Annotated in this window: 53 protein-coding genes (2 of these 53 only partly in view); 23 read left to right on the forward strand and 30 right to left on the reverse strand. The window is 64.0% G+C overall.

Annotated features, from left to right (window positions below; translation table 11 throughout):
• Nucleotides 1-908, reverse strand: the 5' portion of a protein-coding gene (locus tag J2728_RS10080; protein ID WP_309998769.1) for a CTP synthase. 745 nt of this gene lie to the left of the window's left edge; the window shows 908 of its 1653 coding nt (coding positions 1-908); it begins with the start codon at nt 906-908; the stop codon falls past the left edge of the window.
• A gap of 115 nt (nt 909-1023) precedes the next feature.
• Nucleotides 1024-1536: a preprotein translocase subunit SecG gene (gene secG / locus J2728_RS10085; RefSeq protein ID WP_309998771.1), complete on the reverse strand. Its 513-nt coding sequence runs from the start codon at nt 1534-1536 to the stop codon at nt 1024-1026.
• 165 nt (nt 1537-1701) lie between these two features.
• Here secG and J2728_RS10090 point away from each other — a divergent pair, with 165 nt between their 5' ends.
• The 3 genes from J2728_RS10090 to J2728_RS10105 all read left to right on the forward strand — a co-directional run bounded on the left by J2728_RS10090 (nt 1702) and on the right by J2728_RS10105 (nt 5896).
• Complete coding sequence (locus J2728_RS10090; protein WP_309998772.1) at nt 1702-2214, forward strand: GNAT family N-acetyltransferase; 513 nt, start codon at nt 1702-1704, stop codon at nt 2212-2214.
• 757 nt (nt 2215-2971) lie between these two features.
• Nucleotides 2972-3406, forward strand: coding sequence for a hypothetical protein (locus J2728_RS10100; RefSeq protein WP_309998773.1), 435 nt, complete (start codon nt 2972-2974; stop codon nt 3404-3406).
• A 237-nt stretch (nt 3407-3643) separates the two neighbouring features.
• Nucleotides 3644-5896, forward strand: coding sequence for a DEAD/DEAH box helicase (locus J2728_RS10105; protein ID WP_309998774.1), 2253 nt, complete (start codon nt 3644-3646; stop codon nt 5894-5896).
• 130 nt (nt 5897-6026) lie between these two features.
• On the opposite strand, the gene J2728_RS10110 is transcribed toward J2728_RS10105, so the two are convergent.
• Nucleotides 6027-7208, reverse strand: coding sequence for a BaiN/RdsA family NAD(P)/FAD-dependent oxidoreductase (locus J2728_RS10110; RefSeq protein WP_309998775.1), 1182 nt, complete (start codon nt 7206-7208; stop codon nt 6027-6029).
• Nucleotides 7209-7335: 127 nt separating this feature from the next.
• Here J2728_RS10110 and J2728_RS10115 point away from each other — a divergent pair, with 127 nt between their 5' ends.
• Entirely contained in the window at nt 7336-8640 is a 1305-nt protein-coding gene (locus J2728_RS10115; RefSeq protein ID WP_309998777.1) for an Hsp70 family protein, read from the forward strand.
• 99 nt (nt 8641-8739) lie between these two features.
• Nucleotides 8740-10335 (forward strand): ice nucleation protein, encoded by a 1596-nt coding sequence (locus J2728_RS10120; RefSeq protein WP_309998778.1) that lies wholly within the window; start codon nt 8740-8742, stop codon nt 10333-10335.
• Here J2728_RS10120 and J2728_RS10125 read toward each other — a convergent pair.
• On the reverse strand, nt 10332-11234 hold the full coding sequence (locus J2728_RS10125) for a LysR family transcriptional regulator (protein ID WP_309998779.1): 903 nt from the start codon (nt 11232-11234) through the stop codon (nt 10332-10334). The genes J2728_RS10120 and J2728_RS10125 overlap by 4 nt on opposite strands.
• Nucleotides 11235-11361: 127 nt before the next feature.
• Between J2728_RS10125 and J2728_RS10130 the strand changes: the two genes are divergently transcribed.
• Entirely contained in the window at nt 11362-12066 is a 705-nt protein-coding gene (locus tag J2728_RS10130; RefSeq protein WP_309998780.1) for a pirin family protein, read from the forward strand.
• 84 nt (nt 12067-12150) lie between these two features.
• Nucleotides 12151-12750 (forward strand): NAD(P)H:quinone oxidoreductase, encoded by a 600-nt coding sequence (wrbA, locus tag J2728_RS10135; RefSeq protein ID WP_309998782.1) that lies wholly within the window; start codon nt 12151-12153, stop codon nt 12748-12750.
• A 271-nt stretch (nt 12751-13021) separates the two neighbouring features.
• Here wrbA and J2728_RS10140 read toward each other — a convergent pair whose 3' ends face one another.
• Together J2728_RS10140 and ppdK are read right to left on the reverse strand one after the other, a co-directional pair.
• The gene (locus J2728_RS10140; RefSeq protein ID WP_309998784.1) at nt 13022-13681 is read right to left on the reverse strand and encodes an SAM-dependent methyltransferase; all 660 of its coding nucleotides are present in this window, start codon (nt 13679-13681) and stop codon (nt 13022-13024) included.
• Between the two features lie 87 nt (nt 13682-13768).
• Complete coding sequence (gene ppdK, locus J2728_RS10145) at nt 13769-16456, reverse strand: pyruvate, phosphate dikinase (protein WP_309998785.1); 2688 nt, start codon at nt 16454-16456, stop codon at nt 13769-13771.
• Nucleotides 16457-16985: 529 nt separating this feature from the next.
• Between ppdK and J2728_RS10150 the strand changes: the two genes are divergently transcribed.
• Nucleotides 16986-18119 (forward strand): hypothetical protein, encoded by a 1134-nt coding sequence (locus J2728_RS10150; RefSeq protein ID WP_309998787.1) that lies wholly within the window; start codon nt 16986-16988, stop codon nt 18117-18119.
• A gap of 83 nt (nt 18120-18202) precedes the next feature.
• On the opposite strand, the gene J2728_RS10155 is transcribed toward J2728_RS10150, so the two are convergent.
• The gene (locus tag J2728_RS10155; protein ID WP_309998788.1) at nt 18203-19066 is read right to left on the reverse strand and encodes a CBASS oligonucleotide cyclase; all 864 of its coding nucleotides are present in this window, start codon (nt 19064-19066) and stop codon (nt 18203-18205) included.
• A 632-nt stretch (nt 19067-19698) separates the two neighbouring features.
• On the opposite strand from J2728_RS10155, the gene J2728_RS10160 reads away from it, so the two are divergent.
• Both J2728_RS10160 and J2728_RS10165 read left to right on the forward strand, forming a co-directional pair.
• A complete protein-coding gene (locus tag J2728_RS10160) occupies nt 19699-19917 on the forward strand; it encodes a helix-turn-helix domain-containing protein (protein ID WP_309998790.1) in 219 nt (72 codons plus the stop codon).
• Between the two features lie 162 nt (nt 19918-20079).
• Complete coding sequence (locus J2728_RS10165; RefSeq protein ID WP_309998791.1) at nt 20080-20307, forward strand: hypothetical protein; 228 nt, start codon at nt 20080-20082, stop codon at nt 20305-20307.
• Here J2728_RS10165 and J2728_RS10170 read toward each other — a convergent pair.
• The gene (locus J2728_RS10170) at nt 20304-20504 is read right to left on the reverse strand and encodes a hypothetical protein (protein ID WP_309998792.1); all 201 of its coding nucleotides are present in this window, start codon (nt 20502-20504) and stop codon (nt 20304-20306) included. The genes J2728_RS10165 and J2728_RS10170 overlap by 4 nt on opposite strands.
• A 2-nt stretch (nt 20505-20506) precedes the next feature.
• Nucleotides 20507-20890 (reverse strand): hypothetical protein, encoded by a 384-nt coding sequence (locus J2728_RS10175; RefSeq protein WP_309998794.1) that lies wholly within the window; start codon nt 20888-20890, stop codon nt 20507-20509.
• Between the two features lie 46 nt (nt 20891-20936).
• Here J2728_RS10175 and J2728_RS10180 point away from each other — a divergent pair, with 46 nt between their 5' ends.
• The 4 genes from J2728_RS10180 (at nt 20937) to J2728_RS10195 (ending at nt 26467) form a co-directional block, all read left to right on the forward strand.
• The gene (locus J2728_RS10180) at nt 20937-21656 is read left to right on the forward strand and encodes a hypothetical protein (protein ID WP_309998795.1); all 720 of its coding nucleotides are present in this window, start codon (nt 20937-20939) and stop codon (nt 21654-21656) included.
• A 12-nt stretch (nt 21657-21668) separates the two neighbouring features.
• Nucleotides 21669-22670 carry a DNA/RNA non-specific endonuclease gene (locus tag J2728_RS10185; protein WP_309998797.1) on the forward strand — a complete coding sequence of 334 codons (1002 nt, stop codon included), beginning with the start codon at nt 21669-21671 and terminating at the stop codon, nt 22668-22670.
• 198 nt (nt 22671-22868) lie between these two features.
• The gene (locus J2728_RS10190; RefSeq protein WP_309998798.1) at nt 22869-24125 is read left to right on the forward strand and encodes a YobI family P-loop NTPase; all 1257 of its coding nucleotides are present in this window, start codon (nt 22869-22871) and stop codon (nt 24123-24125) included.
• Nucleotides 24126-24229: 104 nt separating this feature from the next.
• A complete protein-coding gene (locus J2728_RS10195) occupies nt 24230-26467 on the forward strand; it encodes a hypothetical protein (protein ID WP_309998799.1) in 2238 nt (745 codons plus the stop codon).
• A gap of 561 nt (nt 26468-27028) precedes the next feature.
• On the opposite strand, the gene J2728_RS10200 is transcribed toward J2728_RS10195, so the two are convergent.
• The 15 genes from J2728_RS10200 to flbT form a co-directional block, all read right to left on the reverse strand.
• Nucleotides 27029-27724 carry a DUF4145 domain-containing protein gene (locus J2728_RS10200; protein ID WP_309998800.1) on the reverse strand — a complete coding sequence of 232 codons (696 nt, stop codon included), beginning with the start codon at nt 27722-27724 and terminating at the stop codon, nt 27029-27031.
• Nucleotides 27725-29097: 1373 nt separating this feature from the next.
• Nucleotides 29098-31083 carry an integrase gene (locus tag J2728_RS10205; protein WP_309998801.1) on the reverse strand — a complete coding sequence of 662 codons (1986 nt, stop codon included), beginning with the start codon at nt 31081-31083 and terminating at the stop codon, nt 29098-29100.
• Complete coding sequence (locus J2728_RS10210; RefSeq protein ID WP_309998802.1) at nt 31076-32569, reverse strand: site-specific integrase; 1494 nt, start codon at nt 32567-32569, stop codon at nt 31076-31078. The genes J2728_RS10205 and J2728_RS10210 overlap by 8 nt, the downstream gene beginning before the upstream one ends.
• Complete coding sequence (locus J2728_RS10215; RefSeq protein ID WP_309998804.1) at nt 32559-33800, reverse strand: tyrosine-type recombinase/integrase; 1242 nt, start codon at nt 33798-33800, stop codon at nt 32559-32561. Before J2728_RS10215 ends, J2728_RS10210 begins: the two co-directional genes overlap by 11 nt.
• Nucleotides 33801-33928: 128 nt before the next feature.
• Nucleotides 33929-34432, reverse strand: coding sequence for a single-stranded DNA-binding protein (locus J2728_RS10220; RefSeq protein ID WP_106907146.1), 504 nt, complete (start codon nt 34430-34432; stop codon nt 33929-33931).
• A 157-nt stretch (nt 34433-34589) separates the two neighbouring features.
• Nucleotides 34590-34991 carry a hypothetical protein gene (locus J2728_RS10225; protein WP_309998805.1) on the reverse strand — a complete coding sequence of 134 codons (402 nt, stop codon included), beginning with the start codon at nt 34989-34991 and terminating at the stop codon, nt 34590-34592.
• A 17-nt stretch (nt 34992-35008) separates the two neighbouring features.
• A complete protein-coding gene (locus tag J2728_RS10230) occupies nt 35009-35701 on the reverse strand; it encodes a hypothetical protein (protein WP_309998806.1) in 693 nt (230 codons plus the stop codon).
• A 93-nt stretch (nt 35702-35794) separates the two neighbouring features.
• The gene (locus J2728_RS10235) at nt 35795-38659 is read right to left on the reverse strand and encodes a hypothetical protein (protein WP_309998808.1); all 2865 of its coding nucleotides are present in this window, start codon (nt 38657-38659) and stop codon (nt 35795-35797) included.
• Between the two features lie 79 nt (nt 38660-38738).
• Entirely contained in the window at nt 38739-39293 is a 555-nt protein-coding gene (pseH, locus tag J2728_RS10240) for a UDP-4-amino-4,6-dideoxy-N-acetyl-beta-L-altrosamine N-acetyltransferase (RefSeq protein WP_309998809.1), read from the reverse strand.
• 65 nt (nt 39294-39358) lie between these two features.
• On the reverse strand, nt 39359-40195 hold the full coding sequence (locus tag J2728_RS10245; protein WP_309998810.1) for a flagellin: 837 nt from the start codon (nt 40193-40195) through the stop codon (nt 39359-39361).
• A gap of 173 nt (nt 40196-40368) precedes the next feature.
• Nucleotides 40369-40689 (reverse strand): hypothetical protein, encoded by a 321-nt coding sequence (locus J2728_RS10250; protein ID WP_404979733.1) that lies wholly within the window; start codon nt 40687-40689, stop codon nt 40369-40371.
• Nucleotides 40690-40842: 153 nt separating this feature from the next.
• Complete coding sequence (locus tag J2728_RS10255; protein ID WP_309998814.1) at nt 40843-41667, reverse strand: flagellin; 825 nt, start codon at nt 41665-41667, stop codon at nt 40843-40845.
• A 277-nt stretch (nt 41668-41944) separates the two neighbouring features.
• Nucleotides 41945-42769: a flagellin gene (locus J2728_RS10260; protein ID WP_309998816.1), complete on the reverse strand. Its 825-nt coding sequence runs from the start codon at nt 42767-42769 to the stop codon at nt 41945-41947.
• Between the two features lie 247 nt (nt 42770-43016).
• On the reverse strand, nt 43017-43379 hold the full coding sequence (gene flaF, locus J2728_RS10265; RefSeq protein WP_013079067.1) for a flagellar biosynthesis regulator FlaF: 363 nt from the start codon (nt 43377-43379) through the stop codon (nt 43017-43019).
• Entirely contained in the window at nt 43339-43764 is a 426-nt protein-coding gene (gene flbT, locus J2728_RS10270; RefSeq protein ID WP_309998819.1) for a flagellar biosynthesis repressor FlbT, read from the reverse strand. The genes flaF and flbT overlap by 41 nt, the downstream gene beginning before the upstream one ends.
• A 187-nt stretch (nt 43765-43951) precedes the next feature.
• Between flbT and J2728_RS10275 the strand changes: the two genes are divergently transcribed.
• From J2728_RS10275 to J2728_RS10290, 4 genes are all read left to right on the forward strand, one after another.
• Nucleotides 43952-45748 (forward strand): tetratricopeptide repeat protein, encoded by a 1797-nt coding sequence (locus J2728_RS10275; protein WP_309998821.1) that lies wholly within the window; start codon nt 43952-43954, stop codon nt 45746-45748.
• Nucleotides 45745-46323: a UDP-4-amino-4,6-dideoxy-N-acetyl-beta-L-altrosamine N-acetyltransferase gene (gene pseH, locus J2728_RS10280; protein ID WP_309998822.1), complete on the forward strand. Its 579-nt coding sequence runs from the start codon at nt 45745-45747 to the stop codon at nt 46321-46323. Before J2728_RS10275 ends, pseH (J2728_RS10280) begins: the two co-directional genes overlap by 4 nt.
• A 92-nt stretch (nt 46324-46415) precedes the next feature.
• Nucleotides 46416-47285: an AAA family ATPase gene (locus J2728_RS10285; RefSeq protein ID WP_309998824.1), complete on the forward strand. Its 870-nt coding sequence runs from the start codon at nt 46416-46418 to the stop codon at nt 47283-47285.
• Between the two features lie 104 nt (nt 47286-47389).
• On the forward strand, nt 47390-48196 hold the full coding sequence (locus tag J2728_RS10290) for a hypothetical protein (RefSeq protein WP_309998826.1): 807 nt from the start codon (nt 47390-47392) through the stop codon (nt 48194-48196).
• A 4-nt stretch (nt 48197-48200) separates the two neighbouring features.
• Here J2728_RS10290 and J2728_RS10295 read toward each other — a convergent pair whose 3' ends face one another.
• Together J2728_RS10295 and J2728_RS10300 are read right to left on the reverse strand one after the other, a co-directional pair.
• Nucleotides 48201-48575 (reverse strand): hypothetical protein, encoded by a 375-nt coding sequence (locus J2728_RS10295; protein ID WP_309998828.1) that lies wholly within the window; start codon nt 48573-48575, stop codon nt 48201-48203.
• Between the two features lie 39 nt (nt 48576-48614).
• On the reverse strand, nt 48615-49427 hold the full coding sequence (locus tag J2728_RS10300) for a universal stress protein (protein ID WP_309998829.1): 813 nt from the start codon (nt 49425-49427) through the stop codon (nt 48615-48617).
• Between the two features lie 105 nt (nt 49428-49532).
• Between J2728_RS10300 and J2728_RS10305 the strand changes: the two genes are divergently transcribed.
• Together J2728_RS10305 and J2728_RS10310 are read left to right on the forward strand one after the other, a co-directional pair.
• Nucleotides 49533-50177 (forward strand): HD family hydrolase, encoded by a 645-nt coding sequence (locus J2728_RS10305; protein WP_309998830.1) that lies wholly within the window; start codon nt 49533-49535, stop codon nt 50175-50177.
• The gene (locus tag J2728_RS10310; protein ID WP_309998831.1) at nt 50140-51168 is read left to right on the forward strand and encodes an NUDIX hydrolase; all 1029 of its coding nucleotides are present in this window, start codon (nt 50140-50142) and stop codon (nt 51166-51168) included. Before J2728_RS10305 ends, J2728_RS10310 begins: the two co-directional genes overlap by 38 nt.
• Before the next feature lie 2 nt (nt 51169-51170).
• On the opposite strand, the gene J2728_RS10315 is transcribed toward J2728_RS10310, so the two are convergent.
• The 4 genes from J2728_RS10315 to J2728_RS10330 form a co-directional block, all read right to left on the reverse strand.
• On the reverse strand, nt 51171-52214 hold the full coding sequence (locus tag J2728_RS10315; protein ID WP_309998833.1) for an alpha/beta hydrolase-fold protein: 1044 nt from the start codon (nt 52212-52214) through the stop codon (nt 51171-51173).
• Between the two features lie 69 nt (nt 52215-52283).
• Nucleotides 52284-53204 (reverse strand): sterol desaturase family protein, encoded by a 921-nt coding sequence (locus J2728_RS10320; protein ID WP_309998834.1) that lies wholly within the window; start codon nt 53202-53204, stop codon nt 52284-52286.
• Nucleotides 53204-53587, reverse strand: coding sequence for a hypothetical protein (locus tag J2728_RS10325; protein ID WP_309998835.1), 384 nt, complete (start codon nt 53585-53587; stop codon nt 53204-53206). Before J2728_RS10325 ends, J2728_RS10320 begins: the two co-directional genes overlap by 1 nt.
• A gap of 149 nt (nt 53588-53736) precedes the next feature.
• Nucleotides 53737-54267, reverse strand: a complete 531-nt coding sequence (locus J2728_RS10330) for a porin family protein (protein ID WP_309998836.1) — start codon at nt 54265-54267, stop codon at nt 53737-53739.
• Between the two features lie 237 nt (nt 54268-54504).
• Between J2728_RS10330 and J2728_RS10335 the strand changes: the two genes are divergently transcribed.
• From J2728_RS10335 to tcyL, 3 genes are all read left to right on the forward strand, one after another.
• The gene (locus tag J2728_RS10335; RefSeq protein ID WP_309998838.1) at nt 54505-55620 is read left to right on the forward strand and encodes a beta-ketoacyl-ACP synthase III; all 1116 of its coding nucleotides are present in this window, start codon (nt 54505-54507) and stop codon (nt 55618-55620) included.
• Between the two features lie 101 nt (nt 55621-55721).
• Nucleotides 55722-56507, forward strand: coding sequence for a cystine ABC transporter substrate-binding protein (gene tcyJ / locus J2728_RS10340; RefSeq protein ID WP_309998840.1), 786 nt, complete (start codon nt 55722-55724; stop codon nt 56505-56507).
• 1 nt (nt 56508) lies between these two features.
• Nucleotides 56509-56902, forward strand: the 5' portion of a protein-coding gene (gene tcyL / locus J2728_RS10345; RefSeq protein ID WP_309998841.1) for a cystine ABC transporter permease. It continues 266 nt past the right edge of the window; the window shows 394 of its 660 coding nt (coding positions 1-394); its start codon is at nt 56509-56511; the stop codon falls past the right edge of the window.

The raw sequence follows: 56902 nt of genomic DNA on the forward strand, positions 1-56902 counted from the left end.
TTGCCGACGACGGCGATGGTGACCTCGCCATCGGGGTGCTGGACGGTGTTGTCGATCTCTTTCCAGCGCGCCAGGTTCGGCGCCGGGGCGTCGTGGATGCCAAAGACGTCCAGGACTTCCGCGTCCAGCCCCTGCTCGTGATAGTCGATCGGCACGGCGTAGATGGACGATGAGTCCATCGCCTGGATGACCGCGCTGGGTCGCACGTTGCAGAACTGGGCGATCTTGCGCTTTTCCTCGGGCGGGATCTCTTGCTCGCAGCGGCACAGCAGGATGTCCGGCTGGATGCCGATCGAGCGCAGCTCCTTGACCGAGTGCTGAGTCGGCTTGGTCTTCATCTCGCCGGCCGTCTTGATGAACGGCAGCAGCGTCAGGTGCACGTAGCAGCTCTGGCCGCGCGGCAGATCCTGGCGCAGCTGGCGGATGGCCTCGAAGAACGGCAGGCCCTCGATGTCGCCCACCGTGCCGCCGATCTCGACCAGCACGAAGTCGACGGCCTTCTGGCCCGTCTCGTCCATGGCGGGCGAGAGGACGAAGTCCTTGATCTCGTTGGTGACGTGCGGAATGACCTGGACGGTCGCGCCCAGATAGTCGCCGCGGCGCTCCTTCTCGATAATCGTCTTGTAGATCTGGCCGGTGGTGATGTTGTCGGCCTTGTTGGCCGACACGCCGGTGAAGCGCTCGTAGTGGCCCAGATCAAGGTCGGTCTCGGCCCCGTCGTCGGTCACGAAGACCTCGCCGTGCTGATACGGGCTCATCGTGCCCGGATCGACGTTCAGATAGGGGTCGAGCTTCCGAAGACGGACCGTGTAGCCGCGCGCTTGCAGCAGCGCGCCAAGCGCCGCCGAGGCCAAACCTTTGCCAAGCGAGGAAACCACGCCGCCGGTGATGAAGATGTACCGCGTCATGGGCGATCAGATTACTCGTGATTCGACGACGCCGGTGAAAAGACCTGCGTTCATCAACAAGTTTCGACCCCCGGGTTGCCCTCGGGGGTCGGACGAAAGCTTCCGAAGGAAGCGGTTAGGGCTTGGGCTGCTCGGCCGGAGGCGCGGCGACCGCGGGCGTCGGGGCCTCGGCCGGCTTGTTGGCCGCGGGGGCTGCCGGCTTCTTGGCCGGAGCGGCCTGGGGCGCGGGGGCCAGCAGCGAGGGCCGCGGCGCGGTCGGCGCCGGCGTGTTCAGTTGCGGCGCCGGAGCCTGGATCGGACCGGGCGCGACATCGGCGGGAGCCGGAGCGGCCGGCGCGGCGTTGAGAGCCTTGGAATCGAGGTTCTGGATGTCCAGGCGATCCACCACCGAACCGCCGCTGTTCAGGCGCCCCGTCAGGATCGTCAGCGACAGACTGATCAGCAGGAAGATCGAGAACAGGATCCAGGTGATGCGGGTCAGCAGGTCGCCGGCCCCGCGTGCGGTCATGAAGCTGGACGAGCCGCCGCCCATGCCCAGCGCGCCACCTTCCGAACGTTGCAGCAGGACCACCCCGATCAGGCCGAGGCAGACGACGATGTTGATGGCCAGCAGGACGCCGATGAGCATGACGAATGTGTTCTCAAGCCGGGCGCGGTCAAAAGGTCGCGCGAAAAACGAAGCGGCCCCTCTACCACTAGAGACGCCTCCGCGCCATAGCTGGGAAGCGCGCGCCGCGACGCAAGTCCCAAAGTCCCGTTTCCATAAGCCTTCCAGCCCCCGATATTGGACCGCATGATTCTCGAGACCGCCCGCCTGACCCTCGCTCCCCTGACGGTCGAAGACGCCCCGCGGATCTATCCGTTCCTCAGCGACGCCGAGGTGATGTCCAACCTCGACCAGGAGCCGATCGAGGATCCAGACGAGGTCGAGCGGCGCGTCGCCTATCAGGTCGAGCAGATGGCCGCCGACGAAGCCGCCTATTGGTCGATCCGTCATACGAATAGCGGCCTGTTCCTGGGCTATTGCGAGTTCATTGACTTCGATCGCCGCCACGGCCGGGCCGAGATCCGCTTCGTGATCGCTCGCGACAACTGGGGCCGCGGCTTCGGCTACGAGGCCGTCACCGCCCTGCTCGCCCACGCCGCCAGCGAAGGCCTCAAGAGCCTCGTGGCCAGCGTCCATATCGGCGACCACGGCGAGCGCCTGCTCGAGAAGCTGGGCTTCAAGCCCGAGGGCTATCTGAAGGGCTCGGTGCATCGGGACGGCGAGCGCCGCGATCGTCGGCTCTATGGGCTAGCGCTTTAGGCGCGCGCCTTCGCCGCTTCACGCGATCACTCGCTGAAGGGATGGAAAGGGACGCGGAGCGCCGGACATCCGTCCGGAGGTTTGAAGTGTGTGTACCGTTTCGACGAAGCCAGACGCTCCGCGCGGCCGTTATCCGGTGAGCCCGCGAGGCGCGGGGTTTTAACCCGCTCTCGCCGCTAGGCCCCCGACGGGCGGGCCGGGGCGACGACCCCGGTCCCGGAACGCCCGAGCGATTTCAGCCCGGACCCGCCGCGTCGCCGAAGTCTCCGCCGCCAGGGCTTCGTCCCGATGTTTCAGGGAGCCCGCCGCTGGACCGTCGCGAAGACGTCTTCCCGAAGAAAGACCGGCGAGCGCTTCCCGCTCGCCCCCCCCGACAGCCGTCACGATCGCCGGCCGGACGTCCCTTCCAAGCCATCGGGTGAGATCAGTATGGGCGGGGTTTGAACGCGGATGATCCAGCGGCGTGTAAAAGTGAGAAGTCGTTGAAATCGTTGGGTTCGATTTCGTCTACGCGGATGATAGAGCGCCGCGAACGCCCGTAAAATCCTCCCCCCAGGCGGGGGAGGTGTCGGCGAAGCCGACGGAGGGGGAAGTCCTTCTGACCGGCCACTCCCCCCTCCGGTCCTTCGGACCGCCTCCCCCACGGGGGGAGGATTTTTGGGCACCCAAGCGTCCGGACGTTGGGCTTGACTTAGAAATTTACAAGCGTAACTCTTCCGATGATTTTACATTCGTAATCACTCGGAAGGAGACCGCCATGCGTCTGTCCCACGTCACCCTCGCCGCGCTCGGCGCGATATTCCTCGACACTCCGGCCCAGGCCGCGACGGAGAAGTCGCTCACCCTGGTCGCCGTCTTCTCCAACGCCGCCGTCCCGGTGAAGCTGATCGCCATCATCCTGTTGGTCGGCTTGGTCGCGGGACCCGGACTCGCCCTCGCCAAGCCCGACACGAAGTGGCTGAACGCGATCGCCCGCAGCGCCCTTCCGCTCGGTTTCGCGGCGGCCGCCTACACCCTGCTGGCCGGCGCGGTCGGCATCGCCAATCTGGGCGTGACGCCCACCCTGCCCGTCCTGGCCCCGGGTCTGGCCGAAGCGCTGATGATGGCGATGCTGGGCTTGCTGACCGCCGGCGTCGCGCGTCTGGCTGGCGAGCTGACGGCCCGTCGCCGTGAGGACGCCAGCGTCGCCTGAACGGCGACCAGCCGCTCCTTCTATCGCGCCACCCTTGCTTTTTGCGCCGCAACAAGCGCATAAGGCCGCTCATCGAGCCCCCTTCGTGTCGCTTCGGCGGCGGAAGGGGGCTATTTTTGTTGGAATTCGACCAAGAAGCGGTCCGAGGGAAGCGTTCAAGGCTTCAAAGGGGCCCGATTTGGTCATGGCGCGAGCCGCGCGTGTTTGTGTGCGGCCGCAGACGTGAACTGGACCCATATGCCCTTCCCCGCCTCCCACCCCGCTCTTGAGCGGGCTCTCGCCGCTCAGGGTTACGCCGAGCCCACCCCCGTCCAGGCCGCCGTGTTGGCCGCCGACGCCGCCGACCGCGACCTGCTGGTCAGCGCCCAGACGGGCTCGGGCAAGACCGTCGCCTTCGGCCTCGCGGCCGCCCCGACCCTGCTGGGCGAGGCCGAGACCTTCGGCCAGGCCGCCGAGCCGCTGGCCCTGGTCATCGCCCCGACCCGCGAGCTAGCCATGCAGGTCAATCGCGAGCTGACCTGGCTTTACGCCGAGGCCAAGGCCGTGGTCGTCAACTGCGTCGGCGGCATGGACGCCCGTCGCGAACAGCGCGCCCTGAACTACGGCGCCCACATCGTCGTCGGCACGCCCGGCCGTCTGCGCGACCACATCGAGCGCGGCCACCTGGACCTGTCAAAGCTGCAAGTCGCCGTCCTCGACGAGGCCGATGAGATGCTGGACATGGGCTTCCGCGAGGACCTGGAATTCATCCTGGACGCCGCCCCGCCCGAGCGCCGCACTCTGCTGTTCTCGGCCACCCTGGCCCGCGACATCGTCGAGCTGGCCAAGCGCTACCAGAATGACGCCGTCCGCATCGACACCATCGGCCGCAACGAGCCGCACCGCGACATCGAATATCGCGCCGTGCGCGTAGCGCCCAACGAGGTCGAGCACGCCGTCGTCAATCTGCTGCGCTTCTTCGAAGCCCCCGGCGCCCTGGTGTTCGCCAACACCCGCGAGAGCGTCCGCGGCCTGCACAACAAACTGCGCGAGCGCGGCTTCGCGGTCGTCGGCCTGTCGGGCGAGCTGAGCCAGCGCGAGCGCGCCGACGCCCTGCAGGCCCTGCGCGACGGCCACGCCCGCGTGTGCGTCGCCACCGACGTCGCCGCCCGCGGTCTGGACCTGCCCGACCTGGGCCTGGTGATCCACGCCGAGCTGCCGATCAACAAGGCCACGCTCCTGCACCGCTCGGGCCGCACCGGCCGGGCGGGCAAGAAGGGCGTCTCGGCGCTCGTCGTGCCCTACACCCGTCGCCGCAAGGCCGAACAGCTGCTGTACGCGGCCGGCGTCGACGCCGAATGGGGCGGCGCGCCCAGCGCCGACTCGATCCGCGAAAAAGACCAGGAGCGCCTGCTCGAGGATCCGATCTTCGCCGAGACCAGCACCGACGAGGACATCGCCCTGGCCGAGGCCATGTTGGCCAAGCGCACCCCGGTCGAGATCGCCGCGGCCCTGATCCGCACCCGCCGCGCCAAGCTGCCCTCGCCCGAGGACATCTATGACGATCCGCGCCACGGCGCCGATCCGGGTCCGCGCTCGCGCACGGGCGAGCCGGGCGAGCGTCCGGAACGCGAGCCGCGCGTCAGCATGGACGGCTCGGAGTGGTTCCGGATCAGCGTCGGCCGTCGCGGCAACGCGGACCCGAAGTGGCTGATCCCGATGATCTGCCGCCTGGGCCACATCACCAAGAAGGACATCGGCGCGATCCGGATCTTCGACTACGACACCAAGTTCGAGATCTCGGCCGAGGCGGCCGTGAAGTTCGGCGCGGCGGTCCAGACGACGGTGCGCGAAGACGTCTCGATCACCCCGACCACGGCTCCGGCGCCGCGCGAAGCCGGCCCGCGCCGGGAATATGCGCCACGTCCGCCGCGCGGCGACAACGATGGTCCCCGCGAGTACAAGCCGCGCGCGCCTCGCGAAGATCGGGTGCGTGAGGACGGTCCGCGTCCGCCGCGCGCCAACGCGCCCGGCTCGCGCGATCACACGCCGCGTCCGTCCAGCTTCGGCGACGACGGCTTCAGCAACGCCAAGCCCTATGGCCGCGGCGAAGAGCCCAAGGGCGACTACAAGCCGCGCCGCGCCCCGCGCGACAACGACGCGCCGCGGGACTTCAAGCGCGGCGATGACGCGCCGCGCCCGTATTCGCCCCATTCCGCGGAAGGCGCTCCCAAGCACGCCTTCAAGCCCCGCCACGAGGCGGGCGCCGACGCGCCCCGCGAGTACAAGCCCCGCGCCCCGCGCGCGGACGGTGAGGCGCCCAAGAAGCCTTTCAAGAAGAGCTTCAGCGACAACGCCGCCGGCCCGAAGCCCTATTCCAAGCCCTACGCCGGCAAGCGCGACGACGCGGGCCCCGGCAAGCCGTTCAAGGGCCCCAAGCCCTTCAAGGCCAAGAGCTTCGACGCCAAGCCCGGCGGCAAGCCCGCGGGCAAGCCGTTTAAGAAGAAGTAGTTAGACCAAAATCCTCCCCCTAGCGGGGGAGGTGTCGGCTCGGAGAGACGACGGAGGGGGAAGAAGGCATGCTCTCAAAGCACTTCCCCCTCCGGCCTTCGGCCTCCTCCCCCATTGGGGGAGGATTTGGCTAGGCCGCCTGCCCGGCGCTCCAGCCCGAGGCCCAGGCCCACTGGAAGTTATAGCCGCCCAGCCAGCCGGTGACGTCCACCACCTCGCCGATGAAATAGAGCCCCGGCACGGCCTTGGCCTCCAAGGTCCGCGAGTCGAGGTCGTCGGTGTCGACCCCGCCCAGGGTCACTTCCGCCGTCCGATAGCCTTCCGAGCCCACCGGCTTGAAGGTCCAGGCGTTGACCGCCGCCGCCAGCCGGCCCAGAACCTTGTCCGAGCAGTCGGCGATATTGCCCTTCCCGGCCGCCTCTTCCTCGGCGATCACCTGGGCGACGCGCTTGGGCAGCAGGGTCGACAGCACGGTCGCCACCGCCTGGCGCGGCGTGGCCGTGCGGGCCGCCTTCAGCGCGGCCAAGGCGTCGACGCCCGGGGCCATATCGACCCGGATCTCGTCGCCCTCCCGCCAATAGGACGATATCTGCAGGATCGAAGGTCCCGATAGGCCCCGGTGGGTGAAGAGCATCCCCTCCCGGAACTTGGTCTTGCCGTGGGCGACCACGGCGTCCAGCGCCACGCCCGACAGCGGCGTCAGCCGCGCCAGCATGCCCGGCTCGAAGGTCAAGGGCACCAGCGCCGGGCGGGTCTCGACGATCCCCAGCCCAAACTGCCTGGCGATGTCGTAGCCCAGGCCCGTCGCGCCCATCTTCGGGATCGACTTGCCGCCGCTGGCGACAACCAATGAGGCGCAGGCGACCTTGCCGGACGACAGCGCGACCTCGAAACCGCCCTCGGTCTTGGCCACGCTCTCCACGCCGGTCTCCAGCCGCAGCGTCACGCCGGCGGCCTTCATCTCGGTCAGCAGCATCGTGATGATCTGCTTGGCCGAGCCGTCGCAGAACAGCTGGCCCAAGGTCTTCTCGTGATAGGCGATGCCGTACCGCTCGACGAGGGCGATGAAGTCCTTTGGCCGATAGCGACGCAGCGCCGACAGCGCGAACTTCGGATTGGCCGACAGGAAGTTATGGATCGACGCGCCGGTGTTGGTGAAGTTGCAGCGCCCGCCGCCGCTGATGCGGATCTTTTCGCCCGCTGCCTTGGCGTGATCGATGACAAGCACCGAGCGTCCGCGCTTGCCCGCTTCGATGGCGCACATCATGCCGGCCGCGCCCGCGCCGATCACCAGGACGTCGAAATTTTCCAAGGTTCGCCCGCTGCTTGCTCGCGCCTCTTCGAGCCGACGCGGGGTCCGGTGTCAACCAGCCGGCCTTGACGCGACGACGGAAGACGCTACGACGCTCGCCCCGCCCTCCTAGCACATCGAGCCTCCCATGACGGCCGCCCACGCGCCGACGATCGGCGTCGACTTCGGCACCACCAACACCGTCGTCTCGATGACGCACGGCGACGACCACGCGCGCCTCGTCCGCTTTTCGATCGATAACCGCGAGCTCTTCGCCTTCCGCTCGGCGCTGAGCTTCCACAGCGTCCAGGGCGAACGCATAGTCGAGGCCGGCCCGTGGGCCATCGAGGCCTATCTGGAAGAGCCGCTGGAGACGCGGTTCATCCAGTCGTTCAAGACCTTCGCCGCCTCGGCCGCCTTCACCGAGACGCGCATCCTGGACAAGCGCTACCAGTTCGAGGACCTCCTGGCGGCGTTCCTGCTGCGGCTGCGCGAGCACGCCGGCGCGCGGATGAACGACCTTCCGCCGCGGATCATAGTCGGCCGGCCCGTGACCTTCGCCGGCAGCTCGCCGAACGAGAGCCTGGCGCTGACCCGCTACGAAGCGGCGTTCCAGCGCCTGGGCTTTTCCGACATCCGCTATGCCTACGAGCCGGTCGGCGCGGCCTTCTTCTTCGCGCGGCAGCTAAAGCAGGACGCCACGGTGCTGGTCGCCGACTTTGGCGGCGGCACCTCGGACTTCTCGCTGGTGCGGTTCGAGCGCGCGGCGGACGGGACGCTGCGCTCGACGCCGCTGTCGCGCTCGGGTGTCGGCCTGGCCGGCGACGCCTTCGACTACCGGATCATCGACCAACTGGTCTCGCCCGAGCTGGGCAAGGGATCCGACTATCGGTCGTTCTCGAACAAGCTGCCGATCCCGCAGCGCTACTACGCCGCCTTCGCGCGCTGGGACCAGCTGGCCCTGTTGCGCGCCTCCAAGGACATGCGCGACATCCGCGCCTTGGAGCGCACGGCCGTCGAGCCCGACAAGATCGCGGCCCTCATCGAGGTTTTGGACGGCAATCACGGCTACGCGCTCTATCGTTCCGTTTCGGCGTTGAAGGAGGCGCTGTCGAGCCACGACGCGGCGACGTTCCTCTTCGAGGCGGGGTCCGTCCGGATCGAGAAGCAGGTCCAGCGGGCCGATTTCGAAGGCTGGATCGCGCCGGAACTGGCCGCCATCGAGGGCGCCGTGGCCGAGGCGCTCGATCGCGCCGGCCTTTCGGAAAACGGCGTCGACCGCGTGTTCCTAACCGGCGGCAGTTCGTTCGTTCCGGCCGTGCGCGACATCTTCCTGCGTCGGTTTGGAGCCGACAAGATCGAGAGCGGCGGCGAGTTCGAGTCCATCGCCTCGGGCCTGGCCCTGATCGGCCGCGAGGCCGATCTCGACCTTTGGACCATGCGCGCCGGCTGATCGCGGCGCCAGGCCCGTTGGTCGCATGGCCGCGAGCTGCGCTTTGCCCTAGGGTTAACGCGAACGATTCGCGTCGCGACCTTGGGGAGAGCGAGTCCAGTGCCGATTTCGTACCTGTCCGCGTCACAGATCGCGGCCCTCTCGGCCACCACGATCCAGGGCCTGTCGACCACCAAGCTGGAAGGCTTGGTCAGCACGCAGGTCGCCGTTCTTTCCACCACGACGCTGTCGGGCCTGACCGCCACCCAGGTCTCGGCGATCTCCAACACCGCCGTGAAGGGTCTGACGGCGACCCAGATACCGGCCTTCGCCCCCACCCTCATCTTCGACGCGGAACAGTTGACCGCCTTTAGCGGCGCCCAGCTAAACGCCCTGACCTCGACCCAGCTGGCCAAGCTGGACGCCGATCGCATGGACGCCCTCAGCGCCACCCAGATCGGAGCGCTGGACACCACGCACTTCATCGCGCTCGACACGACCCAGATCGGCGCCCTGGACCCGACCCAGCTCAAGAACCTGACCTCCGCGCAGATCCAGGCGATGACCGTCGCCGATCTGGGCGAGCTGCGGGCCAACCAGTTGCAGGCGCTGTCCGCCGCTCAGATCGCGGCCTTGCCCACGACCCTGGTCCCAGCCATCGACACAACCCAGCTGGCGGCTCTGACCGTCACGCAGCTGCAGGGCCTGACCGTTTCCCAGGTCGGGGCGCTTTCGACCACCCAGATTGGCGAGCTCGACACCGATTTCACCGTCTTGTCGGCGACGCAGCTTGGCGGGCTCTCGCGCACCCAGACGAGCAGCCTTTCCGATACCCAGGTCGCGGGCTTGAACGCGACCCAGCTGGCGGGCCTCAGCCCCGAGGGGTTCGGTGGCCTGTCGGCGACCCAGGTCTCCAGCCTGACGACGACCCAGGTCTCCAGCCTGACGCCGACCCAGATCGCCGGTTTGAACGAGACCGACTTCGCCGAACTGACGGCGACGCAGGTCGCCAGCTTCGGCGCCACCCAGATGGCCGCGCTGTCCGCCAGCAACATCAGCGCCTTGAGCGCCACCCAGATGGCGACCCTGACCTCGACCCATCTCTCGGCGCTGACCAGCACCCAGATGGCCGGCTTGACGCCGACCGACTTCGCCGAGCTGTCCACCACCCAGATCCTAAGCCTCACCGCCACCCAGCTCGGCGGCCTCTCGGCGACCAACATCAGGAGCCTGGACACCACGACGACGCAGGCCTTGACCAAGACACAGCTGGCGGGTCTGACGGCGACGCAGATGGGGGGGCTGACCTCGGCGGACATGGACGAGTTCACCGATACCCAGATCGCGACCCTGTCGCCGGCGCAACTGGGCGCGATCTCGGTGTCGAACCTGGCCAGTCTGTCCCCCACCCAGGTGGGCACGCTGACGCCGACGGCCTTGAAGGGCCTCTCGCCCTATCAGATGCGCAGCCTGTCCTCGACCGCCTTCGCGCTGTTCGGCGCCACCCAGGTCCAAAGCTTCACGACGACCCAGATCGGGTCGCTGGCCACCACGGTGATCGCCGGATTCTCGACCACCCAGATCGGCTACCTGATGCCGTCGCAGATCCCCGGCCTGACCATCAACCAACTGGACTGGCTATCGACGACCAATATCGCGGCGATGACGCCGCTGCAGCTGGCCGCCCTGACGCCAGCCCAGGTCGACAGCCTCTAGCGGCTCGAACCGCCGAGCGTCTTGGCCAGATAGGCCGCGAGCGCCTCCACCCGCGCGGGTCGGGGGCCGCCGGGCGGCATGACCAGGTGAAGCGCGATCGGCGCGCCCTGCCATTCCGTCAGCACCTCTTCCAGCCGCCCATCCGCCACGGCCGGTCCGACGATGAAGTCCGGCAGCATGGCGACGCCCGATCCCGCCAGCAGCGCCGGCAGCAGGACGTCGCCGTTGTTGGCCCGGATCACGGACCTTGGCCGCACCGCGGCCTCCTCGCCGCCCTTCTGGAAACGCCAGGTCTCGGGCGCGGACTGGTGGCCGTAGGTCAGGCCGCGATGCTGGGCCAGGTCGGCGGGATGATGCGGACGACCGTGCTGGTTCCAATAGGCCGGCGAGGCCACAAGATGGCGCCTGACCGCCCGTAGCCGCCGCGCCACCAGCGAACTGTCCGGAAGGGCCGCGACACGCAGCGCCAGGTCAAAGCCCATGCCCACCAGGTCGATCGTGGCGTCCGACAGGTGCAGGTCGATCGACACCTCCGGATAGGCCTCCAGGAACGCCGGCAGCACGGGGCCAAGCGTGGTGATACCCAGCGACATCGGCACGGCCATGCGGACCACACCCCGCGGCGCGGAGGATTGGCTGGAGGCCTCCTCTTCGGCCGCCTGAGCCTCGGCCAGGACGCGGGTGGCGCGCTCGACTAGGGACTGACCGGCGTCGGTCAGAGCCAGGCGTCGCGAGGTGCGATTGAACAGTCGCGCGCCCAGCCGCGTTTCCAGCCGGGTCACCGCCTTGGAGACGGTGGCCTTGGACATCGCCAACTCGTCGGCGGCGGCGGCGAACGAACGCAGCTCCACCACCTTGGCGAACACGGCGAGGCCTTCGAGATCGGGAAGCTTGGACATGGACGAATCTTAGTTTTGGAAACCATGTGTTTCAACAGTTTCCATTTCGGATCCAGTCAGGTCCCCTATCTTCTCCTCAACACGACGCGCCGGACCGGCGCGTCAGAGGAACAGAAAGGTTAGAGCCATGATCGACCGCAGACCGTTCGACAAGCTTGGCGGCGCCGACCACGGTTGGCTGAAGGCCAAGCATCACTTCTCGTTCGCCAGCTATTACGACCCCAGCAACATGAACTGGGGCAGCTTGCGGGTCTGGAACGACGACGAGATCGCCTCCAACACCGGCTTCCCGCCGCATCCGCACAGCGACATGGAAATCATCACCTATGTCCGCGACGGCGCGATCACCCACCAGGACAGCCTGGGCAACAAGGGCCGCACCGTGGCCGGCGACGTCCAGGTGATGAGCGCGGGCACGGGCATCCGCCACTCGGAGTACAACCTCGAGCCGGAAACGACCCGGATCTTCCAGATCTGGATCGAGCCCAAGAACTTCGGCGCCGCGCCGTCGTGGGGCGCCAAGCCGTTCCCCAAGGGCGACCGCTCGGGCAAGTTCGTCACCCTGGCCTCGGGTTTCGCCGATGACGCCGACGCCCTGCCGATCCGCACCGACGCCCGCGTTCTGGGCGCGACGCTGAAGGCCGGCGAGAGCACCACCTACGCCCTGGGCAAGGACCGTAGCGGTTACCTGGTCCCGGCCGTCGGGACCGTCGAGGTCAATGGCGTCAAGCTGAATGCCCGCGACGGGGCCGGCATCAAGGACGAGGACGCGATCACCGTCACCGCCCTGGAAGACGCCGAACTGGTCCTGGTCGACGCCGCCCTGGACTAGAGTTTCCTTCAAGAAACGGACGCGGGGAAACCTTAGCCTCGCGTCCGACTTTCCTCCCCTAACCCATTCTCAAAGGAGGCCGTGATGGCCAAGGTTCTCGTTCTCTACTACTCGTCGTACGGCCACATCGAGACGATGGCCAAGGCCGTCGCCGAAGGCGCCCGCGAAGCCGGCGCCCAGGTCGACATCAAGCGCGTTCCTGAAACCGCGCCGCTGGAAGTCGCCCAGAAGGCCCACTTCAAGCTCGATCAGGAGGCGCCGGTCGCCACGGTCGAGGACCTGGCCAACTATGACGCCATCATCGTCGGCACGGGCACGCGCTTTGGCCGCATGAGCTCGCAGCTCGCGGCGTTCCTCGACCAGGCCGGCGGCCTGTGGGCCCGCGGCGCCCTGCACGGCAAGGTCGGCGGCGCGTTCACCTCGACGGCGACCCAGCATGGCGGCCAGGAAACCACCCTGTTCTCGATCATCACCAACCTGCTGCACTTCGGCATGGTGATCGTGGGCATGGACTACGGCCACGCCGGCCAGATGACCCTAGACGAAGTCACCGGAGGCAGCCCCTACGGCGCCACCACGATCGCCGGCGGCGACGGCTCGCGTCAGCCCAGCGAGAACGAACTGACGGGCGCCCGCTACCAGGGCCGCAAGGTCGCCGAGACCGCGATCAAGCTGCACGGCTAACCCCTCCCTCTAGCCGTCAGTCGCCGTCCGCGTCCCTCCCCCTAGGCGGACGGCCTTAGCAACCGCCCCGAGGCTCCTCCCGCCTCGGGGCGGTTTTGCGTTTGAGCGGAGCGTCACACGCCCCCTCCGTCACGTCGCCTATCGGCGCCGCGCCACCTCCCCCGTTTTACGGGTGAGGAGGAAGACGCCCTCCTCACCCGTAGCGAAGCGTGCGGGGGAGGTGGCGCGATGCGGACACGCATCGCGACGGAGGGGGCGCAAAGCCTGCCTCTCAGCCCCTCGCCCGCACCACGGCCACCAGCCAGCCGCCGCCCCAAGGGGTGTTGATCACCGCCTCGTCCAGCACCTCGCCCATCGTCTTCAGGCGATGCCATAGGCGCAGAGGCTTCAGCGCCAGCCACATGGTCAGGCCCACGGCGCCGTCGGGCTTCAGGTTCGGCGCGTAGTGGGCGACGAGGTCCTCGACCTCGCCCAGATGCTCGATGCATTCGGAGAACACCACCACGTCGAAGGTCTCGTCGGTCTCGAAGGTCCGGCCGTCGCCCAGCACCATCTTGACCTCGCCGATGGCGATCTCGGGCGCCAGGCGCAGCTCGCCACGCTCGATGGCGGGCCTAGAGAAATCGACGCCGACATAGCGGGCGGGACGGTGGGCGCGCAGGGCCTCGTAGAACACCCCCTCGCCCGCTCCGATCTCCAGCACGCGTGGATTGGGCCAGCGGTCCGCGATCATGGCCGCCAGCAGGCGATGGTGATGACGCTGCTCGGAGTGGTTCAGGCGGTCGTAGATCCCGGCCTGGTATTCAGCGTCCCACTTCTCGACGGGCGCGGCCACGATCGGCTTGTGGCGCTTGCGCATGAACAGCTCGCCCAACGCCGGATTGTCCAGCGACAGCAGCTCCGTGAACCGGCGCCAGCGCAGATAGGCCATGACTTCCCCCCGAACATTGAGGACCCGGATAGGGAAAGGGCCCCGGACTGTCCAGTCCGAGGCCCTCCAAGTGAGTTCAGCGAGCGCTTAGCCCTTGTTGGCGAGAGCCGCTTGGGCGGCCGCCAGGCGCGCGATCGGCACGCGGTAGGGCGAGCACGACACATAGTCGAGGCCGACCTTCTCGCAGAAGCCGATCGAGGCCGGATCGCCGCCATGCTCGCCGCAGATGCCCAGCTTGACGTCCGGACGGGCCGCGCGGCCACGCTCGGCGGCGATGCGGATCAGGTCGCCCACGCCGTCCTGGTCGAGGCTGACGAAGGGGTCCTTCTCGAAGATGCCCTTGTCGATATAGGCGCCCAGGAACTTGCCGGCGTCGTCGCGGCTGATGCCGAACGTCGTCTGGGTCAGGTCGTTGGTGCCGAAGCTGAAGAACTCGGCGTTGGCGGCCAGGTCGCCGGCGCGCAGGGCCGCGCGGGGCAGCTCGATCATGGTGCCGACGGTGTACTTCAGGTCCACGCCCTGCTCTTCCAGCACCGCCTTGGCGACGCGGTCGGTCAGGTCGCGCAGGTACTTCATCTCCTCGCCCTTGGCGACCAGCGGGTGCATGATCTCCGGCACGGGCGCGGCCTTGCCCGACTTGGCGATCTCGCACGCGGCCTCCAGGATGGCCCGGACCTGCATCTCGTAGATCTCGGGATACGAGACGCCCAGGCGGCAGCCGCGGTGGCCCAGCATGGGGTTGGTCTCGTGCAGCTCCTTGGCGCGGCGCAGCAGCTTGGCGGCGTCCAGGCCGGTGGCCTTGGCCACGGCTTCGACGTCTTCCTCGGTGTGCGGCAGGAACTCGTGCAGCGGCGGATCCAGCAGGCGGATCGTGACCGGCAGGCCTTCCATGATCGTGAAGAGCTCGACGAAGTCGGCCTTCTGGAAGGGCGCGATCTTGGCCAGGGCGGCGCGGCGGCCGTTCTCGTCGTCGGCCAGGATCATCTCGCGCACGGCGGCGATCCGGGTGTCGTCGAAGAACATATGCTCGGTCCGGCAGAGGCCGATGCCCTCCGCGCCGAACTGACGGGCGGTCTTGGCGTCGAGCGGCGTCTCGGCGTTGGCGCGCACCTTCAGGCGGCGGACCTGGTCGGCCCAGCCCATCAGGGTCGCGAAGTCCCCGGTCAGCTCGGGCTCGATCATCTTGGGCGAACCGGCCAGGATTTCCCCGGTCGAGCCGTCGATGGTGATGATCTCGCCGGCCTTGAACTCGCGCCCACGGACGCGGAACAGGCCTTCCTTCGGGAAGATGGCGACGTCGCCGGCGCCCGAGACGCAGGCCCGGCCCATGCCGCGCGCCACGACGGCGGCGTGGCTGGTCATGCCGCCCCGCGCCGTGATGATGCCGCGGGCGGCGTGCATGCCGTGGATGTCCTCCGGCGAGGTCTCCTCGCGCACCAGGATCACGGACTCGCCGGCGGCGGCGGCCTTCTCGGCGGCGTCGCTGTCGAAGACGATCTTGCCGGTCGCCGCGCCGGGCGAGGCCGGCAGGCCGACGGCGATCACGTCGCGGTGCGCCGTGGGGTCGATGGTCGGGTGCAGCAGTTGGTCCAGCGAGGCCGGCTCGACGCGGCCCACGGCCTCTTCCTTGCTGATCACGCCCTCGGCCGCCATGTCGACCGCCACCTTCAGCGCGGCCTTGGCCGTGCGCTTACCGTTGCGGGTCTGCAGCATGTAAAGCTTGCCCTGCTCCACCGTGAACTCGATGTCCTGCATGTCGCGGTAGTGGCGCTCCAGCGTCTCGACCACGGTCTTGAACTGGCCGAACACCGCCGGCATCGCCTCTTCCATCGAGGGGGCGGTGTCGCCCATCTCCTCGCGGGCGGCCTTGGTCAGGGATTGCGGCGTGCGGATGCCCGCCACCACGTCCTCGCCCTGGGCGTTGATCAGGAACTCGCCATAGAGACGGTTGTCGCCGTTCGACGGATTGCGGGTGAAGGCCACGCCCGTCGCCGAAGTGTCGCCCATGTTGCCGAACACCATCGACTGGATGTTCACGGCCGTGCCCCAGCTTTCGGGGATGTCGTGCATGCGGCGATAGAACTTGGCCCGGTCGTTCATCCAGCTGGCGAACACCGCGCCCACGGCGCCCCACAGCTGCTCCTGGGCGTCCTGCGGGAATGGCTTGCCCAGCTGATCGCGGACGGCGGCCTTGTAGTCCTTGATGACCTCGGCCCAGTCGTCGGCGGTCAGACCGGTGTCGACGTGGACGTCCAGGCGTTCCTTGTGGTCGTCTAGGATCTCCTCGAACATGTGATGCTCGAGGTTCAGCACGACGTTCGAGTACATCTGGATGAAGCGGCGATAGCTGTCATAGGCGAAGCGGCGGTCCCCCGACAGCTTGGCCAAGCCCTCGACGGTCTCGTCGTTGAGGCCGAGGTTCAGGACCGTGTCCATCATGCCCGGCATCGAGGCCCGGGCGCCCGAACGCACCGAGACTAGCAGCGGATTGGAAACGTCGCCGAAGCGCTTGCCCGTGATCTCCTCGACCTTGGCCAGGCCGACCTCGACCTGCTGGGCCAGTTCGGCCGGGTACTGCCTGCCATTGGCGTAGTAATGAACACACGCCTCGGTGGTGATCGTGAACCCCGGCGGCACCGGCAGGCCCAGCGAGGACATCTCGGCGAGGTTGGCGCCCTTGCCTCCCAGAAGATTTTTCATCGAGGCGTCGCCGTCGGCGCCGCCTCCGCCAAATGCGTATACCCAACGGGCCTTGGTCAGCGTCTCAACCGGCATATGAAATTCACCCTGCGATAAGTGAAAAGGCCGCGCCCCTCTGCTGAGAGCGTCTCACCTTGGAACAGCGCTGCTGTATCGTGATCCCGCAGTGCAATATCCGGGGCCTCAGTAGCACTTCGTTCAAGAACGCGTCCACTGGCGCTTCGCGTTCCGCGCCCCATCTTGAGAATTCGGCAAATATTTCCAATGACAACGTTGTCCAGTCAACCACGCTGACCACGCGTCGGACAAACCTCGTCAAATCCCCGTGGATTGCCCAGGACCAGCGACAAGGATCGCTTCTTTTCGCGGCGCGCAACGCTTCCTCGGCACCGCCCGACGGCAACCTTAGCGCGACTCCTGACGTATTTTTTTGGCATCCACGACCGCGCCGCGGGTCTGGCGAACGAGTCGGCGCCTCGGTTGAAGTCCGCTCGAACGAAAGCGGCGGGCGACCTCTACGGATCGCCCGCCGCTCGCCCCCGTGGAGGCGCCGTCGTCAGCTCCAAGCGGCTATCGCCGGCCTTCCACTGTCCCTAGAACGGTTATGCAGACCGAAGCGCATGCAACACCGCTTAAGTCTTTGATTTTGATGCTGGCTGGCGCGACGGCAAGCCGAAAAGCGCAACAAATCACCGGTTTTCCACCGGTTTTGTTGCGCGGCGCGAGCTCTTCCGCTCGCGCGCGCCGCGCATCTTTTTTCCAAGATGAGGATGAGGGGGGCCGGGGGGATAAGGAGAAGAGATGGCAGGACGGTTTTGCGTTGTTGCCTTGCTTCGTACGGCGTGGCTCCGTTGCGTCTCGATTCTCAAAGATATCACCCACCATGATCGAGTCGCCTCCGCCGCAACCCTCGGACGCGGCGTTGCTAGTCGGACTGCAGAAGGCAGAGTTCGGCCGAGCCGCTAAACTGCGTTCGTGGACACTTCGAGCCCAGTTGGCGCTTGCGATCCTTGCGGCGTTGACCACGTTTCCGCTCGCGGAGACCTTCAGCACGTTGCTAGCGATAGTCGGCCTACTCCTCGCCTTCGCCATTGCCACTCTCGGACTTCGCTCTCGAAAAGTTCGCGGTCATGCCGAACGACTGCGTCGCGCCACGCTATTCGCCGATGGCCTAGGTATGACCATTTCGCCGGACGACATGCGCGACTTGATTGCAGAGGCCACGTCCAGCGAAGCCGAAGGCCGCGCTTTGATTGATCCCGCGTATTTCAAGTCCCAGGCGGCACCGAGTCCACGACGCCTCGGCGAAATGCTTTCAGAAAGCGCCTTTTGGACCAAAGTGTTGGCTGGCATCGCTAGCAAAGAGGCTTGGCGACTATGCGTTGCCTCAACTGTTCTTGGGATCGTCGTGTTCGGGGTCAGCATCAGCTTAACGCCCCACGAATCGCCGATCAGCTTGCGGCTCTTTTGCGTGCTCGTTGTGCTGTTGCTAACCAGCGAAATCTCGGGTGCCGCCTTCGCCTATGGCGATGCCGCCAAGGAAATCGAGGTTCTTGAAAAACGTCTCAGGACGGAGTTGGCCACGCCACGGCCCGACCAAACCCGAGTGGTCGCTATCGTGAGCGACTACAACGCCATTGTTGAAGGAATGCCGCCTTTCCCCGCCGGCCTCTATAGCCGGAACGAAAAAACGCTCAACGCTCAGTACGATATGTGGAAGACCGGCCCTCAACCGTAATGCGGTCGACGCAAGCGACTGCGCTACTGCCTGGGCTTACCCTATACCCAATTTCCGAGTGAGACTCTGTGCAGGCTACGGCCCTAGCCATAGGCCGGGAAGTATCCCTTCAGGATCAAGTTCCATCGTTCAAAAGCCTCCCGAATCCTACCGTTCGCGGCAAGTTGCTCTGCTTCAAGCGCCGTCGCGTAGGCCCAATCGAGACGTCCAATGATCTTGTCCATCTCCTCGGTCTTTGTCAGATACGCGGCCACGTCGTCGCTGTATCCTGCAGGATCGGCCAGCTTGAACTTGATCTTCGCCCGAGACTTGTCGAACACGTAGCGAAGGCCGCTCGGGAAACTAGATATTCTGACGCCTTGGAGAACCGACATCACTAGGGTCTCCAGGTGAAATGAACGCACCAGGTTGCGACTCTTGTTCCAGGCTTTGACCATCTTGATGAGCGGGACAAGGTCACCGTTGTGGACCCTGTTTGCAGCTGACCAGAGCTCAACATGCTTCTTCGGATCCGTTGGAATCCAACGGCCGAGTTGGCTGTCGGGGATGAGAAACCCGCCGTCTTTACGGTAAAAGCCCGGCACAACATCAACCTTGAAATCCGTGAATGTGACGGTGACCGCCTGCCCGTCGGGACTGATGTCAGGTGTTGTCGGATACGTTTTGCGAAGCGCCCGTTTTACGCTGGCGAGCAGGGCGCCCTGGTTGGCCAGGCCGTAGTATTTCGGGTCGAGCACGACGAAGATATCGATGTCCGCCTCTCTCAGCGGCGCGATCATAGTGGAGCGCTGGTACGATCCCGTGAGGAACGAGTCGAGGATCGTAAAGTCGTCCTCCAGCGCTGCGCGGACATTGGCCTGGCGCGTGGACGCGGTCGAGGATTGAAGGCCGGTAATTTCGAGGTTTGACTTTAGAAGTCGAAACCCCTCTTCGATGGTCTTTGCCATGTCGCTATCGGATGACGCACTGTCCCGCCCTACAGTAGAGCCAGACTGACAGCACGTCGCGGCAGAAAGCGGTCACTTATCCCCAGGCGGACTGAGCGCATTGACTGCACCTAGGCTTGCCGTTCCGGGTTCGCTGTACGGGATGTATCGAAGGAGCTGAAGGCCGCTAAACGCCGCTCCCGCTCCAAGCACTATGCCGCCCAAACACCTCAAGTCAAAACGATGCGACATCGCGAGCATCACGAAGCAAAGGCCTATCAAGCCTCCTCCACCTTGGACAAGCAGAGCGGCGACAATCCTGAGGACCGCGATCGTCTTGGGGCCCATCCTTAGCCTTCAATTAGAGATCCGAGGCCAGCTTGAAAGCGACACCTCAGCTAACACGGCAAGTAGCCCCGCTCTAATTTGCTGACGGAGGAACTCGAACTCGTCGGCATCTTCGCTATGGCTTAGGAGCTGGCGAAACGCGAACGTTCCGACGTCAAGATAGACCGCTGGGGCTGGCCCCTGCCCCGCCGCCACCAATCGGTTGACGAGTTCAGTGACGCCAGCATCCACTTCGTCGCTGGTCGGGGCCAAAATCACACTGATAGTGTGTAGAGCGTGACGGCAAAGTCCGCAAGTTCCGATGCGTGCCAGCGGATCCAGAACTTCGTGCGATTGGGCAGGCTGTCCGCAGACGCCGGCTAGAGCTCAACATGAGCCAAGAAGAGCTTGCCGATGCAGCCGGACTGCACCGGAACTACGTCGGCGGCATAGAGCGTGGTGAGCGGAACGTTGGCGTGAAGACGATAGTTGCGCTCGCGCGCGCACTAGGAACGCGCGCCGGAGTTTTCTTCGACGCGGACTGATCCACGGGTACCCTAGCTGATGGCGCGTCGACTAAGCCTGAAACAGACGCACCTGATCGGGGGGCCTTCCGACGGAAAGTCGCGCTCTACCGCCAAGGTCCCGCCGGGCGTAGCCCTCAAAATCTGAGCTTCCGGGCGCGTCAGATCGAGCCAGTCGCGTCCGTGGTCACCCGGCAGTACGACGTCCCGCCAACCCTTTCCGCCGACGCGGCTTTCATGGTGGCGGAGGTCCTTGAGGAATACGCGCCAAGCAGCGCCGAGGACCTCGAGCGTCTGGCTCGCGAGGCCTATGCTGGCGCGTCGGCCTTCGACGGCGGCCCGAGTTTGGCGCGTGAGGTAGCCGAAGAATTGCGGCGGCGGGCTCGAGCCCTGCGCGACGCCGGCCGCTAGCGCTTGTCGCCGGAAATCCCTGCCCGTCCCTTGGCGCCGCATGCGGTGCAACGCAGGGCGCGGGCCAGCTCAGCCGGACGTCGCCAAGGGCCAGCCTTGGCGAGAATGGCCTGCTTGGTCCAGGTGACGCTGTAGCCGCAGGCGCAACGGATCGTGAGGCGTTCAAGCTTGCCAGTGCGTGGGTCCATGTCGGCCATGATCAGCGCCGCACTCCTGGCGGGCGCCAACCGTAGCCGAGGGCTTGCGGATCGACGCCAGCACCACGCAGCGCCTCGATCGCTTCCCAGCGGAAATGTTCGGCGAGATCCTGCGACTCCCAGACGCCGCTCACGGCCAACTGCGCCATCCGCGCCCCACAGCGTGGGCACGGCGTTCGGCGCTGAATTTCTGTGAGTGTCAGACCAAGCAGCGGACGCGCGCGGCCGAGCATGGTGTCTCGCCGCCAGGTCTTGCTGGTCCCACAGGCTAGGCAACGGAAGATGAGCTCACACTTGCGCTCGAAGAGATCGACAAGGCGCGTTTCGGCGTAATGGGGCTCAAGCGCCATAAGCTTTCGGCGCTGCTGATCGCTCAGTTCAGGCATTGTCCGGCGGCTCCACCTGGCGGATCGCCCGCCACCAGGGCCACGTGTGACCGTTGCCGCGCTCGACCCTTTCGACCTCAAACCAAGCCACTTCGCCTTCGAAGAGCGGCACATGCGTGGGCTCTACGTAGTCGGCCCGTCCTTTGAGAGCGCCTTGCTCATGCAGCAGGAAATGAAGGGTGCGCAGCGCGCCGGCAGGGCCGTCCTGGGCTTGTACGCGGGTAAGGCGGGCGATGGCCCGGCGGTAGACCCGGGGTTTACGGGCGTGCGTCTTCGCGCGCTCTGGGGCGCGTGGCGGCAGCATTATCAATCTCCATGTTCTTTTTTTGTTCTCGCCCCCGCGCTCCTGAGAGTCAACGGCGGCGCACCCAAAGCCGGTGCGGCGTGCGACCGCACTACGGCCGCCAACCTTGACTATTTACAGGTTCCGATTGAGCGCTCATCGTCGAGCAACTCGGGGGCAATCATGCTGCACGCGCCTTTCAAAGCGATCGCTATCGCTTCTGCGCTTGTCGTCGGCGTTGTTCCGTTCAGCGCGGACGCAAAGTCCAAGCTGTCTGATGAGGCGATCAAGAAGCGCATCATCGCCGAGTCCATCGCCAGCTATCCCGGCAACTGCCCCTGCCCCTACAACACGGCGCGCAACGGCAGCCAATGCGGACGACGCAGCGCCTACAGCCGGGCTGGCGGCTACGCGCCGCTATGCTTTTCATCCGACGTCTCCAAGAGCGACGTCCAATCCTACCGCCAACAGAACGGGCTCTAAGGAGAAGTCGCCATGACGCAGAAAGGCAGCCTGCGAATGCTGACTGGAGCCCTCGCCGCTGGCCTCTTGCTGCTGGCGGGGCACGGAGCCGAGGCGGCGGACCTCTGCAGCGCAAGCGAAAAGGCCGACGCCGACAGGGCTCTCACCCTTAGCGCCAGCGACAAGGCGAAAGCGTTGGAAGAACACCTCCCGTGGGGCGCGCCCAGGCCACAATCAACGCCATCGGCTAGCGAGGTGCAGCTCGTCCAAAGCGACTATGTCATCCAGTACGATAGCAGGCTGCGGATCCCCATCTGGACCGCTGACCACGTCGTCGATGCGGCTATCGGGCAGGTCGATCGGTCCGACTGCTTCCGCCCTGACCCGAGGCTCACAAAGGAAGCGGCCGCTAGCCCGACGGACTACGATGAACCCATCTTCGACCAGGGCCATCTGACCCCCAGCGCCGACGTCACCAAGAGCCGCCTTTCGGTCCACAACTCGTTCCTGATGTCGAACATGGCCCCGCAGTTTTGCCAATTTAACCGGGGTGTCTGGCAGATCCTGGAAGGCCTTACGCGCCTCTGGGCCAAGGAGTACGGCGAGGTCTACGTGCTCAGCGGCTCGGTTTTCGATCGAAACGGCGACGGCGTGCGCGACCCTGATGACCTGACGGTGCGGATGACTTCTCGCAACGGTCAAAAGCGCGTCGCAGTGCCATCGGCCTTCTACAAGATCATTGCGCGGAAGAGGCCGGATGGCGGCGTCGAGGTGTTAGCCGTGATGATGCCGCACGATCAGACGGACTTGGATGGCAAAGCGGCGTTCGACTACATCACCAGCCACATCACGCGGCTGTCGAAGATCTCCGCCGTCACCGGCCTAGCATTCTTCCCGCAGGCAACCTCCGGTCCCGACGAGGCGCTGAGCCTTTGGCCCTTCGATCCGCCTGGTCCGAAATCCCTGACCAACAGCCCGCAGTGCAAGCGGACGGCCGGCGCGCTGATCACTGGAACCTATGCCCTTCCGAACTGACCAATTCAGCGTGCCGGCGGCGTGTCTAACCGACCATGCAGTGACGGCTGGTAAGGTGCCGGAGGAATGGTCAACTGGACGCCAACTGAGCTCCGCTGTAGCGTCATCTCAGCCCGATGATCGATAGATTCCGCCAACTCTATCGAGTTCTAAATGGCTCGCGATCCTCACTGCACTAGAACTTGGAGCGTCAAGCGCTTGGTCGACCATCGAAACACACTGGCCGGCTGGCTTATAAAGGCCGCAGACTGGCTTGTTCGAGATGTTAAACAACCTGCCAACGAAACAAAGTTCGTTGATCTTGCCCCAACCGATAATGCCGATCCTCAGGGCGTCTATGCTGGTGCCCTAACCGAGGCAACAAACAATCCCCGCGTGATGAACATCGCGCTTACCGGGCCTTACGGATCCGGCAAGAGCAGCATAATAAAGTCATTTTTAAAGAAATACCGGCGCCCAGCTCTACAAATATCGCTGGCAGCCTTTCTGCCCGACGCTGCGCCACAGCAGGAGCGAGTCAGTAGGCAAGAGATCGAAAGAAGCATACTGCAACAGATGCTTTATGGAGCGGATGCGAACAGGCTTCCGCTTTCGCGATTTAAGCGGATCCACGCACCCGGCAGTCTGTCTATTTTGGCTTCACTGATCTCCGCTTTAGGCCTAGTGGCCTGCTGGTACGTGATCCAACATCATGACGCCGTTGCCACGGGAAAATATTTCCAACCCATAAGCCTAAAAAATTGGCTCAACTTATCTGCGTTTGCAATCGGTTTATTGTTCTTCTGGGCCGTAGTTCATCGTATCTATATTGCTAGCTTTGGAATATCGCTGAAGAGCATATCCCTGAAGGATATAGAGCTAACCCCCAACGCCGCGACTGAAGAATCAATCCTAAATCGCCATCTTGATGAAATAATATACTTTTTTCAATGCACCAAATATGACTTGGTCGTCATAGAAGATCTAGATCGTTTTAATAACTCGGATATATTTGTCACCCTTCGGGAAATTAATGGCCTTATAAACGCGAACTCAGGCGTTAAGCGGCACGTCCGCTTCCTTTACGCCTTAAGAGATGACATGTTTATAAATACGGACAGGACCAAATTCTTCGAGTTCATTGTCCCTGTCATTCCCATAATAAATAGTTCCAATTCTGTAGATAAGGTCATTGAGCAGGGCAAGCGGCTATCCCTCGATAGAAAGCTCAATCAGCAATTCATTAAAGAGGTATCTATATACCTTAATGATCTAAGACTCATTCAAAATATCTTCAACGAATACGCCATCTATTTCTCAAACCTGGAGACCGAGGGCGAGACCAATCTGGACCCTAATAAGCTTCTGGCGGTCCTTATCTATAAGAACATCTTTCCCCGGACTTCGAAAATCTCCATCGCGGCAAGGGCAATCTCGCCGAGGTTCTTCGGAGTCACGATCGATGCCTCGCTATAAGCGAGACAAGATATTCGGCTGAAATTTCGCGCCTTGAGCAGCTTCTAGCCCACGGGGAAAGGCAGCTGCCAAATGATCTAGCAGAGCTCCGCAGAATATATGCCATGACGATAATCGAGTCTATTCCTGATGGCACCACTCACATTGGCATCGATTATCAAAACTTAATCCCAATCTCTCAACTCTCAAAGAGCGATCGAATTGAGACTCTGATTGGCTCTAGCCACGTCATAGTATCTAGCCCCAATCACGGCCAGAGGCATATTGCACTCTCGGAACCCGCAAACAAATCTGATCTGTCAAAGACGTATAGTCAGAGAAAAGACGATATAGAGAAGAAATCGTCCGCCTTTCGGGAGGCTACGACAAAGACGATTCGTGATCTCAGGGCCAAGATCACGAACCTTAGGATGATGAAATTTAACGAGGTAATCCGGGAAAATACATCAGAGATAGACGAGCTTTTCGATCTCTTTGGCGAAAGCGCGGAGTTGGCTCGTTTCCTGGTGTTGGAAGGGCATCTGGATGACACATACTACCAGTATATCTCACTGTTCCACTCGGGCCGCCTATCGCCGAGCGACAACAAGTTTTTGATCCGCATCAGGGGATTCAACAATCCAGATCCAGACTTCCAAATTGATAACCCAAAAGAGGTTATCGAAGCGATGCGCGATGAGGACTTTAGTCGAAACTACGTCCTTAACGTAACGATTGTAGATTATCTTCTAACTGCGAATGCACAATACAGCGACAAGATAGCTCGACTTTACGATTTCATCGCTAATAACTTCGAGCAATGCGAAACCTTCTTGGCTGCCTACTACGCCCGGGGTGTAGCGGTATCGACTTTGATCATAAGGCTGGCGAAAGCCTGGCCAGGCTTTATCGAGGCCGCATTAGCGAGCCCGAACAGCTCAATGCACGTGGCTCGCATGTTGAGCCATCTGATTGGTATGCAGCTTCAAGGGCTTGCCGATAAGCATCCGGCACTCTCAGACTTTGTGTCTAAGGCGCTACCGGACGTGCTCTCCGCGGGGGTCGATTTTCCTCCCGATCGATTGAAAGCGCTCAAGATCGAGGTTCCGGATCTGTCCGCGCTAGAGGCCCACCCAGGGGTCCTGAATGTCCTCTTCAATGAGGGCCTCTACGGGCTGTCTATCGAGAATTTGGATTTCATATTCCGATCCACTCTGGGGATCGACACTGACACGAGAGCGCACCAGCAGAACTACACGTTGGTCCTTGAGGTTGATAATGCCCCCCTGGTCGCCAAGATCGACCGCGACTTCGCAGGCTATGTGGAAGACGTCCTGCTTCGGCTGCCTGACAATCGGTTTGAAGGCGTTCCAGCGATTCTAAGGGTGCTTGAGCGAGACGATCTCGACCTCGATTCTTTGGTCAAATTCATCTCCAAGCAGGCGGCCTCCTTGCCCACGCTAGAAGGGATCCCCCTCAGGCTACACGCGGCGCTATTCGCCAATGAAAGGATCGAGCCGACTTGGGAAAACTGCCTGTCCTTCCTCGGCAGCGAAGTGTCCGATCGCGAAATCCTCACTAGGTTTTTGAATAAGGCAGGCACTGTGGCCGCGTTAGAAGAAAGCGCCATTCCCGATGGCGAAGCCGCGCGCTCCTTGCGCAGCTTTGTCATTGAAAACGACGGCCTCAGCGACAGAGCTTATTCCGCATATGTCAGGGCGCTTCCTAGAAACTTCAAGGAATTCCCCGAGGCGCTTAGCGCTAATAAGACTAAGATCTTGGTCGACATGAACCGAATAAACTTTTCCGCTTCTAACCTAGATCACCTAAGGGAGGATCTAACGTTAAGCGTGAAATTTGTTCAAAATAATATCAACAGGTTTTTCGAGATCGAGACAGAGTGTGATGTGGACGATGAGTTTCGAGAAAAGTTGCTCGAAACTAATATCGACGACCAAAGCAAGCTCAGGATTATTCGGTCTATGGACCTGGGTTCGCTCGAGACGTCGCCCTCTCGAGCTGAAGTTATCGGGCGAGTTATGGCTCGCACAGGCGTTACACCCGATGAACTGAGTGTAGAGTCTGCACGTGCGGTCATCGTTAACTCAAGCTCGACGAATGATCAGATAGTGCTCTTCAATATGCTTCATAAGAAGTTCGACAACCAACAAGTACATGACATTCTTCAAATGCTGCCAGCGCCAATGCGTGATATTAAGCCGGGTTGGGGAGTGCCGAGACTAAAATTCAACAAGGCGAACCTAGCGTTCGTTTCTTGGTTGAAGGACCGCGAGATCATCTCGTCTTGGAGGCAAGATGCGTTCCTCAGTGACGACATTCGTATAAACTTGTTCAGGAAGTGAAGCATTGTCGCGAGCTCGCCGCCCGCACCTGCTCCCTCGCGACAGTGCACCACGCCAATCAGCTGGGTACCCATCCTCAATCTGTATATTCAGGGCTCGCTAGCCAATAAGGCGTGCCGCAGCTAACGACCTCAAATGTCATCGAGCAGCGCCAACAAGAAGTGAGCGAGACGCATCGCGCTGCCTCGCCCACTTCCCGTCTAGTCCTCGGGGGCAAATGCCATCGAGCACCGCGAGCATTAGCCAACGCAGCGCACTTAGCAACAGGTGTAGTAGGCGGATAAGCGAGTGGCTCACTGGGCGGCGAAGCGCTGCGCTGGTTGATAGCTGCGCGCCTCGCCGCCAGCCGAGCTAACTGTGGAGTTATAGCCATCGCCCGCACCATCTAAGATGAGCAGCATTGGGCGGACAGCACACTGGCCACGGTTGGAGTCGGGCTCTGGCTACGGCTGGCGATAGATGTGGCTATATGCACTGTTCTGGCTGAACGAGCTTCGCCGCTATGCGAACACCCGCCCCTCAGTTGTCTGAGACCATTCGCCCTGAACTATTCTGGATCCGCTAGCTCTCTTCTTCTGGCAGCTCGCCGGCCGGCTGGGGCCTACGGCTGTCGATCATGCCAGGAAGAGAGAAGAGATAGCGTAAGACAGCGTCGACGAAATTGCGGGCAGCGACAGCATCTTCAACCGAACAGCCATCTAAGTCGTGCGCACCGTCATTTCCGATGACGCGGACCTCATGTGCCCAGTCTGCGAGACTCTGCGGAATGGCATGGGCCTCGGCCAACTTTTCAATCTTCTTGTACAGATCGCCCTTCAAATCTGGGAACCGGAGCTTGAGGCCGACATCAAGCGCTCGCCTGAACATTGTCGCAGCGGGCTCCTCGCAGCCCTCAAGCGCGAGGTTCTTCTCACCTTGGAGAAACGCTTTCTCCACCGGTGCCGGAAGGTGTTCGGGGGCAACGACCGGTGCCTTAACGGGCCAGAACCCGGTCAGTGACCATTTATCGTTCGGATAGGCACCATGATCCTTGACGATGGCCGCCACTCTGCCCTGCCAGTCGGAGAAGGCGACAGTCTCATCAAGTCGAAGCGATGCACTAGCGGGCTTTTGGCAGGCCTGGCACTCGATCCCGACATTGATTGCACCAAGCGACACGTTGTAACCGTTCGGATAAGTCCGCGGCCGTACGCCGAACACCACGAAGCTCATCTTGGCGGTGCCGCAGTGCGGACAATCGTGCAGGAGGGTACCCATGCGGAGCTCAGTTGCTTTCGAAGCCATGTGATGCGCTGAATCGGAGATCCAGCGTATCTTGGATGCTGACAGCGTAGGTACGCCCCGTACAGTCTCGTGGCACGCGCCAACCAGCCACGTGGCGTTGGCCGTTCAGTTCGCTGGGGCCCTGCAGGCGACTCGATGCGCTCGTTGATGGCCGCCGCCGGCTCGGACCTATCGTGGAGCGACGGGGACGGCGGCTAAAAATGCTGCCAGCTCCTCCTTATTAAGTACCCCAGACACCCCGAGTGCCGATGCAATTGCTTCGACTGCAGGCCAGTAGGCCTTGATGGTCCGGCGCGCCAAATCGTGGGCTTCAGCTGAGCTGGCCCTATAGTTTGTCTGTAGCAAATCGATGCGGTCGCTATCTGCACCACTACCGACAGGCCCCAGATAACCCTCATTTGGATCTATGGTAACAGCCAGAAGACCACGTTCTTTAGCCGCCGCGACCGCCGCGCGACCGGCGGCAAAGTACGCGGCGTAGCGATCCGCCTCCCTTGCTGATTGTGGCTCCCCTAAACCGCTCCCGACCTGGGCGCCTCCGTCACCGTCCGCAAGGCGTACCGATGAAGGCACGCGGCCAAGCAGGTGCTTTAGCACGACGGCGTGGCCGGCTTCGTGAAAGCAAATAGCGGTCATAGTGCCCCCCCAATGATAAGCTGCACCGCACTAACCAAGAACACCTAACTCGCAATTACTCAGCGACAGGATTGATTGCTGTAAATGTTCCGACGTGCCGGCGGATTGGACCCGGCAGATCTCTATCAGCGGCCTACCGCCGGTGAGGCTAATAGTTTGTGCATTTTCTCCTTCGCCACGACCTTGGTAAAAGCTGACGAGCGAAAGCCGAGATCACAGCGAGCGTTGCGCTTCCTCCCCGCATCGTTAGCTGCGCCGAAAACCACTCCGTGATGGACGCGGCTAACGCCTCGTCGAAGGCGGCAACGGCCGGCTCAACTGCTCAACGGTTACTCCTCGCGCATTTGCGTTGTAGAGCCAGACCAAGAACTGCTCGGTCAGCGTCCTATTCTCCGCCTCCAAACGTTCGATCTTGGCTTGCTGTCGATTGATCGTCTCTCGAGCCTTTTGGAGTTCGATAGAACCACGTCGAGAATTTTGTTTGGGGAGCGCGCTTAGCTCAGCCCTCCGGCGAGCGAACGCTTGAGCGATCCTCTGACGGCGGTGCAAGGCTTGCCGACTATAGGTCGCTCCCAGCCGTTGCCGAACTCGTTCCAGCAGCGCCGCCCATGTCAGAGGGGCCTCGGCCCAGCCGTCAATGATGTCCAGCACCTCCCGGACGGACGATTCCGACAGGTTCGGCGAACGGCAACGTGGCCGACTAGGGGCGCTCATCCTTCGCCACCTGGCAGCCGCGGCGGGAACACTCGTAGTCTTTCTCGGGCCGAAGAGGTGGGCGCACAGCGGACTATGGCTCCGTCTGGCAGCGCCGGATCTGTGAGGACGCCTACCAGCTCTTCGTAGCGAACAAGGGCCCTGCGATGATGGACCACGAAGCGATCTGCGCCGTCGAACCCATCATCTGCGGCAGTTTCCGCCTTGGCGAGCTCACGGCGGGTGTCCTCAAGGATGGCCTGTATTCGAGCGGTGCGCACGCTGTCGCCCTTTACGCAGACATGGTCATCGCAGTTGAGGCAATCTCGGTGAAGCGGACAAGGCAGCATCGCAAAGTCATGGATGCAGGCACCAAGCTCGGTGAAATGAGCCGTCGGCACGGCTAGTTTGGCAAAATCCGAACGCGTGATCGGCCGCTTAATATCTAGCGGCACGGGCGTCTCAGCACTATCGCCGTCCCCCATGGCGTCGCGTACCATCTCGAGCAGATCGTCCGCCGAGAGGTGATCGTAAGCTCGGTTCTGAGCAGGAGATTTTCGCCCGCTCCAAAGTGCTATGTCGAGCTGATCGGCGCCAGAGCGCTGCGCCAAGGTATTTAGGTAATGCCGGAACTGGTGGGACGTAATTTTCAGCGGAGATCCATCCTCCTGGGTTAGACCCAACCGAGAAAACATCGAGGGCACACCCGCCTCGGTCCGTCCGCCCAGGCAATCGGAGATCTGCTGCTGCGTCACACGATCGATCATGCAACGCGATGAACCGCGGTCTGTACGGAACTCGTTATATCTCACAGTGAACAGGGCTTCCCCGAAGCGGAGCTCGGTGGCGGTTTCGACGAGTGGGAAACCATCCGGCATCTGGGCGAGAACAGCCGCTTCGAAGGATGAGAATTCGAGCCCCCCCTCCAGTCCATCCGGGATGACCCGCAAACCGTTTCGCTCTGCCCACTTGGCCGATTGCAGACCCAACAGTTCATCGGCGACCTTCAGCGGAATGGTTGGCCGCAACCGCCATTGCTCAAGCTCGCCTGGAAGATAGAGCCTCCCCGAGTTAAGCTCGTACCAAGCAGCAATCGTGCGAGCCTCAGCGGTAAGCCGAAGGATGATGTCCAGCGCCTCGCGCGCGACATCCTCCATAGTGCTGACAATCCAACGAACCTCAGGCTTCGTGCCCTTCTCTGCCCACCAACGCAGGCCGTACTGCTCGCCGCCTCGCCTCCTTTCCCGCACGACCTCGCAATTTGCCCGGACGCGGAGGAGTTCTCCAATACGAACTGGCGCACAACACATCAGCGCGGCTGCGGCTGCCGCAATCCGGTCGCTAGGGTTGTCAGCCCCACGAAAAGCAGCGGCTACGGCCTCCAAAGCACGCTGCGAGGGAAGCTTTTGGGCCCGGCGCTTCTCGTGCTCTTGGCCAATCCGGACCGTATCTCCTGGGCGTGAAAGCGGGTGAGCCCATTGAAATGGCATGGCCACCAAACTGTTGTCGGACAGGAAGCGAGCGATCGCTTCCAGTTGGCCGGCAATTCGATAAGCGCCGCCATCGCTGTAGTGGGACAAGATCTGCGCAACGGCAGCGTCCAGATCCAAAGAGGTGATCCGGGTCACGTCCTGTAGATCTTCGAAATCGCGCACAGCATCCAGAGCGCGAAATGGCGCAAGCCTTTGCTGTAGCCCTCTCACAGGATTCAGCCCTTGCTGGTACCTGATGTAGGCCTTCGCCAGCTCGCGCAGCCCGGCCGCCAATGGGCGGGCGCAACCGCTTTCGGGCTGGTCGAAGCCGGTGAAACTTATACGGACGCGTCCACGCCCGCTTGCGTGGGCGACACCGGTGACGTCCCAGGCTTCAGCGTCCCAGTCGAGATCACGACCGAAAATGGTTAGCTGGTCGCGCGCAAGCGAGACGAAGCCCGACAGGTTCTCGAACGCGCTCAGCTCAATGCGTGGCGAGAAATACAGAACCTCCCCACCACCATCAGCCATTGCCGTCAGCCTCCGCACAGCGGCGCACGACCTCGGCAACCGCTAGAATGGTCCGATCGTTGATCGCGGCGATGCGAGCATCCGTGGTGGCTTGAAGTCGATCCCGGTCAAGGATCAGCTTCTCGAGCACAGCCTCATGCGGACCATCACGCCAAGCTCGAAACTGCCGACATGTGTAACAGGCGATGGGCGCTGCAAAGCCACAGAAGGCGTGTTGACCGCACGCGCCGAGCGGCGGCGCCTGAACTCCGCCGCGCACTACTCCGCCAGGCGCAGTACGCAACTCTTCTCTTGACGCGAAATGGCCCGTGAACGCTTGCGCCAGAGGAGCCAGCCTGAGGGCCAAAGCCTTGTCTAACCGCTCTATGATTTCGGATGTGGCCTCGACGTACACTTGGGCATTCTGTGTGTCCGAGTGATCAAGCAGATCCGCCACCTCGTATTCACCCAGCCCCTCGCTGGCGGCGCGCGTGCCGAAACTGCGACGCAGGCGGCGGGGCGTGATCGTCAGGGAGCCCCCCGTTCTCACAGAGTGCACTCCAAGGCCGTCTGCAACGGCTTTGACGGCTATTCGAATTGAATTGGCGGTCCGATGCCACTCATAACCTGCAAGCCAGCTTGCCTCCTTGGACGCGGGAAACATTGGCGGGCCCATCAAGCTGCCATCGAAGCGCTGCTCTACTTCTGCCGCCTGACGGCGAAGGCGCGCACCAATCTCTGCTGTCAGCGGTCGAGCCCTGAAAAGGGTTCGCGGCGCCAGGCCTGGTTGTTTCAGGCGCGGCACGTTTAAAATCCATCTCCGACCATCGGCCGCCTCTGGCGAAACAATATCCGTGGTCTTGAGTTGGGAGATTTGCGAAGGGCGCAACCCCAGGCACGCGGTCAGCCAGACAACCAGGAAGTCCTCGTCCGCAAGCTCCTTGGATGCGAGCCGATCATTGAGCGCAGCCATGAAGCCTGTGAATTCAATGTCCGTAAGTGGTCCTTCGAATGGATCGAATGTCCTAACTGCTTCGCCCTTCTCGTTGCCGCGTAGGCGCAAGCTTCGAAGCAGACGGGCTGTCTGTGCAGATACGCCGGGGTAGCCAAGGTCGCTCCAGCGACACAGAAAGCCCGACAAGCTGGTCAAGTACCATTGCCGCTTGGGCGGAAGAGAACCGCGATAGTTCAAGATATCGGCGGGTGTAATCTCAAGGAACACGCCCCTGCCCGCCTCGGACAGGAAGCGCATCAAGTGGAGGACGCGCTCGAAGGCAGCCTTGGCGTGATGAGCGGACTTGTTCTGGAGGTACCAGATTAGAGTCCGCTTCCACGAGATCACAATTGGACCCGCCGCAATCGGAGCTAGATCAAAGTTGAAGCTGAATGTCGCCCCCTCTGAGCGGAAGCTCCATCTCGTTTCGTTCGGATACACAGCGTCGCCAGAGAGCGTTCGGACTCTCTCGGGCAACTGCTCGGATGCGCGATCCGCCGGCTCACTCATCATCCGAACTCCGCGCCGGCGCGAAGCGCTCCTGCATACGGATAGAGGCTTCGTTGGCCCGCGCCGTTACATGCCGCTGGGTGTAGGCGGCGGCGGACGCGTCGGAACTCCACCCCTGCAAGTAGCGCCGCAATTGACGCTCCATCGCGGGCGCTACGCCGGCCTCATCCATGGTGCGAGAAAAGCGCTCGTTCCAATCATGCCGCAGGACATGACAGGTCAGTTTGGTGGGAAGTCCCGGCAGCTCGCGCAGCCGATGGAAAATTTTCTCTATCGTCGAGGCGGATAGTTCTCTGCCAGTCCTAAGATCCACGAACAGAAAGCCGTGCCGTCTCGCGCGCGACGGTGCTGCGGCCCTGACCTGCAAAATGTAGATCGAGAGTAGCTCGATGACGTCCGATCGAAGATCCAGCAACCTCCCTTGGGTCTTCAGGACCGGCTGACGTCGCCGCGAATCTCTGCCGTTGTCGGGCCGGCGTAATAACCGAACTTGCCCCTTCTGGAGATCCACGTCTTCAACACGGAGCGAAAGCAATTCACCGCGGCGCAGTCCCAACTGTAGCAGGAGCGTGATCATCAACAGATTGCGCTGGCGAACGGCCTTGTCTGCCCAGGGATTTGCTTCGCTTGCGGGATTGATCGCATCGAGCAATGCGCGCCGTTCATCATCATCCAGGCCATGGCGGATCTGGCTTCGCCTGCCTTGGCCTGTCGATCGCGCTTCAAGCGAGCGAAGCAATTCGTCGCGTGCTGAGCGATATGTTTGCTGAGCATCTGGCTGGTGCCCCAACGCAAATAGGCGCCGCTCGCTAAGCCAAGCCAAATAACGACGCACCGCCCCGCGACGATTGCCCACGGTTTCCCGAGTGAGCGCCGACGGCCTTTTGTCGAGCCTAACCAAATTCCGGGAGGAGCGGAGGGAGGCGGGGATTGCCTTGTCAAGTTCGGCGACCGGGCGAGCTGTCGCATCCCAAAGCCCATCGAGTTCGTGACCGCGAAACAGAACCCCCGAATTAATCCGGTCGTCGAGGGAAATTCCTTCAGCGTGACACCACAGCAGCAGAACCTGCACGCCCGCCAGCTGTTGGGCGATCGTGTTTGCCGCATGCGACCGGAGGGCCGTCATCACATAGATCGCCGGTAAAAGCAGCGGAACGCCAATGTCGCGATCGACAAGAAGCGGAACCCGCTCTCCACACGGTCGGACGTGTAACCGGACGACAGGCCAGACCATATGGACGCTCCAAGCAAGGTGGGCCTTTTCAGGCTACGACCACTGGCGAGCGTCCAGGAAGGTGCAATAAAAAACGGCCGGCTCCAAAGGAAACCGACCGCTATTTACAACTATCGCCTTGTTCGGCTCTAGAACGGGATTTCGTCGTCCAGGTCGGCCGAGAAGCTTTCGCGGGGGCCGCTGGGCTGGCTGCGCTGGCCGCCGCCGAAGCTGGAGCCGCCGCCCGAATAGCCGCCGCCGTATTCGTCACCGCCGCCCGAGGACGCGCCAGCGCTGTCGCCGCGGCCGCCCAGCATGGTCAGTTCGCCGCGGAACTTCTGCAGCACGATCTCGGTCGAGTACTTTTCCTGGCCGGTGTTGTCCGTCCACTTGCGGGTCTGCAGCGCGCCTTCGATGTAAACCGTCGAGCCCTTCTTGAGGTACTGCTCGGCCACCTTCACCAGGTTGTCGTTGAAGATGACGACGCGGTGCCACTCGGTCTTTTCCTTGCGCTCGCCGCTGTTGCGGTCGCGCCAGGTCTCGGAGGTGGCGATGCGGAGATTGGCGACGCGGTCGCCCGAACCCAGGCTGCGGATCTCGGGATCGGCGCCGAGATTGCCCACCAGAATGACCTTGTTGACGCTGCCCGCCATCGCTTGACCTTGCTCTCGCCCGGCGACCCATGCGCCGGAATCTGAGAGCGCAGATTAACGAGGCGTTAAATGCAGCGCAAGTTTTGTTCTCAATATGTTCTTGTGGACGAGAAAGACGGCTGTGGACGGACGAACCGCTCGCTCCGCGCGACTTGGCCTAAGGGGCGGGAACGCGGCGGATCGCGCCCGGCACGGCGAGGCGGCCGTCGCCCGTGCGGACCAGGGACATGAAGCGCGGACCGTCATAGGTCTGGCCCAGGAAGATGCCTTCCTTTTCAAGGAACAGGAACGAGCCCTGATAGGCGCCGACCATTCCCTGGCTGTTCGACTGGCCCATGCGCACGAACCGCATGCGCATGCCCTCGAGGGTGGCCGCGCATTCCTCCATCGTCGGCACGTTCCGCGCGACGGGGTTGTAGCGCAGCGTCCCGTCCTTGTTGGTCGCCACGTGGAAGCAGACGCCCTGCTCGAACGGCGGCTTGATCTCCTTCTGGCAGCCGGCGAGCGCGAAGCCCGTGGCGGCGAGGACGACGGCGGCGGCGAGGACGGTCTTGGTCATGGATTACACTTATAAACTTATCCCGCGTTCGGGCTAGGGCAGTTTGGCGCCTGCTCGAACACGGTGTGGAAGCCTCGGTTGTCGGGAGAGGCCTCGATGCGTCCCTGCAAGAGACGCAGGGTCTCCTCTCCCCAACGGCCGTAGACGACGGCGTTGGTCTTCTCGCAGCGCCCGCCGAAAAGCTGCTGGGCGCAGGCGTTCAGCGTGATGTCGCCCGGCAGGCGACGCCACTCGCCGCCGGCATAGCGCCAGCAGGCGGCCAGCGGCGCGTTGGCCGACGCGGCGGCCGGCGTGGACGGCGTCTGAGAACTGGCGCCCTGCCCCGCGGCTGGCGCATCGACGGTCGGGGTCGGAGGTAGTGGCGTCAGCACCGTTCCGGCCTGGTCGGCGGCGGCCAGGGCTCCGGTTTCATCGACGCCGACGTCCAAGGCTCCGGTCGCGACGCCGTTCTTCTTGGCGCATTCGGCCAGAGTGATCTCACCGACGAAAGCGCCGCCGACGAAGCAGCGCAGCGGACGGGCGGGATCCAGCTTGGTGTCGTCGTCGCGTCCAGTCTCGACGATCAGACCAGCGCGCGAGGCGGGCGGCGCCTCCGTCGATTTCTGGTCATGGCCGGCCAGCAAAGCCGCCGCGATGCCCAAGCCCGCCAACAGCGCGAGCGCCGCGCCGCCGCCGATCACGACGATCCGTCGATCTTTCAGAAATTCCATGGCCCCCTGGCTACGACGCGTCGATGACGCTTTCAAGCGTGACGGCCGTGGAAAGCGTCCGGCCCGCCACCTTTGGCGTACCCGGACGCGGCCTTAGCCGCCGCCCGTCAGGCGGTTCAGCGCGGCCTGATAGTTCGCGAGCTGGTCGGTCATGTATTTCGGGACCGTCCCATCGGTCTTGCCGGAGGTCTTGGCGGTATCGCCGCTGATGCCTTGGGCGGCGTCGGCCGTCTCGCGATAGGCGGTGCGGATCTGCGACAAGGCGCGAGTGATCACCACATTGGCGTTCTTTCGGCCCGCCTCGGTCGTCAAATCCAGCTCGGGCGGCAGTTGCAAGCCATAGATTTGACCATTGCCGTCGGCCGAGATGGTCTTGCCGCCTTCGGTCTTGGTGGCGCGAATGACCCCGCCGGCCAATCCCAGCGAGGTCAGGACATCCGTCCCTCCCTTGCCCGCGACCACTTCGATCGTCGAAGTGCTCGTGGCCGGACTGATCTTGAGCACGCGGTCGTTGCCGTTGGTGACCGTCTCCACCTTGGCTCGGAACCCGGAAGCGCGCTTGATCTTGTCGGCCAGCGTCTCGAGCGTGTCGTTGGCGTCGATCGTGACCGTCGTCAGCGGGCCCCGCTCGCGCGTGCGGATTTGGAAGGTGTCGCCGGGACGCGCCGAGGTGCTGGTGGTGATCCTGTCAGACTGCTTGAACGCCATGGTCCCGGACGGCAGACCGAAAAGATCCAGGGCCGAGGCGCCGGAGGCGGAAACCGCCACCGACGTCGGCGTGGCGTGGCCGTCCTTGCCGCTCAGCCTTTGGCTCCAGTCGACCGCGCCGGTTCCGACGTTGACCTGAGCGACATAGCCATCCTTGGTCCCCACGGTCGCCTGGCCGTCCAGGTTCGTTCCCGCCGAACCCACCAGCCACGCCGTGCCGTTCTTGACGTCGAAGCCCGTGACGGTGTCATCGCCCGTCCCGCCATAGTAGGTCATCGCGTCGGCGCCGCTATCGCTCATGTTCAGCGACACGCGGCCGACGAACGCGTCCATGCCGCCGGACGCCGCGCCCGTGGCGCCGTTGATCCCCATGGCGCCGTTGGCCGTGTAGCCGCCGACGTACAGCTGGCCGCCGTCGATGCGAAGCCCCACCAATTCGCCGCCCTTCAGCGAGCCGAGATCCCGGGTCGCGCCCGCCGACAGGGTCGCCGTCTTCGTATAGGTGACCGGCACCATCTCGTAGGCGCCGTATTTGTTCAGCTTGCTGATGTTCTCGGTGACGACATTGGTCGTCACGTCGAAGCCGCGGAGCATCGCCTTGCCGTCTTCCTTCGAGCCGACGATGACCTGAGAACCGTTGACGACGATGTCCGAAACGGAATCGTTGGCCGTCGTGCCGAACTTCTGGGTGAACAGCGCCTTGGGCTTGCCGGCGCCGTCCGTGGCGAAGGCGGTGAGATAGGCGTCCCAACCGCCGCTGGGGTCCGTCCCGACCGAGCTTGGAAGGTCGGCCTTGCTGCGCCCGCCCACGTACAGCACGCCGTCCGCCCCAAAGGCCAAGGCGGTGGCCTCGTCTTCCTGCAGGCCGCCGCGACGCACCGTCCACTGCTCGTCGCCATTGGCGCCGTAGAGGGTGACGAAGCTGTCGGTCTTGCTGTCGCTGTTGTTCAGCGGCCCATTGACCGCGCCCTGCAACCGCCCGCTGACGGAGCCCGCCACGGCGACGCTGCCGTCGTCGGCGACCGCCAAGGACAGGCCGCTGGCGTTGTCGGTCGCGCCCAACGTCTGAGCGAAAAGCAGATGGCCCGCACTGTCGTATTTCAGCAGAGCGACGTCGCTGTCGCCCTTGATGGCTTGGCCGTCGATGTCGAGCTTGCCTTCGACCGGGGTGGCCACGTCGGCCAGCATGTAGATCGAGCCGTCGGCGCCCGTCACCGATTTGCGGACGTTGGAGATCGTGCCCTGCAGGGTCTCGGTGAAGACCTTGCCGCCGGGAGCGCCGGCGCCCGCGCCGCCGCTGGTTCCGGCGGCGCTGAATTTCGTCAGGGTGGTCTCGTAGACGGCGTCGTTCGTACTGGTGTTCTTGTCCGGGTCGGGATCGCCGGCCTTGGTCGTGACATAGACCGCCGGGGCGGTCGTCGGCGCGCTGAAGGTGATCTGTTCGGCGGAGTCGCCCTTCACCTTGAGCGCGAAGTCGTCGCCCGTGGCGGGAAGCTTGACGGGCTTTCCGTTGACCTGGACCGTCCGCTCCTGCCCCGCCGTCCGCTGCACGGCGAAGGCGGTATTGTACCCAGCCGCCTTCATCTTGTCGTTCATGTAGCTGACGACGTTGGACATGGTCCGGGGCGTGGCGCCCATGTCGTTCAGGTTCATCGTCACGGTCTTGGTGACGCCGAACGCCTTGACCGCGATATCGAACGACACGTTCCCTTGGAACTTGGGCACCGGGTCATCGCCCTGACCGCTATGGATCGTGTCGGTGGTGTAGGTGTAGTTGGCCTTGGGCACCCCCGCCTTGGCCTTGTCGTTGGTCATGACCGCGCCCGTGGTCAGGCGCAGCTGATCCAGCGAAAGCCCTTGGACATAGCCGCTGATTTCCGAAAGCCCGCGCGTCATCGCGTTTTGCAGCCGCGTGATCTCGCTGTCGGGCACCCGCTTCTCGCTCGCGCGGGTCGCGATCGCCGAAAGGGTGTTCAAGGCCTGATAGGTCGCGAACAGCTTCGCGTAGTCGGGACTAGCGCCCTTCAACGCGGTGGAGCTCGCCCCCTCGTCGACGAACTTGCGGCCATTCAGCGCCGATCGCACCAGTTCGGTCGCGGGCGGCGTGGCGCCAGACAGCCAAGGCGCGTTGGGCACCGAGACCTTGGACTTTCCGGTGGGCGCCGGCGATGATCCAGACGTGGCGGCGCCCGTCAGGCCGCTGCGGGCCTGATAGTAGCTGAGCAGCGTGCTGGTATCGAACGTGATCACGGCCTGTCCTGACGAGGACCCAGAGTCCCCCGCTGATACATTCGCCCATTCGCCGTTAACGCCCCTTCAAGACATGGGGTTAAGCGGCGATAAGATGCGCCTCCGACAAGGCTCGGCGCGCGTCCTCGCGCAGTTCGGCCCACTCGGAATCCAGGATCCCCAGCAGCACGACGTCACGCGGCTGGCCATCCTTCAGCACGTGACCTCGTAGATAGCCCTCGCGCCGGAAGCCCGCGGCCGCTTGCGCTTTCAGCGCCGCGTCGTTGTCGGCCATGACCTCGGCGAACACCTTGTGCAGCCCTAGCTCGCCAAAGGCGCGGTCGAGACCCAGGACCTGAGCCGCGCGGCCCACGCCCCTGCCCCGCGCCTCGGCCGAGCCCAAAAACCAGTTCCAGCTGGCGCGGCGGTGATGGCTGGCGAGCCCCGTCAAGGTCAGCAACCCCATGGGGGCTCCCGCGCGAGTGATCATCCAGCCCCGCATGTCGGCGTCCGAGCGCAGGGCTTGGAACCAGGCGGCGTGCGCCTCCCGACTGGGCAGGTCCGCGTCGGACATCCAGCGGTCGACCTCGGGCTCCGAGCGCCACTGAAAGAGGATCGCCTCGTCCTCGTCCCGCAAGTCGCGCAACTCGATCATACTCGCCGCCGATTCCCCGTTTCGCACGCGCCGAGCTTAACCCCGCGCCGACGCGACACCTAGGGTTACTGCCCCTTGAACAGAGAGAGGATGATCTGCGGCGCGCTATTGGCGATGGACAGCGCCTGGGCGCCGAGCTGCTGCTTGACCTGCAAGGCCTGCAGGCGCGCGCTTTCCTTGGCGAGATCGGCGTCCACGAGGTTGCCGACGCCCGTCTCGAGCACGTCATTGAGCTTGGCGACGAACGTGCTGTGGGCGTCGATCTGTTTGGCTTGCGAGCCGATGTTGCCAATGGCCTGGTTGACCGCGCTCATCGTCGCTTCCAGACGCGTCAGCACCGCGCCGGCGTTGGCCGGCGTCAGGATGTCGTCCGTCGGCATGAGCGTGTTGATCGTCCCGCCCAGCGTGAGGTTCTGCAGGCTCAGCGTGATGGCCTGGCCCGCGTCGGCGTCGGCCAGGAAGGTCATGTCGGCGGTCTGGCTGCCATCCAGCAGGTTCGCCCCGTCGAAGACGGCGCTGTTGAGAACCTGACTGAAATTCTTGAGGATCCCCTGGAAGTCCGCGTTCAGCGATTGCCGCGACGTGGTGTTCAGCGAGGTGTCCTTCGCCGCGACCACCTTTTCACGCATCAGCTTCAGAAGGTCCGAAACCGACTCGCCCGCGGTCAGAGCCACGTCGGCGATGGAGGTGGCGCGATCCAGGCTCATCTTGACCGCCCCGAGCGCGCTCATGTCGGCGCGTTGCTCCTGGGCGATCGACCAGACGGCGGCGTTGTCCTTGGCGGTGGAGATGGACAGGCCCGTGTTGATCCTGGTCTGCACCGACTGCATGTCGTCGTTGGTGCGGTTCAGGTTCTGCAGCGCGATCAGCGCGGGCTGGTTCGTATTGACGCTCAGCGTCATGCGCGGCCTCCGATCGGCGATTTTGCCGTGGTTGCGATCGCGCGCGATTCGGCGCGCGATCTAATCGCCGCCGAGATTGGGCTCAGAAAGTAAGAACATGGTTAACGCTTATAAACCATGTCCGTTAAGAGCCGCGACAGGCTGTCGCGCCCTAGTTTCCCCGCGGCCGGCCCTCAGGCCTTGCCGTCGTAGACATCCCCGCTGTGGTAGCGCGAGGCCTCGCGTAGCTTCAGGATCTCCTCGCGGGGAAACTGATTCAACGTCTCGCCCGTCCGTCGGTCCACCGTCTTGTAGACATAGTCGCCGGAGTCTCCGTCCTGCTCGATGACCAGACGTAGATCACCCGGCTGAGGCCCCTTTTCCACGGGCGCCTCGGGCTTGGCCTCGACCGCGGGCGCGGTGGGTTCGCCTTCGACGGTCTGCGCCGGGCCGAAAGCGGCCTTGAGTTGGCCCTGAACGGCTCTAGCGCCCTCGGACGGGTCCGGGGCGTTCACGGGGGCGATAAAATCTCTGATCGCCGACAACGCGGCCTTGGGTTCCATATCTGTCCGCCGACTTGCGGGTCGGCCCTCCTTCCTTATTCTCCCTATCCCCGGTCCCAATAAAAGGCGGAGGCGGGCTCAACCGAGCCCGCCTCCTCCCGCTCCTTAACGGAACAGGCTCAGGATCGACGACGAGGATTGGTTCGCGATCGACAGCGCTTGCACGCCAAGCTGTTGCTTGGTTTGCAGCGACTGCAGCTTGGCGCTTTCCTTGGCCAGGTCGGCGTCCACCAGGTTGCCAACACCGGCGTCCAGGCTGTCTTGCAGCTTGCCGATGAAGGTCAGGTGGGTGTCGAGGCCGACCGAGCTGGTGCCCAGGGCGGCCAGCTTGTTGGTGGCGGTGCCGATGGCTTCATCGATCTCGGCGATCATCGCCTTAGCGGCGGTGGCCGTCGCGAAGCCAGGGGTCGCGCTCGTGAGGCCCAGGCCAGCCAAGCTCAGCTTCTGAGCGCTGACCGTGAAGCCCGTGCCGTCCGCGTTGGCCAGGAAGACCAGCGCCTGGGCGCTGTCGCCAACGAGGCTGACGCCGTTGAACTTGGAGTTTTCCGCGGCCTTGGTGATTTGAGAGCGCAGCGACTCGAAGTCGGCGTTCAGCGCCTTGAACGAGGCGCTGTTCAGCGAGGTGTCGGAAGCGGCCAGGGCCTTTTCCTTCATCTTCACCAGCAGGTCGGTAATGGTGTCGCCGGCGGCCAGGGCCACATCGATGGTCGACTGGCCGCGTTGCAGCGAGTCCTTCACGGCGTTCAGCGATTGGGCGGTGGCCGATTGCGTCTTGGACATGGCCCAGATGGCGCCGTTGTCCTTGGCGTTGGCGATCTTCTTGCCCGTGTTGATGCGCTGTTGGGTGACGCCCAGTTCGGTGTTGGTGGTGTTCAGGTTTTGCAGGGCGATCATCGCGCCCGCGTTCGTATTGATGCTGTTCAGCGGCATACGAATAGTTCCTTTTCAAGGTGTTCCGACGCCATTTTGGCTGCCGGGAGCTTTTTGCTCGAAAAGGCATGTAGCAATTGCCGGGCCAAAAGTTCCCACCGGCAAGCGCGCGCTAAAACCCTGAAAAATAAGCGTTATAGGTCCATTAACCACAAAGGCCCTCGGCAATTTCTGCCGAGGGCCTTTGGGCGTGGGAAATTATTGCCGGGCACTCTTTGCGCACCCAGCGGAAAAGAGGCGCCGGACGGCTTTTGACGGCCGTCCGGCGTATCGGAGATCACCCCTTGAACAGCGACAGGATGGACTGCGGGCTCTGATTGGCGATCGAAAGAGCCTGCACCCCCAGTTGCTGCTTGGTTTGCAGCGACTGCAGCTTGGCGCTTTCCTTCGCCAGGTCCGCGTCGACGAGGTTGCCCACGCCGGCGTCCAGGCTGTCTTGCAGCTTCCCGATGAAGGTCAGGTGCGTGTCCAGACCCGTCGAGGCCGTGCCAAGAGCGGACAGCTTGTTCGTCGCGGTCAGCAACGCGGCCGTCATCTTGGAGATCATGGAGCCAGCCTCGGCAGCCGTGGTGAAGGTCGTGCCCGTCGTCGACAGACCAAGACCCTGCAGGCCCAAGGTTTGGGCGTTCACGGTGAAGTTGCCGCCATCCGCGTTCGCCAGGAAGACGAGCGGCTTGGCGCTGCCAGCGACGAGACTGACGCCGTTGAACTTCGCATTCTCCGCGGCCTTGGTGATTTGGTCGCGAAGCGAGTCGAAGTCCGCCTTGAGGGCTTTCAGCGACGTGCTGTTCAATGAAGTGTCGGAAGCGGCCAGGGCCTTTTCCTTCATCTTCATCAGCAGATCGGTGATGGTGTCGCCTGCCGCGAGAGCAACATCAATCGTCGACTGACCGCGCTGGAGCGAATCCTTCACGGCGTTCAACGAAGACGAGCTCGCGCTCTGCATCTTGGCCATCGACCAGATCGCGCCGTTGTCCTTGGCGTTGGCGATCTTCTTGCCAGTGTTGATACGGCTCTGGGTGGTGGTGAGCTCCGTGTTAGTGGCGTTCAGATTTTGGAGCGCGAGAAGCGCACCAGGATTGGTGTTGATCGAGTTCAGCATTGCTACCTACCGTTTTGGTGGGATTTATCCGGCGTAGTGCCGGGCGAGCGTTTTGCCCGCGCGAACCATCGCAAACGCCGGGCCAGTCGCGGCCAGTCCGGCGCCAATTCCTAGGTAGCTGTTTTTATTGGCTTATCTGGCGCGGCAGCGCTGAAAACGAAACCGCCCGGCGAATGCAGAATTCGCCGGGCGGCAGGTTTTTCCAGAGACGGTAGGCAAGACATTCAGTCTTGCGAAAGGGACCAAATCAGGCCGCGTCGGCGCGGCCGGCGAGCCCCTGCATGATGATGCGATTGATTTCGATCAGGGGCTCGAATTCCTCCTCCTTGCGCATGACGGCGCTGGAGTGGCGGCTGACCCAGAGGCTCAGGGAAATGATGGACGCGCGCAGCTCCATCGGAAGCTGATTGTCCGGCAGCGAGCAATCGGTCGCCAAGGCCGACCAGACCTTGCGATTCCAATCCAGCGCGTCGATCCGCTTCGCGAAGTCATCCGCCGGGGCCTGTGACGCTTCCATCAGGGCGCGCGTCACCTGCCCGAACAGGCGGTACTCCATTTCACGGGGATTCTCAGCCCGCGTCGCCGCCTGCTGATACGCCCGAAGAGACATGCCCCAACCTCTCGTCTTCGTATTCAATCAACTTACGGCTCAACATTAGAGCCTTGTAGTACTCGCGGGCCATCACGTGCTTCGAGATGGCGATACAATCCTGGAGAACGCTCGGGTTACGAACGACCCCCATGAATTCCGTCAGGCGGGAGGCGAATTCATCATAGAACTTCTCCGCCGCGCCCTCGTCGAGATACATCATCATCACCGGGAAGTAGATCCGTCGCGCTGGCGACGTGACCTGGTCCGGCTGCATGATGTCCTTCTCGCGAAGAACCGAAGCCTTGTTCTGGAGAACCAGAACGCCGCGCCGGTCTCCATTCTGGACCACGGCGCCGTTCAGTACGAATTTCTCGCCGGGCTTCAGCGACAGCTTCAAAGGCACCTAAACTCGCTCCTTCGCTTACGCCGCTTCGCCCGCCCATCGATTCATGATGGCACTCGCCGAAGCTAGACGCGGACCGGTTAACGCGGTCTTGCCGGTATCCTTAAAGACCGTAAACAGGCACTTAGGACTCAATTAAGCATAACGCCTCAAAACATAGTTAACAGCAGTGTCCGAGGTTTGGTCCATGTCCCGAAAAAGCGCCCTTGAAACGTCGGTCAGCGCCTTGGCCCAGCCCGACGTTGGCGCGGCGCCGCTTCAGGTGGGACAGATCGCGGGCGCCATCGGTGACGCGGCCTCGACGGAGTCGCTCGAGCGTCTCAAGCAGGCCACTCAGCAGATCAAGAACATCGAGAACGCCAAGGCTTTGAGCCGCGCGATCACGGCGGTCCACAACAATGAGTTCCAGCTCGCCCAAAAATTGGCGCTGAAGCTTCTGAAAAAGGACCAGATGCTCGGCGTGGCCTGGCATATCCTGGGGATCGCCCGAGAGAAGCTGGGCGACTATGGCTCGTCCCTGCGGGCTTACGACGCGGCCTTGAAACTGCTCGCCGACCACGGAGCCGTCGCGGGCGACCTGGGCCGTCTGGCCTTTCGCATGAACATGCCCGAATTCGCCGTCGGCTTCTTCGCGCATTTCCGCATCGCTCAGCCGAACAATATCGAAGCCTCCAACAACCTCGCCTGCGCGCTCCGGGAGCTGAACCGCGAGGCCGAAGCGATCGAGGTGTTGAAGGAAGCGATCTCCGCCCACCCCGAATCGCCGGCGCTCTGGAACACGTTGGGCACGGTGGTCTGCAACACGGGCGATCCCACGGGCTCGCTCGTCTTCTTCGACGAAGCCCTGCGTCTCAACCAGGACTATAGCAAGGCCTGGCACAATCGCGCCTTCGCCAAATCGGACATGGGCGACATCGAAGGGGCCATTTCCGATATCGATCGCGCCCTGAATCGTCCGGACTCCGCGATGGACGCGGCGATCATGCGCTTCGCCCGCGCGACCATGTCCTTGTCGCTGGGCCGGCTCGAGGAGGGCTGGAAGGGTTACGAAGGTCGCCTGTCGCCAGACCTCACGGAAGCGCCCCACTTCCACATTCCCGGAACGCTCTGGTCGGGGCAGGACCTCGAGGGGAAATCACTGTTCATCTGCGCGGAACAGGGTTTGGGCGACGAGGTGGCGTTCGCGAACATGCTGCCCGACATCTTGGATCGGCTGGGCCCGGACGGCTCGCTGACCTTGGCGGTCGAACGGCGCCTGGTTCCGCTGTTCGAGCGCTCGTTTCCAAATGTCGAGGTCACGGTGCACCGCACCTTCCAGTACGAGGGCCGCGTGTATCGCGCGGCGCCGGAAGTCAACGACTGGGAACGGTTCGACTATTGGGCCCCGCTGGGCGCGTTTCTCCTTCCCCTGCGCGGTTCGCTCGACGCCTTCCCGAAAACCACCTCCTATCTGAAGCCCGACCCGGATCGGGTCGCGCACTGGAAGGCCGAGCTCGACAAGCTGGGGCCAGCGCCCAAGGTCGGACTGCTCTGGAAGAGCTTGAAGCTGAATTCCGAACGCGCCCGACAGTTTTCGCCCTTCGAAGCGTGGCGCCCCGTGCTGGAAACGCCCGGCGTGACGTTCATCAACCTGCAATATGGCGATTGCGCCGAAGAGATCGCTCACGCGAAACAGGAGTTCGGGATCGATATCCGTCAGATGCCTGGAATCGATCTCAAGCAGGACCTTGACGACGTCACCGCGCTTTGCGCCGCGGTCGACCTGATCGTGGGCTTCTCGAACGCGACGACGAACCTAGCCGGGGCGACGGGCGCGCCGATCTGGCTGCTCACCGCCCCCGAGGTGTGGACCAAGCTCGGCAGCGATTACTATCCCTGGTACCCCCAGGCGCGCGTCTTTTCACCTCGGATCATGGGCGAGTGGAGCCCCGCGCTCGACCAGATCGCCGAAGCCCTGGCCAAGAAGGTCGCTAGCGAAAAATGATCATCGCCGGCCTGCGGCCCGTCGACGCGAGCGATCGCGAGCGCCTGCTGGCCTGGCGCAACAGCCCCCAGGTCGCCGCCTTCATGTACTCCGATCATTTGATCACGCGCGAGGAGCATGACCGCTGGTTCGACGGCCTGGCTGAAAATCCCCGGCGGCGCGATTGGATCATCCTGCTGGAGGGGGCGCCGGTCGGCCTGACCAGCCTGGTCGATATCGATCCCGTCCAAGGTCGCGGGACCATCGCCCGCTACATCGCCGAGGAAAGCGCGCGCGGACAGGGCGTGGGCGGCTTCGCCGAATTCAAGATCGCCGATCATGCCTTTGGCCCGCTTGGGCTGCGGAAACTCTGGTCCGAGGTGCTGGCGACGAACCAGGCCGCCCTCGCCTCCCATCTCTCCAGCGGATTCCAACGGGAGGCGCTGCTGCGCGCCCACGTCGTCAAGCGGGGCCAACCCACGGACGTGATCGGCCTTGGCCTGTTGGCCGAGGCGTGGCGAGACGAAAGGCCTTCGCTACGCCGGCGACTTCTCGCCAAGGGCTTCTCCGAGATCGCCCTCGAAACCCCGCTTTAAGCCCCCCCTTGCCAAGCGCGAGCGCGCCGGTAGTTTGAACGGCTCGATTTGAACAACTGTTCGAACCGGAGTCGTTTCCGGCGGAGATGGGCATGAGCCAGCGCTTTGAAGGCACTTCAGACTACGTGGCGACCGAGGACCTGAAGGTCGCGGTGAACGCCGCGGTGGCCCTGGAACGTCCCCTGCTGATCAAGGGCGAGCCGGGCACCGGCAAGACGGTGTTGGCCTATGAAGTCGCCAAGGCCATGGGCGCGCCGCTGATCACCTGGCACATCAAGTCGACGACCAAGGCCCAGCAGGGCCTTTACGAGTACGACGCCGTCACCCGCCTGCGCGACAGCCAGCTGGGCGACGAGCGGGTCAAGGACGTCAAGAACTACATCAAGAAGGGTAAGCTCTGGGAGGCGTTCGAGAGCGAACAGCGCCCCGTGCTGCTGATCGACGAGATCGACAAGGCCGACATCGAGTTCCCGAACGACCTCCTGCAGGAGCTCGATCGCATGGAGTTCTTCGTCTACGAGACCGGCGAGACCATCAAGGCCAAGGTCCGGCCGGTGATGATCATCACCTCGAACAACGAAAAGGAGTTACCGGACGCCTTCCTGCGCCGCTGCTTCTTCCACTACATCCGCTTCCCCGAGGAAGAGACGATGCAGGCGATCGTCGACGTCCACTTCCCAGGCATCAAGCAGAAGCTGGTCTCCGAGGCGCTGCGCATCTTCTACGACATGCGCAAGGTGCCGGGCCTGAAGAAGAAGCCCTCGACCTCGGAGCTACTGGACTGGCTGAAGCTGCTGCTGGTCGAGGACATCGACGAGCAGGTCCTGCGCGAGAAGGATCCCACCAAGCTGATCCCGCCGCTGCATGGCGCCCTGCTCAAGAACGAACAGGACGTGCACTTGTTCGAGCGCCTGGCATTCCTGGCCCGTCGCGAGGGCTCGGGCGCGCGCCCGGGACAGTAGACGCCCCTCCCCGCGATCGGATCGGCGTTACTCGGATTTCACTGGACGCGCGACGGACGCGCGACCACCTTCCGCGCGACAAGGGAAGCATCCCCGGGGGTATCATGCATCGTTCTCAATGGCTCGCGACCGCGCTGCTGATCGGCGTTGGGGCCACGGCCCTGTCGGCCTGCCATCGCGCCGAGGAGCCGCGAGAACGCCACCTGAGCCTACGCCAGCCCCTGCGGGTCATCGATCGTCTCGATTGCCCTGAAAAACAAGGCGCGCTGCGGCGCGTGTCGGTCGCCGCCGACGGACAGTCCTGCGTCTACCAGTCGCCCATCGCCTCGGTCGATCTGCGCTTGGTGCGCTTCACCGGAGGCGACGCGGAAGCCGCCCTTTCGCCGATCGAGGCCGAGTTGAAGGGCGTCATGCCCCCGCCGCCGCCCACGCCGAAGCCGCCGCACGACGCCAAGGGCGAGAAGAATCACGCCAGCATCCACCTGCCGGGCGTCTCGATCGACGCGCACGGCGACAGCGCGGATATCCGGATCGGCCACCTGACCATCAACAGCGACGGCGGCGCGGCCGAGGTGAAGGTCAACAAGAACGTCAGCGGGAAGAGCGACGAGGGCAAGGGCCTCGTCAACATCACGGCCGACGAAGAGCATGGCGACGGAAATGTCGCGATCCGGGCCTCTGACGGCGGCGCGGAGATTCGGGCGAAAAAGGGGGGCGACGACGTGCGCTCGACCCTGATCCTGGCCAACGACAAGGCCCCGAAGGGCTTCCGCCTGGCCGGCTACGAGGCGCGCGGACCCAAGGGCGGGCCGCTGGCCGTCGCCGTCGTCAAGGCCAAGACCCGCGACACCGACGACCATGACCTGTTCAAGGACATGAAGGCCCTGGTCCGCCACAACGTGGGCGGCTGAGCCCTTACTGGACCGGGGTGACCTCCATCACCTTGTAGGTCAGCGGGCGGCCATCCTCGTCGGTGACAGTGACATATTCGCCCAGCGCGAAGCGGTGCTCGCCCAGGCGGTGCACCGGCTCGTCGTCGGAGTCATCGGTGTTGTCATAGTCGAAGAACCAGAGCGCCCCGCGGCGGTTCAAGCGGCCGTCCACGGCGTCCTCGTCCGGCGCGAAGCGACGCACGCCGCACTCGCCCTTGGCCTTGGAGAAGGCGTGCTCGTCGATGTGGCCGTCCTCGGTCAGCGGCGCGGTCAGGGCGTAGCCCCGATGGTCGTCGCCGCCGGCGAACTCGGTGCCGGGGTTGCGCGCCAGGCGCAGAACGATGCGCGAAAGAGACATGCGGTCGTCTCCCTTTCTTTTTTTATGGTTGAGCAGAGATCAGTGCGAGAGGAACAGCGACGGACCATCGCTGTTCAGCAGCGTCCGCGTGGTCCCGCCGAAAATGAACTCCTGCAGCCGGGGATGACCAAACGCGCCGGCCACCAGCAGGTTCGCGCCGGTGTCGCGCGCCGCGTTCAGCAAGAGTCCGCCAGCGTCGCCCGAGCCCTCCAGAACCTTGGCCGTCGCCTTGACGCCGCGCGCGGCAAGGAAAGCGACCAGGCGCTCCAGCTCGAAAGCGCGGGACGATGCAGACGGCGCCCCCACAACGACGACCGACGACGCCTTCTGCAGCAACGGCAGCGACGTCCGCATCGCGCGGCTGGCTTCCTTGCCGCCGTCCCAGGCGACCATGGCCACGCCGTCGACCTTGAAGCCCGGACGGGCCACCAGGGTCGGCCGCTGCTCGTCCGCGACCAACTGCTGGAAGGCCTCGGCCAGCGGGCCGCGCCCGCGCGCGGCGGCGTCGTCGAAAACGATGACGTCGGACAGCCGCCCCTCCATGGCCAGCCCGGCCCAGACTGGCGACTCCAGGCTGATCACCCGGGTATGGGGATAGGCGACCTCGGCGGCGACCTTGGTGCAAGCCTTGGCGCCTTCCTGGGCGGCTTCCTTCAGGCTTTCGAGGGCCGTGACCTGCACGCCGCCCATGAAGCCCTCGCCCATCCACGGCATGAGATCGGCCATGTCGGCCGGCGCGTGGACGCAAGCCAGTTCCGCCTGGAAAGCGGCAGCCAGCTTCGCGGCCGATTGCGCGACGGCTTGGTCGTGCGCGGTTCCCGCGAGGGGAACCATTATTCTCGCCCAGCTCATGATCGAACTCCCTTTAGGGGCATTTCCACAGATGACGGCGACAGTCTCATTGATCTTTCTCAACCGATAGGTCAGTCAACCACCTTCACCTTGAGGAACGATCTCGTGGCCAAAGGGCTGCACAAGGGCAAAGCCCCCCGCGCGTGGCAAAGAATGCTCTCGGGGCGTCGTCTCGACCTGCTCGATCCATCGCCAATGGACATCGAGATCGAGGACATCGCCCACGGCCTGGCCCGCGTCGCGCGCTGGAACGGCCAGACGGTCGGCGAACACGGCTTCTCGGTCGCCCAGCACAGCCTGGTGGTCGAGGAGATCGCCGCCCACATCAAGCCCGATCTCGAGCCGCGCTGGCGCCTGGCCGCCCTGCTCCACGACGCCTCCGAATACGTGATCGGCGACATGATCAGCCCGTTCAAGGCCGCTTTGGGCGTCAGCTACAAGGATTTCGAGGCGAGGCTCGAGGACGCGATCCATATCCGCTTCGGCCTGCCGCCCAAGACCCCGGCCCCGATCAAGAAGCTGATCAAGCAGGCCGACCGCGCCTGCGCCTTCTTCGAGGCCACCCAGCTGGCGGGCTTCGAGCATGGCGAGTCCCTGCAGATCTTCGGGGCGCCGCCGGCGGGCTACGATCTCCACATCACGCCCTTGCCGCCGTTCGAGGCCCAGGCGCGCTATGTGCAGCGGTTCCACGTGCTGTCCCGCGCGGCGGGCTATGAATCCGCTCCAGGCGCGGCGTTCGAGACCGAATGATGGGCGGGCGATGAGCATCTCGGTCGTCATCGGTCTTTCGGCGGTGGTCGTCGCGATCCGCGACGGCGAGGCCGTCGTCCTGACCGTGAGACCGCATGACGCCGTCACCGATGTCGCGTCTCCGCTCTCGGGCCTCCCCTTCGGCCCGTTCGATCCCGAGGCGCACCGCACCTTCGAGCTGGGCCTGCGCGCCTTCGTGACCGCCCAGACGCGCTTCCAGCTGGGCTATGTGGAGCAGCTCTACACCTTTGGCGACAAAGGCCGCGACGCCCCGCGCGCCGAGGTCGGGGCCGGCGCGGCGCGCGTGGTCTCGGTCGGCTATCTGGGCCTGACGCCCAAGGCCGTCGACACCGACGCGCCCGACACCGCCTGGGCGCCGTGGAGCCGCTTCTTCCCCTGGGAAGACTGGCGCGCCGGCCGCCCCGCCCTGCTGGACGAAGCGATCGCGCCCGCCCTGCGCCGCTGGGCCGGGGACGACGCCGGCAAGTGGTCGCGCGCCCGCCTGGCCTTCGCCTTGGACGGCGCGCCCTGGAACGAGGAGCGCGTGCTGGAGCGGTATGAACTGCTCTACGAAGCGGGCCTGGCGCCCGAAGCCGCCCGCGACCGCGCCCGCGCCGATGGCCACGACCCGGCCGAGCCCGAGGCGCTGTCCGCGGCGCTGGGCGAGCCGATGATCTCCGACCACCGGCGGATCCTGGCCACGGGCCTCTCGCGCCTGAGGGGCAAGATCAAGTATCGCCCCGTCGTCTTCGAGCTGACCCCCGAGGAGTTCACGCTGTCGACCCTGCAGCGCACGGTCGAGGCGATCGCTGGCGTGCCGCTGCACAAGCAGAACTTCCGCCGCGTGGTCGAGCGCGAGGAGCTTGTCGAGGGCCTGGGTCGCCTCGACGCGGAGACCGGCGGGCGGCCCGCCGAGCTGTTCCGCTTTCGGCGCGAAATGCTGGCCACGCGCCAGGCGACGGGGCTTTCCCTGCCGCTGTTGCGCGACTAGGCCTAGTCCACCACCAGGGTGCGGGCGAAGAACGGGAGCATGGCGGTATAAACCCGCCCGGTCTCGCCCCACGTACGATCGCCCCAACCGCCGACATATTCCTCGGCCTCGTGCGGCACGCCGAACTCGGTCAGCATGCGCGACAGGGCCTGATCGGAAATGACGTGGTCGGGGTTGGGATCGTTGCGGCCCCAATCAAACTTCAGACCGCGCAGGGTTTTCAAGGCGTCCGCGTGCCGCTGGACCTGGCGATCGAGGGGGAAACTCTCGAAAAGCCGCGCGACTTGCCGCGTGTCGATCTCCAGCTTGCCGCCCACCTCTCGCGCCGGCAGATCGACATAGAGCGGCGGCTTGTCGGGATTGGGCAGATGCGCCTGGAAGATCGCGGTGAACAGCTGCGAGAACCCATCCCCCTTCAGATCGTCCAGCGACTTGGCATTCTGCAGCCGAGCGAAGTTCGGCCGTGACAACATCGGTTGCAGGCCGGGGCCCGCGCCGACGGGATGCAGCGCATAGACCGCGCCGAACACGTCGGCATGACGCATGCCCATCGCGATCGCGCCGTATCCTCCCATCCGATCTCCCGCGAGACCACGACTGTCGCGCCGCGCCAGGGTGCGGAACGTCTTGTCGGTCCAGCCCACCAACTCCACCGCCAGGAAATCGTCCCACCGCCCCGTCACCGGCGAGCTGGTGTAGATCGAACTGCCCAGCGGCGTGCTGAAATCAGCCGCCACCACGACGACGGGCGGTATCGCCTTGGCCGCGATCGCCTGGTCGAGCAGCGTGGCGAAGCCGTCCCGATCGAAGGCGACCTTCTCGTCCTCGAAAAGGTTGTGCAGAAAGTAGATCACCGGATAGCGCCGGCCGGAGGTTTCGTAGTCGGCGGGCAAATAGACCCGCACGCGCCGTTGGCCGCTAAGACCCAGCTTATTGCCCTCGAACGCCTTGGAAGCGACGGTGAAATCGCGCACTTCCGCTCGCGCGGCCGGCGCGGACATGACGACGAACAGGCCCGCCAGCAGCAGGCCCAGGAACCGAGGCATCGGAACGCTCCGTGCAAGCTTCGGGGGAGAACGCCACTCAACCCAAGATCAGCACGGCGCAGTAAGGCTTTATTGCGGCGGCGCTTGTGTCTCGCGCTCGGTCCGCGCCCGCCATTTGGCCTTCAGCGTCTGGGAAGTGTCGCGCGAGCCGTCGGGGCTCCAGCCGGGCGGACCGAACACGTAGCCAATCACCTCGCGCGGCGACTTGGCCCCGGCTACGTCACGGCCGATCCCGATCCATTCGTGGAAGACGTTGTGCAGCAGGTTGAAGTTGCCGAGGTTCTTGACCGTGCCATAGCGGCAGGGCTCCTCGTCGGTTTCCGGAATGAAGGTGCCGAACAGCCTGTCCCAGATGATCAGGATGCCGGCGTAGTTGGCGTCCAGATAGCGGGCGTTGCGGGCGTGGTGCACGCGGTGGTGCGAGGGCGTGTTGAACACCGCCTCGAACCAGCGCGGCATGCGCTTGATCGCCTCGGTATGGATCCAGAACTGATAGACGAGGCTGACGCCCTTCTGGATCGCCACCATGGCCGGCGGGAAGCCGACGAACGACAGCGGCAGCCACAGGAGCCACGTCCCCGCCACGCCGCCCGTCCAGGTCTGTCGCAGCGCGGTCGAGAGATTGTAGTGGGTCGAGGTGTGGTGATTGACGTGGCTGGCCCACCAGATCCTTCGCTCATGGGCGATGCGGTGGAACCAGTAGTAGGTCAGGTCCTCCAGCAGAAACACCGCGATCCAAGCCCAGACCGCCGTCATCGGGATCGTGAAGATCCGGTGGTTCCAGACCCAGACCGTGGCGGCGAAGACCACCCCGCCGAACAGGATACCCGCCACGGTGCTGCCCAGGCCCATGGTCAGCGACATGGCGGTGTCCCGGGTCTCGTAGTTCGCCTTGGCCTTGCCGAACCGGCCGAGCAGGATTTCGAGGACGATGGCCAGGACGAAGAACGGGATCGCCAGCTGAACGGGATCGAAGGGCGCGGTCAGCATCAGGCGAGCTCCTTCGGCGGCCAGGCGTCGTCGATCACGGCGAAGACGGGGCGGCCATCGCCCACGCGGAGGGAAAGACGCCCATCGCGCGGACGAACAGCCGCGACAGCGCTCCAGGGCGCTTCCCGAGCCACATAGCTGTCGCCGCGTCGCCAGATGACCAGCGCTTCGTCATTGGAGCGCGCGATCAGGCCCGCGCCATCGGCGGCGATCCAGATGGCGCTTGGCGTTTGATCGGGAAACTCTTGGGCCAACAGCGCTCGAGCGGCCTCGGCGTCGAGCGGCGGCGTGGGCCGCGCCGCGCCCAACCAGGCCGCGACCGCCACCAGCAGGGCGACGGCCACGACCGAGCCCCCCAGCTGAATCAACAGCGCCTTATCCAAGACCGACGCGCCTCCCTTTATCTTATTACCGTTTAGATTGGAGGGCGCGCAGGGCCGGCGTCAAGCCGTCCAGGCTCAGCCTTTCTGGCCAAAAGAAAACGACGCGCCCCTAGGGACGCGCCGCTCTCCGCGAATCTCGTGATCAGGGGCTAGAAGTGACGCACGTACCCGACCGACACCGTGTTCGAGCTCAGGTCGCTCTTGGTGTATTCGGACTTGGTCCAGTCCGCGCGGATACCGTTCTTGCCGTCCAACTTGTACTCGGCGCCGACACCGTAGTTCCAGCTCTCGCGGCTGCCGTCGAAATCGGTCGCGGCGGGGTTCTTGGCGCTGAACTTGGTGGTGCCGTAACCGACGCGCGCCAGTAGGTCGAGATTAGGAGTCACGGGCAGATAGCCAACCGCGTAGGCGGCGGCCTGATGCTCCATCTTCACTTTGGACGCGCCGGGCGCATAGACGGTGTCGCCATCGACGCCGCCGGCGATTTCACCCTCGACGCCAAAATTAGGCGTAAACTTGGCGCCGACGCGCCCTTGAATAGCGCCGGTGTCCGCGCCACGCGTCCGAGTTTGGCCATAGTTGACCGAACCATAGACGTCCGTCGAATTCTGCGCTTGAGCGAACATGGGGGCCGCGACGACCGAACCAGCGACCAGGGTGGCAGCGATGAGAGTCTTCATTGTTATACTCCTATTCTACGCTTACTCTTTGCTCCCTCAGCCAGCCTAGGGCTAAGCGGATAACGCGGCGGGCATGCGGCGGTTCACGGTCGCGTTTGGGGCCATTGCGTGTCGAAGTGGAAAAGGCGCTGGATGACGCGGCCGTCTTCCATGCTATCTACGGCGTCAAACAAACGTCAGAACGCGAGCCCGCCCGCAGACGGGACGAGGCTCGCGCGTATCATCGGGACCGTCGTCTTGCCGCAAGCCGTCATCGCCGCCACGGGGCTGTTCACCCCGCCCCACAGCATCTCCAACGCCGAGCTGGTCGAAGCCTTCAACACCTATGTCGAGCGCTTCAACGCCGCCAACGCCGAGGCCATCGCGGCCGGCGAGGTCGTCGCCCTCGCGCCCTCCTCGCCCGAGTTCATCGAGAAGGCCTCGGGCATCAAGTCGCGCTTCGTGATGAATAAGACCGGGATCATCGATCCCGAAATCATGCGCCCGATCATTCCCGAGCGATCGAACGACGAGATCTCGATCCTGGCCGAGATGGCGGTCGAGGCCGCCAAGCAGGCGATCGAACGCTGGGGCAAGCCTGTCAGCGAGATCGGCGCGGTGATCTGCGCCGCCTCGAACATGCAGCGCCCCTACCCGGCCATGGCCATCGAGATTCAGCAGGCCCTGGGCATCGCGGGCTTCGCCTTCGACATGAACGTCGCCTGCTCGTCGGCGACCTTCGGCATCAAAACCGCCGCCGACTTCGTCACGACCGGCAGCGCCAAGGCGGTGTTGATGGTCAATCCCGAGATCTGCTCGGGCCATTTGAACTTCAAGGACCGCGATAGCCACTTCATCTTCGGCGACGTGGCGACGGCCGTGATCGTCGAGGACGCCGACCAGGCCAAGGACGGCTGGGAGATCCTGGGCGCGCGCCTGAAGACTCAGTTCTCCAACAACATCCGCAACAACTTCGGCTTCCTGAACCGCGCCGCGCCCGAAGGGGTCGACGCCAAGGACAAGCTGTTCGTCCAGGAAGGCCGCAAGGTGTTCCGCGAGGTGGTGCCGATGGTCAGCGAGATGATCATCGACCACGCCCGGGATCTGGGCGTCGATCCCTCGACGCTGAAGCGCCTGTGGCTGCACCAGGCCAACATCAACATGAACGAGATGATCGGTCGCAAGGTCTTGGGGCGTGATCCGGCCCCGGGCGAGAACGTCATCATCCTGGACGAATACGCCAACACCAGCTCGGCCGGCTCGATCATCGCCTTCCACACGGCCAATGACGATTTCCAGCCAGGTGACACTGGCCTGATCTGCAGCTTCGGCGCCGGCTATTCAGCCGGGACGGTGTTCGTGCGCAAGCGTTAGACGTCTGACGTCTCGCGAGGTCGCGGCGCGCGTTCGGACTGGCGAACCGCGCGCGCCCGTATAGAACTGCGCGAGAGTATTCCGCCCAAGGGTCCCGTTCGATGCGATTCCCCGCCCGCCGCGCCGTTGTTTCCGGCCTAGGCCTCGCCCTGCTGGCCGCCTGCGGCAAGAAGCCAGACAAAGACGCCAGCGGCTGGGAGCGGATCAAGGCGTCCGGAACCCTTCGCATCGGCCTGGAAGGCACCTATCCGCCGTTCAACTTCCAGGGGGCCGATGGCCAGCTGACCGGCTTCGAGGTGGATTTCGCCAAGGCGCTGGCCGCGCAACTGGGCCTGAAACCCGAGTTTCGCCCCGCGCCGTTCGCGGGTCTCCTGGGCGCCCTGGAGTCCGGCCGCGTCGATGTCGTGATCAACCAGATCACCATCACGCCCGACCGCAAGGCCAAGTACGACTTCTCCGAGCCCTACACGATCTCGGGCATCCAGATCATCACCCTGAAGGCCAAGCCAGGCCCCAGCAAGCCCGAGGAGCTGGCCGGCAAGAAGGTCGGCGTGGGTCTGGGCACCAACTACGAGCAATGGCTGCGCGCCAATGTGCCGACGGCCGACGCGCGCACCTATGACGACGATCCGACCAAGTACCAGGACCTGAAGGCGGGCCGCATCGACGCCGTGCTGAACGACCGCCTGGTCGCCGCCGACTTCGTCAAGACCTCGCCCGAGTTCGTCGCCTCCGGCCCGCCGTTCGCCGCCCAGGGCGCGGGCGTGGCCATGAAGAAGGACGCGGCGCTGAAGGTCATCATCGACCAGGCGATCGACGCCCTGCGCGCCAGCGGCAAGCTTTCGGCGATGTCCCAGCAATGGTTCGGCATGGACGTCACCCGATAGGATGGATACGGGCCTTGATCTCCTGCGCCAGTCCGCGCCGCTGCTGCTGAAGGGCGCGGGCTACACCGTCCTGCTCAGTGTCATCGGCATGGGCGTCGGCGTCGTGCTGGGCTTTGGCCTGGCGCTGATGCGCCTGTCACGGTCGCCTTTGTTGCGCTGGCCGGCCGCCGTCTATGTCTCGGCGTTCCGGGGCACCCCGCTCTTGGTGCAGCTGTTCCTGATCTATTACGGCCTGCCGCAGTTCGGAATCGAGATGCCGGCCCTGGCGGCCGCCGGCATCGGCTTTTCGCTGAACGTCGCCGCCTATGCCTGCGAGATCCTGCGCAGCGCCATCGCCGCCGTGGACAAGGGCCAGTGGGAAGCCGCGACCGTCCTGGGCATGAGCCGCGGGCAGA

It is taken from the genome of Caulobacter segnis, assembly GCF_031454995.1.
GTDB lineage: Bacteria > Pseudomonadota > Alphaproteobacteria > Caulobacterales > Caulobacteraceae > Caulobacter > Caulobacter segnis_E.

Bases quoted from the DNA above. Each gene is read 5' to 3' on its own strand.
- flaF (WP_013079067.1), bottom strand. From the start codon at position 43,379: ATGTCTCTTCGGGCGTATCAGCAGGCGGCGACGCGGGCTGAGAATCCC.
- J2728_RS10125 (WP_309998779.1), bottom strand. From the start codon at position 11,234: ATGTCCAAGCTTCCCGATCTCGAAGGCCTCGCCGTGTTCGCCAAGGTG.
- wrbA (WP_309998782.1), top strand. From the start codon at position 12,151: ATGGCCAAGGTTCTCGTTCTCTACTACTCGTCGTACGGCCACATCGAG.
- J2728_RS10210 (WP_309998802.1), bottom strand. From the start codon at position 32,569: ATGATGAGTGAGCCGGCGGATCGCGCATCCGAGCAGTTGCCCGAGAGA.
- J2728_RS10290 (WP_309998826.1), top strand. From the start codon at position 47,390: ATGCATCGTTCTCAATGGCTCGCGACCGCGCTGCTGATCGGCGTTGGG.
- pseH (WP_309998809.1), bottom strand. From the start codon at position 39,293: ATGATCGAGTTGCGCGACTTGCGGGACGAGGACGAGGCGATCCTCTTT.
- J2728_RS10155 (WP_309998788.1), bottom strand. From the start codon at position 19,066: ATGGCAAAGACCATCGAAGAGGGGTTTCGACTTCTAAAGTCAAACCTC.
- J2728_RS10275 (WP_309998821.1), top strand. From the start codon at position 43,952: ATGTCCCGAAAAAGCGCCCTTGAAACGTCGGTCAGCGCCTTGGCCCAG.
- J2728_RS10205 (WP_309998801.1), bottom strand. From the start codon at position 31,083: ATGGCTGATGGTGGTGGGGAGGTTCTGTATTTCTCGCCACGCATTGAG.
- J2728_RS10330 (WP_309998836.1), bottom strand. From the start codon at position 54,267: ATGAAGACTCTCATCGCTGCCACCCTGGTCGCTGGTTCGGTCGTCGCG.
- J2728_RS10285 (WP_309998824.1), top strand. From the start codon at position 46,416: ATGAGCCAGCGCTTTGAAGGCACTTCAGACTACGTGGCGACCGAGGAC.
- ppdK (WP_309998785.1), bottom strand. From the start codon at position 16,456: ATGCCGGTTGAGACGCTGACCAAGGCCCGTTGGGTATACGCATTTGGC.
- J2728_RS10230 (WP_309998806.1), bottom strand. From the start codon at position 35,701: ATGGAATTTCTGAAAGATCGACGGATCGTCGTGATCGGCGGCGGCGCG.
- J2728_RS10170 (WP_309998792.1), bottom strand. From the start codon at position 20,504: ATGGCCGACATGGACCCACGCACTGGCAAGCTTGAACGCCTCACGATC.
- J2728_RS10310 (WP_309998831.1), top strand. From the start codon at position 50,140: ATGAATCCGCTCCAGGCGCGGCGTTCGAGACCGAATGATGGGCGGGCG.
- J2728_RS10300 (WP_309998829.1), bottom strand. From the start codon at position 49,427: ATGAGCTGGGCGAGAATAATGGTTCCCCTCGCGGGAACCGCGCACGAC.
- pseH (WP_309998822.1), top strand. From the start codon at position 45,745: ATGATCATCGCCGGCCTGCGGCCCGTCGACGCGAGCGATCGCGAGCGC.
- J2728_RS10150 (WP_309998787.1), top strand. From the start codon at position 16,986: ATGCAGACCGAAGCGCATGCAACACCGCTTAAGTCTTTGATTTTGATG.
- J2728_RS10185 (WP_309998797.1), top strand. From the start codon at position 21,669: ATGACGCAGAAAGGCAGCCTGCGAATGCTGACTGGAGCCCTCGCCGCT.
- J2728_RS10215 (WP_309998804.1), bottom strand. From the start codon at position 33,800: ATGGTCTGGCCTGTCGTCCGGTTACACGTCCGACCGTGTGGAGAGCGG.
- J2728_RS10130 (WP_309998780.1), top strand. From the start codon at position 11,362: ATGATCGACCGCAGACCGTTCGACAAGCTTGGCGGCGCCGACCACGGT.
- J2728_RS10320 (WP_309998834.1), bottom strand. From the start codon at position 53,204: ATGCTGACCGCGCCCTTCGATCCCGTTCAGCTGGCGATCCCGTTCTTC.
- tcyJ (WP_309998840.1), top strand. From the start codon at position 55,722: ATGCGATTCCCCGCCCGCCGCGCCGTTGTTTCCGGCCTAGGCCTCGCC.
- J2728_RS10255 (WP_309998814.1), bottom strand. From the start codon at position 41,667: ATGCCGCTGAACAGCATCAATACGAACGCGGGCGCGATGATCGCCCTG.
- J2728_RS10225 (WP_309998805.1), bottom strand. From the start codon at position 34,991: ATGACCAAGACCGTCCTCGCCGCCGCCGTCGTCCTCGCCGCCACGGGC.
- J2728_RS10245 (WP_309998810.1), bottom strand. From the start codon at position 40,195: ATGACGCTGAGCGTCAATACGAACCAGCCCGCGCTGATCGCGCTGCAG.
- J2728_RS10140 (WP_309998784.1), bottom strand. From the start codon at position 13,681: ATGGCCTATCTGCGCTGGCGCCGGTTCACGGAGCTGCTGTCGCTGGAC.
- J2728_RS10200 (WP_309998800.1), bottom strand. From the start codon at position 27,724: ATGGGTACCCTCCTGCACGATTGTCCGCACTGCGGCACCGCCAAGATG.
- J2728_RS10220 (WP_106907146.1), bottom strand. From the start codon at position 34,432: ATGGCGGGCAGCGTCAACAAGGTCATTCTGGTGGGCAATCTCGGCGCC.
- secG (WP_309998771.1), bottom strand. From the start codon at position 1,536: ATGCTCATCGGCGTCCTGCTGGCCATCAACATCGTCGTCTGCCTCGGC.
- J2728_RS10175 (WP_309998794.1), bottom strand. From the start codon at position 20,890: ATGCCTGAACTGAGCGATCAGCAGCGCCGAAAGCTTATGGCGCTTGAG.
- J2728_RS10090 (WP_309998772.1), top strand. From the start codon at position 1,702: ATGATTCTCGAGACCGCCCGCCTGACCCTCGCTCCCCTGACGGTCGAA.
- J2728_RS10195 (WP_309998799.1), top strand. From the start codon at position 24,230: ATGACGATAATCGAGTCTATTCCTGATGGCACCACTCACATTGGCATC.
- J2728_RS10105 (WP_309998774.1), top strand. From the start codon at position 3,644: ATGCCCTTCCCCGCCTCCCACCCCGCTCTTGAGCGGGCTCTCGCCGCT.
- J2728_RS10100 (WP_309998773.1), top strand. From the start codon at position 2,972: ATGCGTCTGTCCCACGTCACCCTCGCCGCGCTCGGCGCGATATTCCTC.
- J2728_RS10315 (WP_309998833.1), bottom strand. From the start codon at position 52,214: ATGCCTCGGTTCCTGGGCCTGCTGCTGGCGGGCCTGTTCGTCGTCATG.
- J2728_RS10260 (WP_309998816.1), bottom strand. From the start codon at position 42,769: ATGCTGAACTCGATCAACACCAATCCTGGTGCGCTTCTCGCGCTCCAA.
- J2728_RS10295 (WP_309998828.1), bottom strand. From the start codon at position 48,575: ATGTCTCTTTCGCGCATCGTTCTGCGCCTGGCGCGCAACCCCGGCACC.
- J2728_RS10115 (WP_309998777.1), top strand. From the start codon at position 7,336: ATGACGGCCGCCCACGCGCCGACGATCGGCGTCGACTTCGGCACCACC.